This is a genomic window from Amaricoccus sp. (assembly GCF_017993425.1).
GTDB lineage: Bacteria > Pseudomonadota > Alphaproteobacteria > Rhodobacterales > Rhodobacteraceae > Amaricoccus.
This window is the reverse complement of record NZ_JAGOMQ010000005.1, coordinates 1-57,671: the sequence shown is the minus strand read 5'-3', so window position 1 is coordinate 57,671 and position 57,671 is coordinate 1. Positions and strand designations below refer to the sequence as shown.

The 57,671-nt window shown below is 72.5% G+C and carries 44 protein-coding genes (1 of these 44 running past the window's edge); 24 read left to right on the top strand and 20 right to left on the bottom strand.

Translation table 11 applies throughout. The features are described from left to right. The 9 genes in view from nuoL to KBB57_RS03745 are tightly spaced (at most 51 nt apart) and all read left to right on the top strand, a layout consistent with a single transcriptional unit that may run on beyond the window. A protein-coding gene (gene nuoL / locus KBB57_RS03785) for an NADH-quinone oxidoreductase subunit L (protein WP_290747033.1) crosses the window boundary here: on the top strand, positions 1-1,307 show its 3' portion. The gene continues 898 nt to the left of window position 1, outside the view; 1,307 of the gene's 2,205 nt are visible here — the last part of the coding sequence; its start codon lies off the left edge, out of view; it ends in the stop codon at positions 1,305-1,307. A 1-nt stretch (position 1,308) separates the two neighbouring features. After that, on the top strand, positions 1,309-2,853 hold the full coding sequence (locus tag KBB57_RS03780) for an NADH-quinone oxidoreductase subunit M (RefSeq protein ID WP_290747029.1): 1,545 nt from the start codon (positions 1,309-1,311) through the stop codon (positions 2,851-2,853). Positions 2,854-2,866: 13 nt separating this feature from the next. Continuing rightward, a complete protein-coding gene (gene nuoN / locus KBB57_RS03775) occupies positions 2,867-4,303 on the top strand; it encodes an NADH-quinone oxidoreductase subunit NuoN (RefSeq protein ID WP_290747025.1) in 1,437 nt (478 codons plus the stop codon). Between the two features lies 1 nt (position 4,304). Next, complete coding sequence (locus KBB57_RS03770; protein ID WP_290747023.1) at positions 4,305-5,081, top strand: biotin--[acetyl-CoA-carboxylase] ligase; 777 nt, start codon at positions 4,305-4,307, stop codon at positions 5,079-5,081. Next, entirely contained in the window at positions 5,065-5,832 is a 768-nt protein-coding gene (locus KBB57_RS03765) for a type III pantothenate kinase (protein ID WP_290747020.1), read from the top strand. The genes KBB57_RS03770 and KBB57_RS03765 overlap by 17 nt, the downstream gene beginning before the upstream one ends. Positions 5,833-5,842: 10 nt before the next feature. Beyond that, positions 5,843-7,513 (top strand): ribonuclease J, encoded by a 1,671-nt coding sequence (locus KBB57_RS03760; RefSeq protein WP_290747017.1) that lies wholly within the window; start codon positions 5,843-5,845, stop codon positions 7,511-7,513. 2 nt (positions 7,514-7,515) lie between these two features. Further along, positions 7,516-8,544, top strand: coding sequence for a Gfo/Idh/MocA family oxidoreductase (locus tag KBB57_RS03755; protein ID WP_290747014.1), 1,029 nt, complete (start codon positions 7,516-7,518; stop codon positions 8,542-8,544). 51 nt (positions 8,545-8,595) lie between these two features. Continuing rightward, on the top strand, positions 8,596-8,847 hold the full coding sequence (locus KBB57_RS03750) for a type II toxin-antitoxin system Phd/YefM family antitoxin (RefSeq protein WP_290747011.1): 252 nt from the start codon (positions 8,596-8,598) through the stop codon (positions 8,845-8,847). Beyond that, positions 8,837-9,250, top strand: coding sequence for a putative toxin-antitoxin system toxin component, PIN family (locus KBB57_RS03745; RefSeq protein WP_290747008.1), 414 nt, complete (start codon positions 8,837-8,839; stop codon positions 9,248-9,250). The genes KBB57_RS03750 and KBB57_RS03745 overlap by 11 nt, the downstream gene beginning before the upstream one ends. Positions 9,251-9,427: 177 nt before the next feature. Here the strand turns inward: KBB57_RS03745 and KBB57_RS03740 are convergent, their stop codons facing one another. Next, a complete protein-coding gene (locus tag KBB57_RS03740) occupies positions 9,428-11,977 on the bottom strand; it encodes a penicillin acylase family protein (protein ID WP_290747006.1) in 2,550 nt (849 codons plus the stop codon). A gap of 99 nt (positions 11,978-12,076) precedes the next feature. On the opposite strand from KBB57_RS03740, the gene KBB57_RS03735 reads away from it, so the two are divergent. Then, the gene (locus tag KBB57_RS03735; protein WP_290747003.1) at positions 12,077-12,940 is read left to right on the top strand and encodes an NAD(P)-dependent oxidoreductase; all 864 of its coding nucleotides are present in this window, start codon (positions 12,077-12,079) and stop codon (positions 12,938-12,940) included. After that, on the top strand, positions 12,937-13,659 hold the full coding sequence (rpe, locus tag KBB57_RS03730; protein WP_290747000.1) for a ribulose-phosphate 3-epimerase: 723 nt from the start codon (positions 12,937-12,939) through the stop codon (positions 13,657-13,659). The genes KBB57_RS03735 and rpe overlap by 4 nt, the downstream gene beginning before the upstream one ends. Before the next feature lie 695 nt (positions 13,660-14,354). Here the strand turns inward: rpe and KBB57_RS03725 are convergent. Continuing rightward, entirely contained in the window at positions 14,355-14,918 is a 564-nt protein-coding gene (locus tag KBB57_RS03725) for a YSC84-related protein (protein WP_290746997.1), read from the bottom strand. Between the two features lie 255 nt (positions 14,919-15,173). Here KBB57_RS03725 and KBB57_RS03720 point away from each other — a divergent pair, with 255 nt between their 5' ends. After that, positions 15,174-18,218, top strand: a complete 3,045-nt coding sequence (locus KBB57_RS03720; protein ID WP_290746995.1) for a vWA domain-containing protein — start codon at positions 15,174-15,176, stop codon at positions 18,216-18,218. A gap of 532 nt (positions 18,219-18,750) precedes the next feature. On the opposite strand, the gene KBB57_RS03715 is transcribed toward KBB57_RS03720, so the two are convergent. Then, positions 18,751-18,972: a hypothetical protein gene (locus KBB57_RS03715; protein WP_290746992.1), complete on the bottom strand. Its 222-nt coding sequence runs from the start codon at positions 18,970-18,972 to the stop codon at positions 18,751-18,753. A gap of 86 nt (positions 18,973-19,058) precedes the next feature. Here KBB57_RS03715 and KBB57_RS03710 point away from each other — a divergent pair, with 86 nt between their 5' ends. The 3 genes from KBB57_RS03710 (at position 19,059) to KBB57_RS03700 (ending at position 20,664) form a co-directional block, all read left to right on the top strand. Then, positions 19,059-19,355: a hypothetical protein gene (locus KBB57_RS03710; RefSeq protein ID WP_290746989.1), complete on the top strand. Its 297-nt coding sequence runs from the start codon at positions 19,059-19,061 to the stop codon at positions 19,353-19,355. Positions 19,356-19,360: 5 nt separating this feature from the next. Then, positions 19,361-19,969, top strand: coding sequence for a glutathione S-transferase (locus KBB57_RS03705; RefSeq protein ID WP_290747197.1), 609 nt, complete (start codon positions 19,361-19,363; stop codon positions 19,967-19,969). A gap of 77 nt (positions 19,970-20,046) precedes the next feature. After that, entirely contained in the window at positions 20,047-20,664 is a 618-nt protein-coding gene (locus tag KBB57_RS03700) for a queuosine precursor transporter (protein WP_290746986.1), read from the top strand. 273 nt (positions 20,665-20,937) lie between these two features. Here KBB57_RS03700 and leuC read toward each other — a convergent pair whose 3' ends face one another. Both leuC and KBB57_RS03690 read right to left on the bottom strand, forming a co-directional pair. Further along, positions 20,938-22,353, bottom strand: coding sequence for a 3-isopropylmalate dehydratase large subunit (gene leuC / locus KBB57_RS03695; RefSeq protein ID WP_290746983.1), 1,416 nt, complete (start codon positions 22,351-22,353; stop codon positions 20,938-20,940). Between the two features lie 213 nt (positions 22,354-22,566). Continuing rightward, a complete protein-coding gene (locus KBB57_RS03690; RefSeq protein ID WP_290746980.1) occupies positions 22,567-23,574 on the bottom strand; it encodes an asparaginase in 1,008 nt (335 codons plus the stop codon). A 228-nt stretch (positions 23,575-23,802) separates the two neighbouring features. Here KBB57_RS03690 and KBB57_RS03685 point away from each other — a divergent pair, with 228 nt between their 5' ends. From KBB57_RS03685 to KBB57_RS03675, 3 genes are all read left to right on the top strand, one after another. Continuing rightward, positions 23,803-24,336: an invasion associated locus B family protein gene (locus KBB57_RS03685; RefSeq protein ID WP_290746977.1), complete on the top strand. Its 534-nt coding sequence runs from the start codon at positions 23,803-23,805 to the stop codon at positions 24,334-24,336. 102 nt (positions 24,337-24,438) lie between these two features. Next, the gene (gene rlmN, locus KBB57_RS03680) at positions 24,439-25,602 is read left to right on the top strand and encodes a 23S rRNA (adenine(2503)-C(2))-methyltransferase RlmN (protein ID WP_290746974.1); all 1,164 of its coding nucleotides are present in this window, start codon (positions 24,439-24,441) and stop codon (positions 25,600-25,602) included. A gap of 162 nt (positions 25,603-25,764) precedes the next feature. Continuing rightward, a complete protein-coding gene (locus KBB57_RS03675) occupies positions 25,765-26,268 on the top strand; it encodes a L,D-transpeptidase family protein (RefSeq protein ID WP_290746972.1) in 504 nt (167 codons plus the stop codon). 310 nt (positions 26,269-26,578) lie between these two features. Here KBB57_RS03675 and KBB57_RS03670 read toward each other — a convergent pair whose 3' ends face one another. Next, positions 26,579-27,058, bottom strand: a complete 480-nt coding sequence (locus tag KBB57_RS03670) for a CAP domain-containing protein (RefSeq protein WP_290746969.1) — start codon at positions 27,056-27,058, stop codon at positions 26,579-26,581. A 174-nt stretch (positions 27,059-27,232) separates the two neighbouring features. On the opposite strand from KBB57_RS03670, the gene KBB57_RS03665 reads away from it, so the two are divergent. Further along, a complete protein-coding gene (locus tag KBB57_RS03665; protein ID WP_290746966.1) occupies positions 27,233-27,868 on the top strand; it encodes a L,D-transpeptidase in 636 nt (211 codons plus the stop codon). Between the two features lie 147 nt (positions 27,869-28,015). Then, positions 28,016-28,216, top strand: coding sequence for a hypothetical protein (locus KBB57_RS03660; RefSeq protein ID WP_290746963.1), 201 nt, complete (start codon positions 28,016-28,018; stop codon positions 28,214-28,216). Positions 28,217-28,464: 248 nt separating this feature from the next. On the opposite strand, the gene KBB57_RS03655 is transcribed toward KBB57_RS03660, so the two are convergent. From KBB57_RS03655 to KBB57_RS03645, 3 genes are all read right to left on the bottom strand, one after another. Beyond that, positions 28,465-29,151, bottom strand: coding sequence for a YjbF family lipoprotein (locus KBB57_RS03655; RefSeq protein WP_290746960.1), 687 nt, complete (start codon positions 29,149-29,151; stop codon positions 28,465-28,467). Further along, the gene (locus KBB57_RS03650; protein ID WP_290746957.1) at positions 29,148-31,358 is read right to left on the bottom strand and encodes a YjbH domain-containing protein; all 2,211 of its coding nucleotides are present in this window, start codon (positions 31,356-31,358) and stop codon (positions 29,148-29,150) included. Before KBB57_RS03650 ends, KBB57_RS03655 begins: the two co-directional genes overlap by 4 nt. A 131-nt stretch (positions 31,359-31,489) precedes the next feature. Beyond that, positions 31,490-32,338 (bottom strand): SDR family oxidoreductase, encoded by an 849-nt coding sequence (locus tag KBB57_RS03645; protein WP_290746954.1) that lies wholly within the window; start codon positions 32,336-32,338, stop codon positions 31,490-31,492. 53 nt (positions 32,339-32,391) lie between these two features. Between KBB57_RS03645 and KBB57_RS03640 the strand changes: the two genes are divergently transcribed. Beyond that, positions 32,392-33,108, top strand: coding sequence for a hypothetical protein (locus KBB57_RS03640; RefSeq protein WP_290746951.1), 717 nt, complete (start codon positions 32,392-32,394; stop codon positions 33,106-33,108). A 55-nt stretch (positions 33,109-33,163) separates the two neighbouring features. Here the strand turns inward: KBB57_RS03640 and queG are convergent, their stop codons facing one another. From queG to KBB57_RS03600, 8 genes are all read right to left on the bottom strand, one after another. Further along, positions 33,164-34,240 carry a tRNA epoxyqueuosine(34) reductase QueG gene (gene queG / locus KBB57_RS03635; protein ID WP_290746948.1) on the bottom strand — a complete coding sequence of 359 codons (1,077 nt, stop codon included), beginning with the start codon at positions 34,238-34,240 and terminating at the stop codon, positions 33,164-33,166. Between the two features lie 298 nt (positions 34,241-34,538). Beyond that, positions 34,539-35,204, bottom strand: coding sequence for a glutathione S-transferase family protein (locus tag KBB57_RS03630; RefSeq protein WP_290746945.1), 666 nt, complete (start codon positions 35,202-35,204; stop codon positions 34,539-34,541). Positions 35,205-35,580: 376 nt separating this feature from the next. Next, positions 35,581-36,609 (bottom strand): substrate-binding domain-containing protein, encoded by a 1,029-nt coding sequence (locus tag KBB57_RS03625; RefSeq protein ID WP_290746941.1) that lies wholly within the window; start codon positions 36,607-36,609, stop codon positions 35,581-35,583. A gap of 574 nt (positions 36,610-37,183) precedes the next feature. Next, a complete protein-coding gene (gene mtgA / locus KBB57_RS03620) occupies positions 37,184-37,885 on the bottom strand; it encodes a monofunctional biosynthetic peptidoglycan transglycosylase (protein WP_290746937.1) in 702 nt (233 codons plus the stop codon). Between the two features lie 222 nt (positions 37,886-38,107). Then, positions 38,108-38,563: a GNAT family N-acetyltransferase gene (locus tag KBB57_RS03615; RefSeq protein ID WP_290746935.1), complete on the bottom strand. Its 456-nt coding sequence runs from the start codon at positions 38,561-38,563 to the stop codon at positions 38,108-38,110. Between the two features lie 17 nt (positions 38,564-38,580). Further along, on the bottom strand, positions 38,581-39,027 hold the full coding sequence (gene lysM / locus KBB57_RS03610; RefSeq protein ID WP_290746932.1) for a peptidoglycan-binding protein LysM: 447 nt from the start codon (positions 39,025-39,027) through the stop codon (positions 38,581-38,583). Between the two features lie 84 nt (positions 39,028-39,111). Further along, on the bottom strand, positions 39,112-40,101 hold the full coding sequence (gene cobS, locus KBB57_RS03605; protein WP_290746929.1) for a cobaltochelatase subunit CobS: 990 nt from the start codon (positions 40,099-40,101) through the stop codon (positions 39,112-39,114). 205 nt (positions 40,102-40,306) lie between these two features. After that, positions 40,307-40,468, bottom strand: a complete 162-nt coding sequence (locus KBB57_RS03600; RefSeq protein WP_290746926.1) for a hypothetical protein — start codon at positions 40,466-40,468, stop codon at positions 40,307-40,309. 138 nt (positions 40,469-40,606) lie between these two features. On the opposite strand from KBB57_RS03600, the gene KBB57_RS03595 reads away from it, so the two are divergent. Next, positions 40,607-42,163 carry a serine hydrolase gene (locus KBB57_RS03595; protein WP_290746924.1) on the top strand — a complete coding sequence of 519 codons (1,557 nt, stop codon included), beginning with the start codon at positions 40,607-40,609 and terminating at the stop codon, positions 42,161-42,163. 219 nt (positions 42,164-42,382) lie between these two features. On the opposite strand, the gene der is transcribed toward KBB57_RS03595, so the two are convergent. Genes der through KBB57_RS03580 form a run of 3 tightly spaced genes read right to left on the bottom strand, consistent with a single transcriptional unit; the run spans position 42,383 to position 45,864 of the window. Beyond that, positions 42,383-43,834 carry a ribosome biogenesis GTPase Der gene (gene der / locus KBB57_RS03590; protein WP_290746921.1) on the bottom strand — a complete coding sequence of 484 codons (1,452 nt, stop codon included), beginning with the start codon at positions 43,832-43,834 and terminating at the stop codon, positions 42,383-42,385. A gap of 25 nt (positions 43,835-43,859) precedes the next feature. Beyond that, entirely contained in the window at positions 43,860-45,161 is a 1,302-nt protein-coding gene (locus KBB57_RS03585) for a PQQ-like beta-propeller repeat protein (RefSeq protein WP_290746918.1), read from the bottom strand. A gap of 19 nt (positions 45,162-45,180) precedes the next feature. Then, entirely contained in the window at positions 45,181-45,864 is a 684-nt protein-coding gene (locus KBB57_RS03580) for a hypothetical protein (protein ID WP_290746915.1), read from the bottom strand. Positions 45,865-46,013: 149 nt separating this feature from the next. Between KBB57_RS03580 and KBB57_RS03575 the strand changes: the two genes are divergently transcribed. Next, complete coding sequence (locus tag KBB57_RS03575; protein ID WP_290746912.1) at positions 46,014-46,547, top strand: TIGR00645 family protein; 534 nt, start codon at positions 46,014-46,016, stop codon at positions 46,545-46,547. A gap of 116 nt (positions 46,548-46,663) precedes the next feature. After that, a complete protein-coding gene (locus tag KBB57_RS03570) occupies positions 46,664-56,962 on the top strand; it encodes an autotransporter-associated beta strand repeat-containing protein (RefSeq protein ID WP_290746909.1) in 10,299 nt (3,432 codons plus the stop codon). Positions 56,963-57,671: the final 709 nt, after the last annotated feature.

Here is a 57,671-nt window from a genome sequence, read left to right as displayed (position 1 = left end):
CGTTCTTCGCCGCGACCGTCGGCCTCGTGCAGAACGACATCAAGCGGGTGATCGCCTACTCGACCTGCTCGCAGCTCGGCTACATGTTCGTCGCGGCCGGCGTCGGCGTCTACTCGGCGGCGATGTTCCACCTCTTCACCCACGCCTTCTTCAAGGCCCTCCTCTTCCTCTGCGCCGGCTCGGTCATCCACGCGATGCACCACGAGCAGGACATGCGGAACTACGGCGGGCTCAAGGACAAGATCCCCGTCACCTTCTGGATGATGATGATCGGCACGCTCGCCATCACCGGCGTCGGCATCCCGCTGACCTCGATCGGCTTCGCGGGCTTCCTCTCCAAGGACGCGATCGTCGAGAGCGCCTGGGCCGGCGGCACCGGCCCGGCGGGCTACGCCTTCGTGCTGCTGCTCCTCTCCGCCGCGATGACCTCGTTCTATTCGTGGCGGCTGATCTTCCTGACCTTCTACGGGACGCCGCGGGGCGACCACCACGCGCACGACCACGCGCACGAGAGCCCGCGGGTGATGCTGATCCCGCTCGGCGTGCTCGCGGTCGGCGCGGTGCTGGCCGGCATGATCTGGTACAAGCCGTTCTTCGGAAACCACGACAGCTTCCTGAGCTTCTTCGGGATGCCGGCGCACCACGTCGAGGCCGCCGAGGGCGAGCCGGGCGCCGGCCACGGCGAGGCGCCGGCCGAGGGCACGGCCGCCTCGACCGCGCCGGCCGAGGACCACGCGGCCGCCGAGGGCCACGCCGCCGAAGCCGCCCCGGCCGAGGGCCACGTGGTCGCGGCCGAGACCGCCGAGGCGCAGGGCGCGGCGGCGGAGGAGCATGCGGGCGAGCTCGCGCATGGCTGGGAGCAGGGCGCGCTCTTCGCGGCGGCCGACAACCACGTCATGGACGACGCGCACCACTCGCCGGCCTGGGTCAAGGCCTCGCCGTTCATCGCCATGCTGCTCGGGCTGGGGCTCGCGTACCAGTTCTACATCCGCAACCCGTCCCTGCCGGGGCGGCTCGCGAAGCAGCAATGGGCGCTCTACAACTTCCTCTACAACAAGTGGTACTTCGACGAGATCTACGACTTCCTGCTCGTCCGGCCGACGTTCTGGCTCGGCCGCTTCCTGTGGAGGAGGGGCGACGGGGGCACGATCGACGGCCTGATCAACGGCGTCGCCATGGGCTTCGTGCCCTGGGTCACGCGGCTCGCGGGGCGGGCGCAGTCGGGCTACGTCTTCCACTACGCCTTCGCCATGGTGCTGGGGCTCGTCGCGATCACGCTCTGGATGATGGTGCGGGGAGCGCACTGACATGGACAACCTGCTCTCGCTCGTCACCTTCCTGCCGCTGATCGGCGCCGTCGTCCTGCTCGTGTTCCTGCGCGGCGAGGACGAGCAGGCGCAGAAGAACGCCAAGATGCTGGCGCTCTTCACCACGACGGCGACCTTCGTGCTGTCGCTCTTCATCATGACCGGGTTCGACCCCGCGAACACCGGCTTCCAGTTCGTCGAGGAGAGCCCCTGGCTCGGCGGGCTCACCTACAAGCTCGGCGTCGACGGGCTGTCGGTGCTCTTCGTGATGCTGACGACCTTCCTGATGCCCATCGTCATCGGCGCCTCCTGGCACGTCGAGACGCGGGTCAAGGAATACATGGTCGCCTTCCTGGTGCTCGAGACCTTCATGATCGGGGTCTTCGTCGCGCTCGATCTCGTGCTCTTCTACATCTTCTTCGAGGCCGGCCTGATCCCGATGTTCCTGATCATCGGCATCTGGGGCGGCAAGGACCGCATCTACGCGAGCTTCAAGTTCTTCCTCTACACCTTCCTCGGCTCGGTGCTGATGCTCGTCGCGATGATCGCGATGTGGATGCAGGCGGGCACCACCGACATCCCGACGCTGATGACCCACCAGTTCAGCTCGGACCCGATCTCCGTCCTCGGGATCACCGTGGTCGGCGGGGTGCAGACGCTGCTCTTCCTCGCCTTCTTCGCCTCCTTCGCGGTGAAGATGCCGATGTGGCCGGTGCATACCTGGCTGCCGGACGCCCACGTGCAGGCGCCGACGGCGGGCTCGGTGGTGCTGGCGGCGATCCTCCTGAAGATGGGCGGCTACGGCTTCCTGCGCTTCAGCCTGCCGATGTTCCCGGTCGGGTCGGAGGTGATGCAGGGCTTCGTGTTCTTCCTCTCCGCGACGGCGATCATCTACACGAGCCTCGTCGCGCTGGTGCAGGAGGACATGAAGAAGCTGATCGCCTATTCCTCCGTCGCCCACATGGGCTTCGTGACGATGGGCATCTTCGCCTTCAACCAGCAGGGGATCGACGGCGCGCTCTTCCAGATGATCTCCCACGGCTTCATCTCCGGCGCGCTCTTCCTCATCGTCGGCGTGATCTACGACCGGATGCACACCCGCGAGATCTCCGCCTATGGCGGGCTCGTGGTGCGGATGCCGGCCTATGCGCTGATCTTCATGCTGTTCACCATGGGCAATGTCGGCCTGCCCGGCACCTCGGGCTTCGTCGGCGAGTTCCTGACGCTCGCCGGGGTCTACCAGGTCTCGACCTGGGTGGCGTTCTTCGCCGCCACGGGGGTGATCCTGTCGGCGGCCTATGCGCTCTATCTTTACCGGCGCGTGGTGTTCGGCGACCTGATCAAGGGCAGCCTCAAGACCATCCAGGACATGAGCCGCCGCGAGAAGCTGCTGTTCGCGCCGCTGGTCGCCGGCACGATCTTCCTCGGCGTCTATCCGGCGGCGGTGCTCGACGTCATCGGCCCCTCCGTCTCGGCGCTGATCCACGCGCAGGAGACCGCCGCCGCCGCGGCCGCCGACGCGGCCGTGCAGCTCGCCGCCAACTGAGGAAAGAGACGCGATGCTCTCCCAGAACCTCGCCGTCGTCGCGCCGGAGCTCCTGCTCGCGGTTCTCGCGATGGCCTTCCTCATGCTCGGCTCGTTCAGCTCCCGGGCGATGGACGGGCCGATCCTCTGGGCGACCGCCATCGTCCTCGCGCTGGTCGGGCTCTGGATCGGCTTCCAGCCGGAGGGCGCCCGCGAGGCCTTCGGCGGCTCCTTCGTCTCGGACGGGTTCGCCCGCTTCGCCAAGGTGCTGATCCTGTTCGGCGCGAGCGCGACGCTGGCGCTGAGCCACGACTACCTGAAGCGCAACGACCTGCTGAAATACGAGTATCCGGTCCTCGGCATCCTCGCGACCATCGGCATGATGACCATGGTCTCGGCGCGCGACCTGATCGTGCTCTATCTCGGGCTGGAGCTGCAATCGCTGGCGCTCTACGTCGTCGCGGCCTTCCGGCGCGACAGCTTGCGCTCGACCGAGGCGGGGCTGAAGTACTTCGTCCTCGGCGCCCTCTCCTCGGGCCTCCTGCTCTACGGCGCCTCGCTCACCTACGGCTATTCCGGCACGACCGCCTTCGCCGGGATCGGGGCCTCGCTCCAGGACGGGCACGTGCCGCTCGGGCTGCTGTTCGGGCTGGTGTTCCTGTCGGCCGGCATGGCCTTCAAGGTCTCCGCCGCGCCGTTCCACATGTGGACGCCCGACGTCTACGAGGGCTCGCCCACCCCGGTGACGCTGTTCTTCGCCACCGCGCCCAAGGTGGCGGCGGCGGTGATGTTCGCCCGGGTGCTCTACGACGCCTTCGGCGGCGCGACCACCGACTGGCAGCAGATCCTCGTCTTCCTCTCCATCGCCTCGATGTTCCTCGGCGCCGTCGCCGCGATCGGGCAGCGCAACATCAAGCGGCTGATGGCCTATTCCTCGATCAACCACATGGGCTTCGTGCTGATGGGGATGGCCGCGGGCACCGAGCAGGGTGCGCAGGCGCTGCTGATCTACCTCGCGATCTACGTGACGATGAACGTGGGCGCGTTCGCCTTCATCCTCAACATGGAGAAGGACGGCAAGCCGGTCACCGACCTCGCCTCGCTCGGGCTCTACTCCCGCGTCGCCCCGGCGCGGGCGGCGGCTTTCGCGGTGCTGATGTTCTCGATGGCCGGCGTGCCGCCGCTGGTCGGGTTCTTCGGGAAGTTCTACGTGCTCGCCGCCGCGGTCGACGCCGGCCTCGTCTGGCTCGCCGTCGCCGGCGTGGTGGCGAGCGTGATCGCCGCCTACTACTATCTCCGCATCGTCTTCCTGATGTATTTCGGCGAGGCGGTCGACGGGCTCGACGGGCGGATGCCGGGGCTGCACTGGGCCTTCCTCGGCGCCTCGGCGCTCGCCATGCTGCTCGGCATCGTCAATCTCTTCGGGGTCGAGACCATCGCCGGCGCCGCCGCCGCGACGCTCTTCCAGTAGCGTGGCCTGGCCCGACGGGTATGGACGGGCGGTCCACGACCGGCTCGACAGCACCAACGCCGAGGCCCTGCGCCTCGCCGCCGCCGGCGAGCGCGGCCCGACCTGGATCCTCGCCCGCGCCCAGAGCGCGGCCCGCGGCCGCCGCGGCCGCGCCTGGTCGATGCCGGAGGGGAACCTCGCCGCGAGCCTGCTGACCACCCCCGGCGCCGGGCCCGCCGAGGCGGCGCTGCGCTCCTTCGTCGCCGCGCTGGCGCTCCACGACGCCTGCGCCGCCGCCACCGGCCGTCCGGCCCGCTTCACGCTGAAATGGCCGAACGACGTGCTGCTCGACGGCCGCAAGCTCGCCGGCATCCTGCTCGAGACCGGCGGCCGCCCCGAAGGTCCGCTCGCCCTCGTCATCGGCTTCGGCGTCAACCTCGCCGCCATGCCGGAGGCGACCACGCTGGAGCCCGGCGCCGTGCCGCCCGCCGCGCTCGCCGAGCTCGGCGCTCCGCCCGACCCGGAGGCCTTCCTCGACCTCCTCGCCGCGGCCTTCGCCCGCTGGGAGGCCCGCTTCCGCGCCGAGGGCTTCGCGCCGGTGCGCGCCGCCTGGCTCGCCCGCGCCGCCCGGCTCGGCGAGCCGATCGTCGCCCGCCTGCCCACCCGCAGCGTCGCGGGCCGGTTCGAGACCGTGGACCTGAGCGGCGCCCTCGTCCTCGCGACCGCCACGGGGCAGGAGGTCCTGCCCGCGGCCGAGGTGCATTTCCCCGGAGAGCCCGCCCATGCTGCTCGCGATTGACGTCGGCAACACCAACACGGTGTTCGCCCTCCACGACGGGCGCTCGACCGTCGCCGAGTGGCGCTGCCGCACCGAGCGCCAGCGCACGGCGGACGAGTATTTCGTCTGGCTCTCGCAGCTGATGGAGAACGCCGGCCACAAGCTCGAGGTCAGCTCCGTCGTCATCTCCTCCGTGGTGCCGCAGGTGGTGCTCAACCTCCGCATCCTCTCCGACCGCTACTTCCACACGCGGCCCAAGGTCGTCGGCAAGCCGGAGGTGAAGCTCGGCGTCCCCGTCCGCGTCGACCCGACCGCCCATGTCGGCGCCGACCGCCTCGTCAACACCGTCGGCGCCTTCGACCGCTACGGCGGCGACCTGATCGTCGTCGACTTCGGCACCGCCACCACCCTCGACGTCGTCGACCACGACGGCGCCTATGTCGGCGGGGTGATCGCCCCCGGCGTCAACCTCTCGCTCAAGGCGCTCCACGACGCGGCCGCGGCGCTCCCCTTCATCGACGTCACCAAGCCGGACAAGGTCGTCGGCACCAACACCGTCGCCTGCATGCAGTCCGGGGTGTTCTGGGGCTATATCGGCCTGATCGAGGGCCTCTGCGCCCGCATCCGCGAGGAGCGCGGCGTGCCGATGAAGGTGATAGGCACCGGCGGCCTCTCCACCCTCTTCGCCCAGGCGACCGACGTCCTGCAGATCATCGACCCCGACCTCACCATCCACGGCCTCGTGCTGATCGACGCCCTCAACAAGGAGTAGGGGAGCCGCCATGGCGAAACCCGACCGGCTGATCTACCTGCCCCTCGGCGGGGCGGGCGAGATCGGCATGAACATGTACGTCTACGGCTACGGCCCCGAGGGGGCCGAGCGGCTGATCCTCGTCGACGTCGGCGTGACATTCCCGACCATGGAGAACGCCCCCGGCGTCGAGCTGATCATGGCCGACCCCGCCTGGGTGCAGGCGCGCGCCGACCGGCTCGAGGCGATCTTCATCACCCATGCCCACGAGGACCATATCGGCGCCCTCGGCATCCTGTTCCACCGCCTGCGCGTGCCCGTCTACGCCCGCCGCTTCACCGCGGCGATCGCCCAGAACAAGATGGAGCGCGCCGGCCAGGACACCGCCATGGTCCACCAGACGCAAGCCTGGCCGCACATGGTCCATGCCGGCCCGTTCCAGGTCGGCTTCGTGCCGATCGCGCATTCCATCCCGGAATGCTCGTCGCTGCTGATCGAGACGCCGCTCGGCCGCATCCTGCACACGGCGGACTTCAAGGTCGACCGCACCCCGGTGGTCGGCGAGCCCTTCGCCGACGACGCCTTCCGCGCCATCGGCGACGCGGGCGTGCTGGCGATGACCTGCGATTCCACCAACGTGTTCCAGCCCAATCCCGGCCGGTCCGAGGCGACGCTGGCCGAGCCGATCCGGGCGCTGATGGCCGAGGCGGAGGGGATGGTGGTCGCCACCACCTTCGCCTCCAACGTCGCCCGCCTCAAGACGCTGGCCGAGGCCGGCCGCGACGCCGGCCGCAAGATCATCGTGCTCGGCCGCGCCATGAACACGATGCTCAAGACCGCCCGCACCTCGGAGGTGCTCGACAGCTTCCCCGAGACCATCGACCCCCTCGACGCCGACACCGTCCCCCGCGACAAGCTGCTCGTCCTCGCCACCGGCAGCCAGGGCGAGCGCCGCGCCGCCACGGCGCAGCTCGCCCAGGGGCGCTTCATGGGGCTGGAGCTGCGGCCGGGCGACACGTACCTGTTCTCGTCCAAGACCATCCCCGGCAACGAGGTGGGCGTCGCGCGCATCCTCAACGCGCTCTCCGAGCGCGGGGTGCGGGCGATCGAGGACGACGGCCGCTACCACGTCTCCGGCCACCCCAACCGCCCCGACCTGACGCTGATGCACGACCTCGTCCGGCCCGGCGTGGTCGTCCCGATGCACGGCGAGCACCGGCACCTCTCCACCCACGCGGAGCTTGCCCGCGAGCTCGGCCGGCCTGCGATCGTCGCGCCGAACGGGGCGATGGTCGAGCTCGCCCCCGGCGCGCCGCGGATCGTCGAGCGGATCGAGACCGGCCGGGTCTATCTCGACGGCACGCAGCTGATCGGCGCGATGGACGGCATCATCCGCGACCGGCTGCGCATGGCGATCCGCGGGCATGTCACCGTGTCGATCCTGATCGACGAGGCGGGCAAGCCGCTCGGCGGGACCTGGGTCGAGACCGTGGGCCTGCCCGAGGCGCCCCGCCTGCGCGACGGCCTCGCCGGCACGATCGAGGCCGACATCGACCGCAACCTCGCCCGGATGAAGCCGCGCGACCTCGGCGACGACGACGCGGTGGAGCAGCTCGCCACCCGGACCGTGGCGCGGATCTGCAACGACACGATCGGCAAGAAGCCGTTCTGCACGGTGATGATCAGCCGGCTGGAGGCGTGAGCGTGGCGCGGACCCGCATCGCCATCGTCGGGCTGGGCATGGCGGTGACGCCCCACGCGAAGGGGCTCCTGGACCTTGCCGGCGAGGTCGAGGTGGCGGCGGCCTTCAGCCCGAGCGCGGCGCGGCGGGAGGCGTTCGCCGCGCGGTTTCCGTTCCCGACCTGCGACAGCCTCGACGCGATCCTCGGCGACCCGGGCATCGAGGCGGTGGCGGTGTTCACCCCGCCGAACACCCATGCCGAGATTGGCCTCGCCTGCGCGGCGGCCGGCAAGCACGTGCTGATGGAGAAGCCGCTCGAGGTCAGCACGGCGCGGGCCGAGGCGCTGGTGCGCTCCTGCCGCGAGGCGGGGGTGCGGCTCGGGGTGGTGCTCCAGCACCGGTTCCGGCCGGCGGGGATGCGGCTCGCCGAGCTGCTCGCCTCCGGGGCGCTCGGGCGGGTGGTCGGCTGCTCGACGACGATCCGGCTGTGGCGGCCGCAGTCCTACTACGACGAGCCCGGCCGGGGCACGCTGGCGCGGGACGGCGGCGGGGTGCTGATGACGCAGGGCATCCACACGCTCGACCTGATGCTGAGCCTCGCCGGGCCGATCGAGGCGGTGACCGGCTTCGTCGCGACGACGCCGCTGCACCGGATGGAGGCGGAGGACATGGTCGCCGCCGCGGCGCGGTTCGCGAGCGGGGCGATCGGCACGATCGAGGCGACGACGGCGGCCTATCCCGGCTTCGCCGAGGAGATCGCGCTCGCCTGCGAGCGGGGCACGGCGCTCTTGCGCGGGGCGGAGCTCTCGGTGCAGTTCAGCGACGGCCGCCGCGAGGCGATCGAGCCGGACGGCAGCGCCGGCGGCACGGGCGCCGATCCGATGGCGTTTCCCCACGACTACCACCGGGCGGTCATGGCGGACTTCGTCGCCGCGCTCCGCGAGGGCCGCGACCCGAAGGTGACGGGCGAGGAGGCCCTGCGCGTCCACCGCCTTATCGACGCCCTGATCGCGACGGGGCGGGAGGGACGGCCGGTGACGCTGGCCGGGTGAGGGGCCGAGCCGACAGGTTGACGATCCGGCCATCATAGCCATAATAGCTACATGAGAGAGATTGCCGCCAAAGACGCGAAGAACCGCTTCGGCCAGCTGCTCGACTCGGCGCAGAGCGCGCCGGTGCGCGTGACAAAGAAGGGCAGGCCGGTCGGCGTGATGATGTCGATGCAGCAATACGAGCGCCTGCGGGGCGCTGCATGGGAGCGCCTGAGCGCGACCATGGACGCCATGGGGGCACAGGCGACCGACAATGGCCTGACGGACGCGGAGCTGGACGCGCTCTTGGCCGATGAGGGCTGATCGCGTCGTTCTCGACACCAACGTCCTGATCAGCGCCCTCCTGCAACCGAAGGGACCGCCGCGCGCGGCGGTGGACGCCGTTCGTGCCGCTGGCGGGGTTCTTCTATTCTCGGAACCGACCTTCGACGAGCTGCGCACGCGCCTCGAGCGCCCGAAGTTCGACAAGTATGTCAGCCGGGAGGGCAGGGCGCTTTTCCTGGTGCAGCTCGACGCAGTGTCCGAATGGATCGCGATCACCGGCGCCAGGATGGGATGCCGAGATCCCGATGACGATAAGCTTCTGGAAACTGCGATGATGGGCGAGGCGAATTGCCTCGTCACCGGCGATCGGGACCTGCGCGTGATGTCACCCTTTCAGGACATTCCTGTCTTGAACCCTGCTGATTTTCTCGCGGCCCTTTGACCCGTCGGCGCCGTGGAACAGCGGTTGGAACCGCCATGAGGCGCACGGGCCTGGGTCGTCTCGTGTGGGAGCGGCAAGAGTCCCGTAGCGTGGAGCATCCTCAGCTCACACTACCCGATCACGTGAAATCAATGGTTTAGCGAATATTCACGCGTGAACACCCCTCGTCCGCGCGGCTCATCCGCCGGCGGGGAGGAGGGTGGTCACCCCCACGGCGCCGGCGCGGGCGAGGGCGGGGTCGAGCGACATCGGGACGTACTCGCTCCGCCGCCACAGCGCCGCGAGGTCGTCGTAGTGCCGCGACAGCAGGTGCCCGCTCTCGCCCGTGGCGATGACGAAGACGCTCGCGTCGGGGTCGGAGAAATCGTAGACGGCGCGCAGCCCGGCGGCGTGCAGGTTCAGGTAGGGCTCCGGCCCGAAGCCGGGCGCGAGGCCGCGCAGCAGCGTGTGGTCGCCCCCCGGCGTCGACTGGCGGATGTTGACGAGGTAGCGCAGCACCGGCAGCCCGCCGAGGGTCTGGTGCCGGTGGACCGCCTGATGGGCGTCGCCCCAGCGCCAGCTCTCCATCCGCGTCCCGAACCGCGCCTCGATCTCGATCAGCGCCTCGTCGAGCGCCATCCGCGCCGTGTCGACGCAGGTCTCCACCGCGGTGGTCTGCACCACGTCGCACCAGACCGAGGCCCCCTCGACGTTGCGGAACACCCGCTCGAGGAACACCGGGTCGGGCGCCGGCAGGCTCTCGGCGAGCGGCCCGAGCTCGTCGACGATCAGCCGCCGCTGCAAGGCCCGGATCCAGGCGGCGTAGATCAGCGGCTCGGGCGTGTGCTCGGACATCTCGCCCGTCCAGTTCGCCAGCCGCTCCAGCGCCGCCTGCCGCCGCCGCTCGACCGTCCCGGCCGCCGCCGGCTCGCCGCTGTACCAGAGGTCGCGGGCGATCAGCGGCAGCAGCGTGCGGGCGGCCTCGGAGACGGTGTCGGTCTGGATCTCGATGAAGCTGTCGAGCGTGTGATAGGCCCGCGCGTTCAGCAGCCGCTCGGCCCGGATGATGCGGTGGCTGTCGCCCCAGTCGAAGCTCAGGTTGTCGGGGAAGGCCGCGTCGGTCAGCCGGTTGTTGGTGTTGACGACGACGCCGCCCGGCGGGTCGAGCACCCAGGGGTTGCTCTCGTAGGGGCGGAATCCCTTCCAGTCGTTGGCGGCGAGCCAGCCCGCGGCGGGGATCGCCCCCTGGCTGGCGCTCGCCGGGTCGCGCGCCGGGGCGCGGCCGCCCATCTGCAACGCGATCTCGCTGCGGTCGGCCAGCGTCAGCATCAGCGAGGGGGCGACGAAGTCGCGCACCGCGGCTCGGGCGGCGCGCACCGAGGTGGCCCGCATCAGCGCGAGGCCCGCGCTCATCGAGCGGTCGTCCTCCGTCAGCGCGGTCCAGCCGAGGCTCGCGACGTGTCCCGGCGGCGTCACCGCGGCGACCCCGAAGGCGTCGGGCGGCAGCACCGGCCCGTGCCGGGTCCAGCGCAGCGTCTCGGCGACCGGGCCTGCGTCCTTGACCCCGATCTGCACCTGCCGCTCGACGAAGGGGGCCCAGCCCTCCGGGGTCAGGTAGCGGGCGGGGTCGTCGGGGTCGATGCGCTCGATGAACACGTCCTGGTCGTCGAGGTAGCTCGAGGTCAGGCCCCAGCCGAGGTCGGGGTTGCGGCCGATCAGCACCAGCGGCATCCCCGGGATGGTGCCGCCGATCACCGGCCCGGAGGCGAGGTCGATCCGCGCCAGCATCCAGATCGACGGCGCGGTCAGCGCCAGATGCGGGTCGGTGGCGAGAAGCGGCGCGCCCCCCGCCGTGCGCCGGGGCGCCGCGGCGAAGGCGTTCGAGGCCCCCGCCGCGCCGACGGGCGCGGTCGGGTCGAGCGGATGGCGCAGGGCGGCGCGGCGCACGGGCGCGCCGGGGGCGGGCGTTGCGCCGGACCCTGCCGTGCCGGCGGGCGTGGTCGGGTCGAGGGAGTGGCGCAGGGCGGCGTGGCGCACGGGCGCGCCGGGGGCGAGCGCGGCGCCGAAGTCGGGCAGGCCGAGGAGCGGCGCGTTCGGGCTGTCGGGCATCACGTCGCGCACCCGCTCCGGCGGCACGGTGACGAGAAGCTGCGCCCGCAGCGTCTCGCGCGCCGCCTTGTCGGTCAGCTGCAAGGCCATCAGCTTCAGGATCGCGAGGCTGTCGGCCGGCGTCCACGGGGCGATCTGGGCGTCGAAGAGGAAGAACTCCGGCGCGCCGCGCCCGAGCGCCTCGGACTGCACCACGCCGAGCCAGGCGTTGACGCCCTCGGCATAGGCCTCGAGGGCGGCCCTGGCCTGCGGATCCTGCACGGCGACGGCGGCTTGCGCGAGCGGGTAGAGGTCGAGCGCCCGCATCAGGCGGTCGATCTCCAGCGTCTCGACCCCGAAGAGCTCGGAGAGCCGGCCCTGCGCGGTGCGGCGCATCAGCGTCATCTGCCAGAGCCGGTCCTGGGCGTGGACGAGGCCGAGGGCGAAGAAGGCGTCGTGGTCGTCGGTCGCGAGGATGTGCGGGACGGCGTTGCGGTCGCGCACGATCTCGGTCTTCTGGCGCAGTCCGGCGAGGGTCAGCGTCCGGTCGTAGTCCGGCAGCGAGCGGCTCGCGAGGTAGTAGCCGAGGCCGAGCGCGAGGCCTGCGAGCACGGCCATCGCGACGACGGCGCGCATCAGCCACCGGAACAGAAACGCCATTCGCGCGCGCCGCCTCCCGGCCGTCCGTCCGCTTGACCGGTTCCGGATAGCAGGCCATCAGGGGGCTGACAACGCAGGAAGGCACGCACGGAGGGTCGCATGGCGCGCGTCGCATTCATCGGGCTCGGGGTCATGGGCTTTCCCATGGCGGGCCATCTGGCGGCCAAGGGGCACGAGGTGACGGTCTTCAACCGCTCGCCGGCGCGGGCCGCCGCCTGGGTGGAGCAGCACGGCGGCCGCTCGGCGCCGACGCCGGCGGAGGCGGCCGAGGGGGCGGAGCTGGTGTTCTGCTGCGTCGGCAACGACGACGACCTGCGGAGCGTCACGGTGGGGGACGACGGGGCGTTCGCGGGGCTGGAGAAGGGGGCGGTGTTCATCGACCACACCACGGCCTCGGCGCAGGTGGCGCGGGAGCTCGCCGTCGCGGCGGAGGCTGCGGGGGCCTCGTTCGTCGACGCGCCGGTGTCGGGCGGGCAGGCCGGGGCGGAGAACGGCGCGCTGACGGTGATGTGCGGCGGCGCGGCGGAGGCCTATGGCCGCGCGGAGCCGGCGATCATGGCCTATGCGCGGGCCTGCCGGCTGATGGGCGGCGTCGGCGCGGGGCAGCTCACCAAGATGGTCAACCAGATCTGCATCGCCGGGCTGGTGCAGGGCCTGAGCGAGGGGCTCGCCTTCGCGCGGAAGGCGGGGCTCGACGGCGAGGCGGTGCTCGACGTGATCTCGAAGGGCGCGGCGGGGTCGTGGCAGATGGAGAACCGCGGCAGGACCATGCTGGCGGGCAAGTTCGACTTCGGCTTCGCGGTCGACTGGATGCGCAAGGACCTCGGGATCTGCCTCGCCGAGGCGGACGCCAACGGGGCGAGCCTGCCGGCGACGGCGCTGATCGACCAGTTCTACAAGGACGTGCAGGGCCTCGGCGGCGGCCGGTGGGACACGTCGAGCCTGATCCGGCGGCTGGCATGAGCGCGCCGGAGGCGCGTGCTGCGACCGGGCCGGAGGCGCGTGCCGCGATCGGGCCGGAGGCGCTGGCGGCGGGGGTGAAGATCGCCCCTTCGATCCTGTCGGCCGACTTCGCCCGGCTCGGCGAGGAGGTGCGGGCGGTGGAGGACGCCGGGGCCGACTGGGTGCATGTCGACGTGATGGACGGGCATTTCGTGCCGAACCTGACCATCGGGCCGCTGGTGGTGAAGGCGATCCGGCCGTTCGTCCGGACGCTGATGGACGTGCATCTGATGATCGCGCCGGCGGATCCCTATCTCGCGGCCTTCGCCGAGGCGGGGGCGGACCTGATCACCGTCCATGCCGAGGCCTCGCCGCATCTCGACCGCTCGCTGGCGGCGATCCGCGACCTCGGCTGCCTGGCGGGCGTGTCGATCACGCCGTCGACGCCGCCGGAGGCGGTGGAGTACGTGCTCGACCGGGTGGATCTGGTGCTGGTGATGACGGTCAATCCCGGGTTCGGGGGGCAGTCGTTCCTGCGCTCGCAGCTGCCGAAGCTGCGGAAGCTGCGGGGCTGGATCGGGGACCGGCCGATCCGGCTGCAGGTGGACGGGGGCGTCGCGCCGGCGACCGCGCCGGTCTGCGTCGCGGCGGGGGCGGACGTGCTGGTCGCCGGGTCGGCGGTCTTCGCCGGGGGGCCGGCGGCCTATGCCGCCAACATCGCGGCGCTGCGGCCGGCGTGAGCCGGGGGTGTTCACGCGTGAAAATTAGCTAAGCCATTGATTTCGCGTGAGGGTTAATGTGAGCCTAACGATATCGGACGGATTTGACCCGCGGCAAATCCGCCCATGATCGCCCCTGCGGGCTACGGCATTCACACATCCCGGCTGAAGCCACGGATCGGGAGGAATGGGCCGCGACGGTGACGCCAGACGGATTTGACCCGTGGCAAATCCGTCCGCGATCGCCCCTCGGGGGGCGAGCGCGATTCCGCGCTCGCCGGGGCGCTCACGGACGGATTGCGCGCGACGGGGAAATCTTCACCCCTCACGGCCTCCGCGCCAACGCGCTCCAGCCGTCGGCGCGGCGAAAGCCATGCTTTCGCTTGTCGCGCCGTGGCCTCGCGGGCGGAGCCCGCTTCGGTCGGCCGGCTATCGGCTTCATATCGTTCGGTCCATGGCGGCTGGAGGAGAAGTGTGAATTCGCTAGCCCTGCGGGGGCGGGCGCGTCGCCGCGCTCGCCGGGGCGCTCACGGATGGCGCGCTCCCGGAGAAATCTTCACCCCTGACGGCCTGCGCGCCGCCGCGCTCCGGCCGTCGGCGCGGCGAAAGCGGTGCTGCCGCTTGTCGCGCCGCGGGCGCGCGGGCAGGGCCCGCTCGCTCGAGGGGCGCCCGGGTCGGGCCAGGGGGCGTCGTGCGCCGTTGGCGGGTGGACCGGATCAGCGATAGATGCGGCTGTACTTCGCGCCGGCGAGGCTGGCGTCGGCGAGGAGGCCGCGCTGGGCGTAGACGACCTCGACGATCGGGCGGTTGAAGCTCGCGGTGTTGAGGCTGCCGGCGGCGCCGTCGGTGTTGACCACCACCGCGGCGTCGACGCCGAGGGTCCAGCCGTCGGCGAGGCGGAACTCCTGCAACGCCTCCGGCGTCAGGAAGTAGAGGGCCTGGTTGTAGGTCTGCGCCCCGAGGGTGAAGCCGACAGAGACGGCGCTGAGCGAGTAGTAGTCGACCGTCACGCCGTTGATCCGCAGCGCGCCCTCGCCATAGGCGCCGCCGGCGAAGAAGCCGAGCTCGGTGATGTTCGGGATGACGAGCAGCCCCTGCGCCCGGGCGGCGAGCTGCTCCGAGCCCGCGACCGTGGAGAAGAGCTCCGCGGTGGCGGCGTCGACCGCCGCGTCGATGCGCGCCCCGGCGCTGCCCTGGAGGCTCGCGGGGCGCGTCGTGCAGGCGGCGAGGCCGCCGGCCGCGGCGGCGGACAGCACGCCGCGTCGGGTCAGGGAGGGCATGGACGGACTCCTTCTCTGCTCGCCGCCTCGGCCGGCGCGGACGATCCGCCGGCGTGAGCCGGTCTCGGCGCCGGCTTCTCAGGGGCGAAACCTAGCATATCCGGCGGGCAGCCGCCAAGCGCCGCCCAAGATGGCGGAAACACGCCATAATTGAGCGGCACACGTTTCCGTGGTAACCTTGCCGCCGACGGCCGGATGCGCGGCATTTTCCGCGGGGGGTCCGGCCGCAAGCGCAAATCGCAAGAGGGGGTCGCCATGCCGCAACGGACCATGCCGCCACGGAACCGCCACGTCCTCGCGCGGCTCGGGGTAGCCGCCGCGGCGCTCGCGGCGCTCCTCTCCGCCACGCCGGCCTCGGCGCAGTTCGACCCGGAGAACGAGCCCGACATCAGCTGGATGAACCAGCCGATCGCCAGTATCGACGGGTTCTTCCCGACGCCCTGGGCCTGCACGGGCGTGGCGCCCGTGCCGCAGAACGTGCTGCATTTCCACCTGAACTGGCATTGCACCAACCCCGACAACACCGGGCCGAACTGGGGCGCGCGCTTCCTCGGCTTCCATCGCCAGTTCCTGCGCGGCTACGAGCGGTTCTCGGCCGCCATGGGCTATCCGAACATCCAGACCTTCAATCCCGGCCCGGGGGCGATCATCGGGCCGACGCATAACGGCCGGCCGGCCAACACGCCCTGCAACGGGGTGAACCCGGGGGGCGGCACGGCGAACTGCCAGACGCTGCCGAACGCCTTCCGCGAGCCGGCGGCCGGCGGCACGCTCGACACCTTCGCCTCGGAGGCGGCGATCGGCGACGCGGTGGTGGGCTATCACAACAACCAGCACACCCGGATCGGCTACGCCAGCACCGCGGCGGGGGGCTTCGGCGAGTGCGTGTCGGGCGACGGCACGACCGGCCTGCCGGACATCCGCTGCAACGCCTTCGCGCCGCGCGATCCGATCTTCTACCGCTATCACAACCTCTACAACGACGTGCAGGACAACTGGCGGCGGTTGCAGCCGGCGGACGTGATGATCGTCTTCGACCGCTCCGGCAGCATGACCCTGCCGACGGCCGGCGGCGGCACGCGGCTCGTCGCGGCCAAGAACGCGGCGAACCTGTTCGCCGACCTGCTCGAGAACGGCGGCGGCAGCCGGGTCGGGCTGGTGTCGTTCTCCTCGGCGGCGGCGAGCCCGGTCGAGCTCGGGCTGACGGGGCCGGGCGCGGCGCCGGCGGCGATGGCGGCGGCGCTGACGCCGATCGTCGCCTCCGGCACGACCAGCATCGGGGCCGGCCTGCAGGCGGCGATGACCACGCTCGCCGCCAGCGCGCGGCCGGCGATCCTGCTGCTCACCGACGGGATCGAGAACACCGCGCCGACCATCGCCGCCGTGCAGGGCTCGCTCGACGACGCCCATGTCTGCGCGGTCGGCCTCGGCACGGCCGGCAGCCTCGACGGGCCGAAGCTCCGCGACCTCGCCGAGCTGCAGGGCGGCATCTATGTCAGCGGCCCGGGCGACCTGGAGCTGCGCAAGTTCTTCGTCGACTGCTTCGCCGACATCTTCGACACGTTCGTCGGCATGGATCCGATCGTGGCGATGGAGCCGGCCGACGCGGCCTCGGCCCCGGTCAGCCAGTCCGTGCTCGGCGACCGCGAGCTGGTCTTCGTCGGCTCGTGGAGCCAGGCGGTCCCGCCGGGGGAGCTGCGGCTTCAGGTCACCGCGCCCTCGGGCAAGGTGGTGGATCTGAGCGACCCGACGGTCGAGAGCGCGATGAACCCGCTCTGGCACGTGGTGCGCTTCCCGCTGCCGCTCGCGGGCGAGGGCGACGGGGTGTGGAAGGCGCAGGCGGTGCGGGGGCCGCGCTCCTTCGCCAACGGCTTCACCGGCGACAGCTTCGTCGACGAGGACGCCGGGATCGAGCTGATCCGCCGGCAGATCCGCACGCTCTGCCCGGCCGGCTGCGCCAACGTCCTCTACTACGAGGACGAGATGCCGATGACGACGGCGATGAGCTTCCAGGACCACAACTCGATCTATGCGCAGGCGCTGTTCTACGAGGTGCCGGTCGGGACGGTGACCAACGTGAGCCGCATCCGCGACGCGCACGAGTTCACGGCGCTCCTGAAGCGGGGCGGGTTCGACCTGATCGTCTACGCCTCTAAGGTGGCGCAGGAGGTCCAGCCCTATGACGAGCCGCTGGCGCGGATCCTGTGCGACCCCGCCGGGCCGCCGGCGATCGTCAGCGACAGCCGCGCCACCGAGACGGCGGCGAAGATCTGGGGCTGCGTCGGCGCGAAGCCGACGGGGGAGTACGACTGGGACCTGATCGCCGCCGACGGGGTTCTGCTGGAGCAGGACCAGAAGCTCGCGCCCTACATGAAGCACGGGCATTTCAGCTTCGGGCTGGCGCCGGCGGAGCCGCGGGCGAGCGAGGCGGCGAAGAACTCGGCCGGGTCGTCGGCGATCGTGCAGGCGGCGACGGCGACGCCGCCGCGGCAGGAGCTCTTCATCAACATCCTGACCGAGGCGCCGGCGCGGGTGCTGCCGCATCCGTGGCGGAGCACCTACTACACCGGCGAGGAGCTGCATCCGACGTTCCAGATCCCGGAGACATCGTGGCCGCCGCAGGGGTTCGATTCGATCAAGGCGAAGGTGCTGGTGACCCGGCCGCTGAACGGGCTCGGCGCCTTGGCGGTGAAGGGGGCCGGGCAGGCGGAGCGCAAGGTGATCGAGGGCGACGTGGTGGGGCCGCGGGAGGCGGCGCTGCTGGCGGTCGATCCGAAGCAGACGGGCGAGGTGATCGGGGCGGAGACGCTGGAGTTCGAGCTCTTCGACGACGGCACGCATGGCGACGGGGTGGCGGGCGACCATTACTGGGAGGCGGCGCTGCCGGCGGACGTGGCGAAGGTCGACGGGGAGTACGAGTTCCACGCGATCTTCGAGCTGTGCCGCGGCGGGGTCTGCGTGACGCGCGAGGCGCGGCACAAGGCGCCGGTCGACGTGAAGGCCGACCCGCGCGGCAGCGACGTGACGGTGGAGCGGCCGAGCCGGACGCGGGCGGAGGTCTACTTCACGCCGCGCGACGCGAACGGCGGGCCGGTCGGGCCGGGGCTGGCGGACCGGTTCCTGATCACCACGAGCGGCGGGGCGCGGCTGATCGGCATCGCGGACGCGCGCGACCCGGGGACCTACCGGATCGACGTGGAGGTCTCGCCGCTCAGCCTGAAGCTGCGCGAGACGGCGGTGGTCCGGATCGCCCAGTTCGGCCGCCCGAAGGAGGCGCTGGTCATCCCGATCCGGCGCTGAGGCGCGGCCCGGGCGGGCGCCGTCCGGGTGCGGCGCCCGCCCGGGGGGGACCTGCGGCATTTCCACATCCCGGGTGAAGCCACGGACCGGGAGGAATGGGTCGCGACGGTGACGCCAGACGGATTTGACCCGTGGCAAATCCGTCCGCGATCGCCCCTCGGGGGGCGAGCGCGATTCCGCGCTCGCCGGGGCGCTCACGGCCGGATTGCGCGCGACGGGGAAATCTTCACCCCTCACGGCTTCCGCGCGCAACCGCGCTCCAGCCGTCGGCGCGGCGAAAGCCATGCTTTCGCTTGTCGCGCCGGGCCTCGCGGGCAGGCCCGCTTCGGTCGGCCGGCTATCGGCGTCATATCGTTCGGTCTATGGCGGGACAGCCGGTCGCTCGGGGCGCGCGGGCGCACCTGTTGCCGCGGGCGCGCCAGCACGCCCTGCCCGCCGCGCCTTCGCCGTGACGGCGGGCGCGCCGAGGCTCCCCGCAGGCGGGGGCGGGACGGACCTTCGGGGAGAGGCGAGGCGCCGCGGCTTCGCCGGCTCAGCCGGCGCGCCAGTCGTCGAGGAGGTCGTCGCGGGACCAGGCGGCGTGGGCGGCGAGGCGGCGGGCGGCGAGGCGGAAGGCGAGGGCGGCGGCCAGCGCGAGGGCGAGGATCAGGAGCCAGCCCCCGGTTCCGAAGGCGGCGAGGATCAGCGCCCCGATGCCGGCGGAGATCGCCGTCGCGGCGAGGACGAGAACGAGGAGCACGGCTTCGGCGGTCATCGCATTTGCTCCGGGCGTGTTCCCTTCCTATCTTGCCATCATCGAGCGTCGGTTCAAGGGCCGGCGCGCTCACGGAGGCTCCGCCGATGCCTGCACCGATCCCCCTCGCTCCGCTCGCCTGGACGGCGATCCGGATCGGGGCCGTCGCCGCGGTGGCGTTCTACACGGCCCGGGGCAAGTCGCAGCCGAAGCACGCCCATCGCGAGGCGGTGCTCGACGAGCTGCCCGAGGGGCTGATCGCCGAGCCGCACCGCGCCGAGGCGGAGCGGGCGGTCCACGGGGCCGGCCGCTTCCGCCGCACCTTCCGGCTGCGGCCGGGGGGCCCGGGCGTCGAGGTCGACGCGGCGGCTTTGGGCCGCTTCCGCATGCGGCGGGTGGAGTGATGGCGCTGCGGCTGCATCAGGGCCCGACCTCGCCCTTCGCCCGCATGGTGATGGTGACGCTGCACGAGACCGGGCTTCTCGACCGGGCCGAGATCGTGACGGCGCAGGGCACGCCGCTCGATCCGGGCACGATCCCGGTGGCGCAGAACCCGCTCGGCAAGATCCCGACGCTGGAGCGCCCCGACGGCCCGGCGCTCTACGACAGCCGGGTGATTTGCCGCTATCTCGACGACCTCGCCGGTGGGCGGCTCTACCCGCCGCCGCCGCGGCTCTGGGAGACGCTGACGCTGGAGGCGACCGGCCACGGCGTCGCCGAGGCGGCGCTCGCCATGGTCTACGAGGGCCGGGTCCGGCCGCAGGAGGCGCGCAGCGACCTCTGGGTCGAGGGCCAGTGGTCGAAGATCGCCCGGGCGCTCGACGCCATCGAGGCGCGCTGGATGTCGCATCTCGCCGGGCCGCTCGACCTCGGCCAGATCGCCGTCGGCTGCGCGCTCGGCTATCTCGACCTGCGGCTCGACGACCGGGCCTGGCGGCGCGGCCGGCCGGCGCTCGACGCCTGGGCCGCGCGCTTCCTCGCGCGGCCGTCGATGCTGGCGACGCGCCCGGTGGCCTGAGCCCTGGCGGGTTGCGACTTGATCGCGCGGGGCCTGCGCCCTATCAGGCCGCGTCCCGCCAGCGTCGCGAGCGTCCGATGAAGCATGCCGCCCTCCTGCCCCCGATCCTCGCCATGGCGGCGATCGTCGTCGCCTCGAACATCCTCGTGCAGTTCCTGTTCGGCCAGTGGCTGACCTGGGGGGCCTTCACCTATCCGCTCGCCTTCCTCGTCACCGACGTGACCAACCGGCTGCACGGGCCGGCGGCGGCGCGGCGCGTCGTCTATGCGGGCTTCGTCGTCGGCCTCGCTTGCAGCTTCATAGGCACGCAGATCGACGGGCCGTTCGGCCCGCTGGTGACGATCCGCGTCGCCGTCGCCTCGGCGACCGCCTTCCTCGCCGCGCAGCTCTTCGACGTGACGGTGTTCAACCGGCTGCGCCGCGGCAACTGGTGGCGGGCGCCCTTCGTGGCGAGCCTGCTCGGCAGCCTGCTCGACACCGCGCTCTTCTTCACCATCGCCTTCTCCGGCGCGCTCGTCGTGCTCGCCCCCGGCGTCGACGTCGGCTGGGCGAACGAGCCGATCGCCCTCCTCGGGCGGGGTCCGGTCCTGCCGCTCTGGATCAGCCTCGCCGCCGCGGATTTCGGCGTGAAGCTCGCCATGGCCTCGGTGACGCTCGTCCCCTACCGCCTCGTCACCGCCCGCCGCCGCGCCTGAGCCTCTGCGCCTGCCCGTCCCGGGCGGAACGAATCCCCGCCTTCGCCCTTGACGGGCGAGGGGACGGAGGATCGCCATGGACGGCTCCCGGGCGGCGGAGACGAAGGACGGGGGCAGGGACGCCACGGCCATCCGCCAGAATTTCGCGGCGCCGTTCGACTCACTTCGAGGTTCCGCCGTCCCCGCCCCGGCCGCTCCGCGTCGAGCCGGGAGACCTGCGCATGTCTCCCGGCGAGCGTCGTCGCGGAACCGGCCTTGCCGCTGGCCCCGGCCTCACATCAGCTCGCGCACGTCCGTCAGCCGGCCGGTGATCGCCGCCGCCGCGGCCATGGCGGGGGAGAGCAGGTGCGTGCGGCCGCCGCGCCCCTGCCGCCCCTCGAAGTTGCGGTTCGAGGTCGAGGCGCAGCGCTCGCCCGGGGCGAGCTGGTCGGGGTTCATGCCGAGGCACATCGAGCAGCCGGCCATGCGCCAGTCGAAGCCGGCCTCGATCAGCTTCTGCGCGATGCCCTCCTCCTCGGCCTGGGCGCGCACGAGGCCGGAGCCCGGGACGATCATCGCCCGGATGCCGTCCTTGACGCGGCGGCCCTCCATCACCTTCGCCACCTCGCGCAGGTCCTCGATCCGGCCATTGGTGCAGGAGCCGATGAAGACGGTGTCGATGGCGATGTCCTGGAGCCGGGTGCCCGGGGTGAGGCCCATGTACTCGAGCGAGCGGCGGGCGGCGTCGATCTTGCCGCCCTCGAAGTCCTCCGGCGCCGGCACCACGCCGGTGATCGGCAGCACGTCCTCGGGCGAGGTGCCCCAGGTGACGACCGGCGCGATCGCGGCGGCGTCGAGGATCACCACCTTGTCGTAGTGCGCCCCCTCGTCGCTGAAGAGCCGCCGCCACGAGGCCTCGGCCATCTCCCAGGCTCCGCCCTTCGGCGCCTTGGGCCGGCCCTTGACGTAGGCGAAGGTCGTCTCGTCCGGGGCGATCAGCCCGGCGCGGGCGCCGCCCTCGATCGCCATGTTGCAGACGGTCATGCGGCCCTCCATCGAGAGCCCCCGGATCGCCTCGCCCATGTACTCGATGACATGGCCGGTGCCGCCCGCCGTGCCGGTCTCGCCGATGATCGAGAGGGTGACGTCCTTGGCGGTCACGCCGGGGCCGAGGGCGCCCCGGACCTCGACCTTCATGTTCCGCGCTTTCCGCTGGATCAGCGTCTGGGTGGCGAGCACGTGCTCGACCTCCGAGGTGCCGATGCCGTGGGCGAGCGCGCCGAAGGCGCCGTGGGTCGCGGTGTGGCTGTCGCCGCAGACGATGGTCATGCCGGGCTGGGTCCAGCCCTGCTCCGGGCCGATGATGTGGACGATGCCCTGGCGGACATCCTCGACGCCGTAATACTCGATGCCGAAGTCGGTCGCGTTCTTCTTCAGGGTCTCGACCTGGACGCGGCTCTCCTCGTCGTCGATGCCGCGGGCGCGGTCGAGCGAGGTGGGGACGTTGTGGTCGGGGACGGCCACGGTCTTCTCCGGCGCGCGGGGCTTGCGGCCGGCCATGCGCAGGCCCTCGAAGGCCTGGGGGCTGGTCACCTCGTGGACGAGGTGGCGGTCGATGTAGAGCAGGCAGGTGCCGTCGGGCGCCTCGTTGACGAGATGGGCGTCCCAGATCTTGTCGTAGAGGGTCTTGGGGGCGTGGGGGGCGGACATGGAGCTCTCCCGGGGGATGGCGGCGACTGGAGCGAAGGGCGGCGCGGCGGGACGGTCAGCCGAGCGCGCATAGCCCCGCCGCCCGGCCGAAGAACCGCCAGGGCAGGCGGGCGTGGTCGTCCATGTCGAAGACGGGGATCATGGCGGGCTAGATACGCCCGAATCGGGGCTGCGGCAAGCAGCCGGGACGGCGGGATTCCGGTGGGACAGCCGTCAGATCGGGCGGCCGTCCTCCCAGAGCGCCGGGGCGGGTCGGGCATGGCCGGCGACGCGGCCGCGGCGGCTCTCGACTGGCGGGGAGAGGCGGCGCCGCGCGGCGGGGTCGGCGGGGTCGAGCGCGCCGAGGCGGACGAGAATGGCGGCGATGGCGGATTCCGAGGCGCGGGTTGCGCCGTCCTCGACCTTGAGCGCCACGCCGAGGCCGCGCTCGGGCAGGATCGCGGTGAAGACGCCCTCGGCCCCGGTCTTGACCGCGACCCGGCCGCCGGTGGCGCGCATCAGCTCGGTGCAGGCGCGGCCCTCGCCGGCGACGAGGTCGGGATGGGCGCGCATCGCGTCGACGAGCGCCCGCGCCGCGCCGGCCCGGGTCGCGCCGAGGCCGGCGGGGTCGCCCATCCGCGCCATCGCGACGGCGAGCCCGGCGATGGCGCAGGCGAAGTTCGGGGCGGAGCAGCCGTCGATCCCCCAGCCGGGGCTGGGCGCGCCGGTCATCGCCTCGAAGGCGTCGCGGACGGCGCGCTGCACCGGGTGGTCGAGCTCGACGTATTCCGCGCCCCCGCCGAGGCGGCGGCCCAGCGTCAGGAAGCCCGCGTGCTTGCCGGAGCAGTTGTTGTGGAGCTGGTCGGTCGCGAGGCCCGCCTCGCGCAGCCGCCGGCGCTCGTCCGCGTCGCTCGGGACCTGCGGGCCGCAGCGCAGGTCGGCCTCAGTGAGGCCCATCTCGCCGAGCCAGGCGGCGACGCGGGTGACGTGGATCGCCGCGCCCTCGTGCGAGGCGCAGGCGAGCGCCAGTCGCTCGGTGGAGAGGCCCGCCCCGGCGCCGCTCTCGAGGAGGGGCAGGGCCTGGAGCATCTTGCAGGACGAGCGGGGGTAGACGATCGCGCCGGGATCGCCCCAGGCGGCGACGATCTCGCCGCTTGCGGTGGCGACGACCGCGTGGCCGCGGTGGCGCGATTCCGGCAGGTCGCCGCGCCAGAGCTCGAAGAGGGGAGCCGCATCCGCCATGAGCCTCGCCTCCTCCGCCGCGCGGGCCGCGCCCGCAACTTCGCCGCTCCTCGGGGTTCATGTCAAATACCTGCGCGCTTCCCTGCATTCGGGACTGGAAACCGGAGGCCGGGACGCGCTAGATTGTGGTCGGCCTCAAGACAACAACAAGCCCGAGGCCTGGCGGGGTCGGCAATGCCCTGTCGCCAGCGGGCGAGTCTGGTAGTGAACGAGCAGGAGTTCAGACCCATGCCCCCCGTGACGTGGAAAGCCTTCGCCTTCACTTTCGCCGCGCTCATCGCTTCCCCGGCGCTCGCGCAGGCGGCCGCCGAACGCGTCGCCGCCCATAACGACTGGACGGTGTTCCAGACGGGCGCGCCGAAGGAATGCTACATCGTCTCCCAGCCGACCGGCAGCTCCGCCAAGCGCGACGGGCAGAACGTCGAGGTGAACCGCGGCGACATCCGCCTCTTCGTGCGCTTCAACCCCGGCGAGGGCGTGAAGAACGAGGTGAGCTTCACCGGCGGCTATCCCTTCCGCGCCGGCACGCCGGTGCAGGTGAAGATCGGCTCCGAGACCTTCAACCTGACCCCGGGCCCGGGCGACGCCAGCGGCTGGGCCTGGCCCTCGGCCGAGGACGACAGCGGCCTCGTCGGCGCGATGCGCCGCGGCTCGACGGCGGTGGTCACCGGGGTCTCCTCGCGCGGCACGACGACGGTCGACACGTTCTCGCTCGCGGGCTTCACCGCCGCGATCAACGAGGCGGACGGCCGCTGCAAGTAGGCCACGGCTGCTGAGCCCGGCGCGCGCGGACTGGCGCCGCGGGCCTTGCGGGATTATGTGGAAGGCGCGCCGCGACCGGCGCAGCCGCCCGGATTCGCACGCATGCAGGCCGCCCCGATCGTCCCCGAAGCCCTCGCCTTGCCGCGCCGCGCGCCGGCGGTCGAGGGTCCGCGGTCGCTGATCGGTCTCGCCCGCCCGGCGCTGGCCGCGGCGCTCGTCGAGGCGGGCGTCGCCCCGGAGCAGGCGGCGATGCGCGCCGGGCAGGTCTGGGCCTGGATCTACCAGCGCGGCGTCCGCGACTTCGAGGCGATGTCGAACCTCGGCCGCGACCTGCGCGCCCGCCTCGCCGAGCGGTTCACCCTCGCCCGCCCGGAGGTCGTCGCCCGGCAGGTCTCGGCGGACGGCACCCGCAAGTACCTCATCCGCGTCGCCGGCGGCGGCGAGATCGAGACCGTCTACATCCCCGAGACCGATCGCGGCACGCTCTGCGTGTCGAGCCAGATCGGCTGCACGCTGACCTGCACCTTCTGCCATACCGGCACCCAGCGGCTGGTGCGCAACCTGACCGCCGAGGAGATCGTCGCGCAGATCCTCGTCGCCCGCGACGATCTCGGCGACTGGGGCCGCACGCCGGTCGAGAAGCGCCTCGTCTCCAACGTCGTGCTGATGGGCATGGGCGAGCCGCTCTACAACTTCGATTCGGTGCGCGACGCGATGCGGATCGCCATGGACGGCGCCGGGCTGGCGCTGTCGCGCCGGCGCATCACGCTCTCCACCTCGGGCGTCGTGCCGGAGATCGCCCGCGTCGGCGAGGAGATCGGCTGCCTGCTGGCCATCTCGTTCCACGCCACCACCGACGCGGTGCGCGACACGCTGGTGCCGATCAACAGGAAGTGGAACATCGCCGCGCTGCTCGACGCCTGCCGCGCCTATCCGCGGCTGTCGAACGCCGAGCGGATCACCTTCGAGTACGTCATGCTGAAGGGCGTCAACGATTCGGACGCCGACGCGCGGCGGCTGGTGAAGCTGATCGCCGGCATCCCGGCGAAGATCAACCTGATCCCGTTCAACCCCTGGCCGGGCGCGCCCTACGAGCGGTCGGACCCCGACCGCATCGAGGCTTTCGGCCGAATCGTCAACCGCGCCGGCTACGCCTCGCCGGTGCGCACCCCCCGCGGCGAGGACATCATGGCCGCCTGCGGCCAGCTCAAGAGCGCCTCGGAGCGCGTCCGTCGCGCCACAGCCGGGGCGGGATCCGCCGCCTGAGCGTGGGGGGCGGCGAGATTCCGCTTGCCGCAAGCGCTTGCGTCTGAACTATCCGTAAAGATATCAGGCTTTAACGATGAGGTCCGCAGGGACCCGGCAGAAGACGTGGGCAGGCAGATGAACGAGCTTGGAACAGGGACGAAGGCCCGACTGAGTCGCCGCATGGCGCTGGGCATGGCAGTCGGGGCCATGGGCCTCGCGACGCCGGCGATCGCGCGGGCCTTCGCGCTGCCGGTCGCGCCGCGCACCGACCACATCGTGGTCTCGAAGTCGCTGCGGGTGCTGGAGCTGCGCGAGAAGGGCGAGGTGGTGAAGCGGTTCCGCATTGCGCTCGGCTTCACGCCCGAGGGCAAGAAGACCGCCTCCGGCGACGGCCGCACCCCCGAGGGCCTCTACTGGATCGACCGGCGCAACCCGCGCAGCGAGTATTTCCTCAGCATCGGCATCAGCTATCCGAACGCCGATGACGTCGCCCGCGCCCGGGCGCTCGGGCGCAGCCCCGGCGGCGACATCTTCATCCACGGCCAGCCGATGCGCCCGCGCGAGATTCGCGCCGCCAAGGGCAAGAAGGACTGGACCGCCGGCTGCATCGCCGTCGCCAACGAGGAGATCGAGGAGATCTGGGCGATGACGCCGCTCGGGACGCCGATCACCATCCTCGCCTGAAGCCTGGCCGGCCGGCGTTGCGGCGCGCCTTGCCTTCGGCCCGCCCGTGACGTCGCTTCGGCCGATTTCCCGCGCACGCCCCGCGTGCGCCGGGTCTATGTCCCCGGACCGGGCGAACGTCCAGTGGACGTTCGCCCGGTCCGTCGGACTTCGCCGAAGCGAAGTCCGAGCGGGATCCAGATGCCCCGGAACCAGCAATCGCGGCGCGCCTGCCCCGGGCGGGCAGGCGCGGCGCGATTTGTCACTCGCCAAATCGCGCGGGGAAATTTGCAGGGGCGCCGCGATGCCGGCGACGCGAACGGGTCCGGTATCAGGAGCCGACGAGCATCACCCACCAGAGCTTGCCGCCCGGGTCCTGGTGCCAGCCGAGGCCGAAGCCGCGTCCCGCCGGGTTCATGATCACCCGCCGGGTGTCGGGCACGTCCAGCCAGTACTTCAGCACGGTCAGGTCGCTGTCGGCGCCCTCGTAGAGGTTCTCGCCGAGCACCTCGCCCTGGTAGCCGGCGCGGAAGCCGCGCTCGCGCCAGCTGGTCAGGTCCGAGCCGAAATGCCAGGCGCGCTTCTGCACCGACATGTCGCGGGCATGGGTCTCGGCGGCGGCGTTGAGCTCGGCCGAGATCTGCAGCGGCGCGAGGCCCTCCTGCGCGCGCGCCGCGTTGATGGCGTCGAGCTGGCGGATGCGGATCGGGGCCGCGTCGGCCGCGGTGAGCCTGGGGACTCCGCCCGTCTGCTGAGTCGGCGCGCAGGCGGCGGCGAGGGCGAGGGCGACGAGAGCGATCCGTGCGAGCATGGAGATCCGGGAAAAAACCTGTTACGAGCGCGAGGACTAGCCGGTTTCCGACGCCCGTTCAAACGCAATCGGGGGGAGAGCCGGCGGCGATTCGCTGACCGAAGCGTGAGTTGCGGCGCGGGGCGGCTTTCACTAGTCTTCGCCCCCGATCCGGACATTTCTGAGGAGTGCGGCATGTCGAAGCCTTTCAGCATGGACCGTCGCGGCTTCGTGCTTCTCGCGGGCGGCGCGGCCGCCGGCGCCGCCTTCGGCGGACCGGCGCTCGCCCAGGAGGGCGTGTTCACCGACACGATCGTCGTCGATCCGCTGCACCAGTACGTGCCGGACAGCGCCGACAAGCCCAAGCTGCAGCGCCGCGTGTCGGGCTCGGTCAGCCGCAACTGGCAGGATTATTTCTCTTCCATCAACAACAGCGCGATTCTCGCCGACACCAACGACCGGGTCCTGCATCTGTGGGCGCCGGACGGCTTCTATCGCATCTACCCGACCTCGGTGCCGATGACCGGCGACATGACCCGCCGCGGCCGCACCACGGTGGTGCTGAAGCGGCACGACCCCGAATGGCGGCCGACCGAGGGGATGATCTCGCGCAACCCCGATTTGCCGCGCTACGTCGGCCCCGGGCCGGACAATCCGCTCGGCGTGCGGGCGCTCAACCTCGGCTTCCCGGGGGCCTACCGCATCCACGGCACCAACGACATCCGCAAGATCGGGCGGCAGAGCTCGAACGGCTGCATCGGCCTCTTCAACGAGCACATCCTCGAGGTGTACGACCGCGTGGACGTGGGGACGCCGGTGTTGCTCATTTGACAACATTCAGGATTTACTCCACCCCCCCGATTTCATAGATTGATCGCGCGGTGGGATGACGGCTAATCTCCGGACATTAGCTTGTCCGCTCGCAGGTCCGGGTGAGCTAGCAGTTTCGCAGACCCGCACTCTTTAGGAGGAATAAGAATGAAGCTTATCGTCAGCACTGCGGCGGCTCTCCTGCTGGCCGGCCAGGCGTTCGCTGGCGCCCTCGTCTTCGAGGCGCCCGCCGAGGAGGAGATCGTCGTGGCCGAGCCGGAGCCGGTCGGCGGCTTCAACGCTGTCTGGCTGATCCCGGTGATCGGCCTCGCCGCGGTCGCCTACGCGATCTCGAACGACGACTCCTGATTTCGGGACGGCCCGCCCCCGGGCGGGCCATGCCGGCGCGCGGTGACGGGCGCCGGCAAGCCCCAAGGGTGCGATCTGAAAGGCGGCGCCGGGCGCCGCCTTTTCTCGTTCCGCCGACCCCGCTCGGATCGCGCGATTCGCGGGGCGGGCGATTCGCTTCCCGGGAGAAGGGCGCAGGGATCCGGCGGTGATTCCGCGGCACGCCTCAGGTCAGGCTTGTGCTTCCCGGCCCGCAGGCCCGGGCGCCGTCAGCTCCGGCGGCCGGTGAACGGCACCAGGATCTCGAGGTCGATGATCCCCTGCTGCGGCCCGACCCATTGCAGGCTGCGCCAGACCTGGCCGGAGCCCACGTCGGCGAAGTGCAGGTTCTCGAAGCTGCCGTAGTCGCCGGTGCAGGTCTCGGTCACCAGCACGCCGCGGTGGCGCTGCTCGACGATGACCATCTCCTGCACGGCGCCCATCTCGAAGCGGCAGTCGTAGACCTCGACCCGCCCCTGCGGGGTGAAGTTCGGGAAGATGTAGGTCCGCTTCACCGAGGCCGGCCAGCGCCCCGGCGGGATCGGGCTCACCAGCGGATCGGGCCGGCTCGACGCCGCCGAGAGCAGGTCCCAGCCGACCCCGCGCACTCCGGTGATGAAGGCGCCGTTCAGCGTGAAGTTCTGCCGCAGCACCGAGGAATAGGTGACATAGCCGCCGTTCTCGCTCGCCGCGAACAGCAGCGTCCGGCTCGGGTGGTCCAGGAGGCCGACCCGGATCGCCGCCACGTCGGCGCGGGTGAGCGCGGCGCGGGTGACCGGGGTCTTCGGCTTCGCCTGCTCCGGCGCGCGCTCGCCGGGCAGGATCTCGTCCACCGCGGCGTCGACGATCGGATTGAACTGCCCGTTCGAGCAGGCGGCGACCAGCGCCAGCAAAGCCGGGGCGAGCAGCCGCCTCATTGCCAGAACCCTCCCCAGGCGCGGCCGAGGCGGTTGCGGTCGAAGTCGCGCACGATCGGGTAGAGCGCGTTCGAGATCTGCAGCTGCGCGCCGCCGTCGCGCGACACGGAGGTGAGCGAGATCGAGTTGTTCGAGCGGGTCTCGAACGGCACCGTCCAGCGGAACGGCACCTCGACGAACACGCCCTTGTCGAAGCTGCCCTCGCCGAAGTCCGACTCGGTGACGTCGGTCAGCGTGAAGTAGCCGCCGACCGCCCAGCCGTTCGGGAAGCGCCGCTGCACGGTCAGCGTGCCGCCCCAGTCGCCCGCGAGGTAGCGCCCGGCGTCGACCTGCGCCTCCAGCCCGTAATAGCCGGTGTCCCAGTAGAGCGAGGCGTGCCCGGTCACCACGTTGTAGTCATAGTAGTCGAAGCCGAACGGATCGTCGAAGTCGCGCTGCGCCACCCAGTTGATGTCGGCGCCGACGCCCCAGCTCTGGTCGACCGGCTTCCACAGGATCTCGCCGCCGACGCCGCCGAACATGCGCTCGAGCAGGCCTGCCGAGGCGCGGGCATAGGTGTTCTCGTTGAGCTTGAAGAGGTAGTCGAGGCTCAGCTGCGGCAGCTTCGGCACGTAATCCGAATAGTAGCGCGGCGAGTCGCTGCGCACCGGGTGCAGCTTCGACTCGGACGGGCCGGGGTCGTCCGGGATGTTCAGCGCCGGCTGGCTGATGTTCGCGGTGATCGACAGGCCCGGCCGCAGGATGAACTGCGTCTCGAAGTCGATGTTGAGCCCGAGGCGGATCGGATCGCCCGGCGTCAGCAGCGTCAGGAACGGCGCCGGGACGATGCTCCAGATGAAGTCGGGATAGGCCGGGCGATACCACGCGCCGGCCGGCAGCGAGGGCGTCGCGCCGGCGATCCCGGCGCTCTCCCAGCTCTCCTCGCCGGCGTTCGGCCGGTCGACCTGGCGCTCGAAGTCGCGCCGGTCGATGGTGATCGTCGTGGTCCGGAGCCCGTTCTCCATCGGCGTAATGCGGAAGGTCTGCACCGAGGCGGGCATCCCCGCCTGGAGCACCCGCGCCGTGCGGCCGACGGCCTTGGGGTTCTGCTGGAAGCGCAGGTTGTCGATGGCGACCTCGATCGCCCGCCCGTCGGGATCGGCGTAGAAGCCCTCGAGCTGCATCCCCTCGTTCTTCAGGATCTCGGCCAGCGCGGTGGCGAGCTTGTCGATCGAGGCGGGATTGCGCGCCCAGCCCGTGCCCTCCGGCGCGTCGGCCGGCGTCGGGTTGACGGGGAGCGGCCCGGTCCCGAGGTCTGGCGGCACCAGCGGCCGCTTCGGGTTGGCGCTCAGCGCCAGGTTCACGCCCACCGTCGTGCCATACATGTAGTAGGCGCCGAAGGTGATGCCCTCGCGGATGGTGTATTCCGCCCCGACGTTGATCTGGTTTTCGGGGTGGAAGGTGTTCGCCGGGCTCTTCTGCTCGCGCTTGTAGTCGTCGGAGGAGTACTCGATCTTGAAGGTCAGCCCGTCGATCGGCGTCCGCCACTCCGCGCCGCCGAAGAGCGCCACGTTCTGCCCGGCGAAGAACGTGTCCCAGCTGAGCTTGCCGCCCTCGCCGAAGTCGTTGTCGCGGTCGCACATCGACGAGGCCATCTCGCAGAACGGGTTGGTGATCCCGTTCACCCGGCTGAGCCGCCCCCAGCCGAGGCCGAGCGTCAGCACGAACTCGCCCGCCTTCGCCGTCGGCACCGTCTTGGAGGCGACGAGGTACTCGCTCGAATAGACGCCGGTGCCGAGGAAGTCGCGGAAGCCGAGCGCGACGTCGGGCGTCCACCAGCGCCAGTCGCCCTCGCGCCACAGCGTGAACTGCACGTCGAAGCTGCGGTCGAAGAGGTCGTAGTTGGGGTTGTAGACGCCGTTCCCCTCGTTCGTCTGACCCCAGTTGTCGATCGTCGAATAGCGCACCGCGCCGGCGATCCGCGGCAGGATCTGGAAGGTGAAGTTCCGCCGCTGCGTCTCGCCGAAATAGCTGTAGCTGAGCGTGACCTGCGCGTCCGGCTGGTCCTGCGCGCTCGGCATGTCGATGAGGCCGGTCATGCCGTAGAGGTTGACGCTCGGCCGGTCGACCACCGGCCCGCGCTCCTGCCCGCCCGCGGCGCCTGCCACGGCCATCGCCGCCGCGAGCATCAGCGTCGGAACCCCTGCGCCGCCGCGCGGCCCTGCCATGCGCCCCTGCCTACGTTCCCGGAGCGCTTCGGCTCCTCCGATTTGGCCAATGTCTAGGCGCCTGCGCCGGGGATGACCAGCGCAGAAAGGCGAAACGGCGGATTTCCCGTCGGCTGTTGCGTCGGCGCCCGTCACCCGCCGGCCGCGAGGATCGCCCGGAGGCCCGCGCGATAGTCCGGATGGCGCAGCGCGACCCCGAGCTCCGTGCGCAGCCGGCGGTTGCAGACCCGCTTCGATTCGCCCCAGAAGCTCCGCGCCATCGGCCCGAGCCCGGCGTCCTCGAACGCCACCTCGGGCGGCGGCTCGATCCCGAGCAGCCCGGCCGCGAAGGCGATGACGTCCTGCGGCGGGGCCGGCTCGTCGTCGGCGAGGTTCCAGGCCGCGCCCGGCCGCGGCCGCGCCATCGAGGCCTTGAGCCCCTGCGCCACGTCCTCGACATGGATGCGGCTGAACACCTGCCCGGGCTTGACCACCCGCTGCGCCCGCCCGGTCCGCAGCCGGTCGAGCGCGCTCCGCCCCGGCCCGTAGATGCCGGCGAGCCGGAAGGTCTCGACCGGCAGCCCGGTCGCCGCCCAGCCCTGCTCCGCCGCCACGCGCCGGCGGCCGCGCGTCCCGACCGGCGCGAGCGGGCTCGCCTCGTCGACCCAGCCGCCCTGCCGGTCGCCGTAGACCCCGGTCGTCGACAGATACCCCACCCATTCCGGCCGCCGCGTCCGCAGGGCCGGTCCGAGTCGCGCCAGCGCCGGGTCGCCGTCGTCCCCGGGCGGCGTCGAGACCAGCACATGGCTCGCCGCGGCGACCGCCGCCTCCAGCGCCGCCGCGTCGGCCCAGTCGACCGGCTCCACGCCCCCGGCCCGCAGCGCCGCGGCGCGCTCGGCCGTGCGCACGGTCCCGATCCGGCGCCAGCCCGGCCCGAGGCTTGCGGCCAAGGCCGCCGCCGAGTAGCCATGGCCGAGCGTCAGCAGCACGGGTCGGGTCACGCGGGGGGTCTCCTCTGCCGCCTCCGCCGGCCGTCTAGGGGATCGCGCCCGCGATGCACAGAGCCTTCCTCGCCGCCCTCCTCCTCGCGTCTCCCGCGGCGGCGGCCGAGATCCGCGACGCCGCCGGCTGCGAGGCCGCGATCGCCGAGAGCCCCGAGGCGGCCCGCGAGCAGGCCTCGCTGTGGAAGCGCCTCGGCGGCGGCGCCGACGCCGAGCTCTGCGAGGCCGCGGCGCTGGAGGCGATGGGCGCCGACGGCTCGGCGGCGCTGATCCTGACGAACCTCGCCGAGAACAAGCGCCGCCTGCTCGCCCCGGAGCGGCGGGTGTCGATCTACGAGCACGCGGCGCGGCTCTGGCTCGCCGACGGGCGGCCGGACCTCGCGCTCGCCATCCTCGACAACCTCGACCGCGTCGCGCCGCCGCGCACCGAGTCGCGGCTGGTGCTGCGCGCCCGCGCCCAGGCGGCGGAGGGCGACCACGCCGCCGCCGCCGCGACCCTCGCCGCCGCCGAGCCCGGCGACGCCGGGGCGAAGGCGCTGCGCGCCGCGGCGCTGCGGCTCGGCGGCGACCCGGCGGCCGCCCGCGCCGAGGCCGACGCGGCGCTGGCCCTCGCCCCCGACCTGCCCGAGGCGCTCTTCGAGGCGGCCGCCGCCGCCGCGGCGACGGGGGACCCGGACACGGCCGAGGCGCTCTGGCTCCGCCTGATCGCGGTCCACCCCGACCACCCGCTCGCCACCGCCGCCCGCCGCAACCTCGCCGCGGATGGCTGAAAGAGGCGTCAACCTTCATGAAGGAAGGGTTGACGCCTCCAAAATTCTAGTTCTTTTACAGAGGCTTGCTCTGAATATCACGCGTGTGACCACGCGCCTTGCATAGCCGCGCCGCCGCCCACTCCGCCGCGTCCCGCACCACCGGGTCCGCGTCCCCCCGCAACCGCTCCGCCGCGGGCAACAACTCCGGATCTCCCGAATTGCCGATCGCATAGAGCACGTTCCGCACGAAGCGGTTCCGCCCGATCCGCTTGATCGGCGACCCGGAGAACACCGCCCGGAACCCCGCGTCGTCGAGCGCCGCGAGATCGGCGAGCCGCGGCGCGGCCAGCTCCGCCCGCGCCGCGTAGCCGATCTCCGACGCGACTTGAGCGAACTTGTTCCACGGACAGACCGCGAGACAATCGTCGCAGCCATAGATGCGGTTGCCGAGCTTCCCGCGCAGCGCCTCGTCCACCGGCCCGTCATGCTCGATCGTCAGGTACGAGATGCAGCGCCGCGCATCGAGCCGGAACGGCGCGGGAAACGCGCCCGTGGGGCAGACGTCGAGACAGGCCCGGCACGACCCGCACCGCTCCCGCTCCGGCGGATCCGCCGGCAGCGCCAGCGTGGTGAAGATCGCCCCGAGGAAGAACCAGTTGCCGAGCTCGCGCGACAGCAGGTTGGTGTGCTTGCCCTGCCAGCCGATCCCCGCCGCCTGCGCCAGCGGCTTCTCCATCACCGGCGCGGTGTCGACGAAGACCTTGATCTCCGCCCCGGTCTCCGCGACCAGCCACCGCCCCAGCCGCTTCAGCCGCCGCTTCGCCACGTCGTGGTAGTCGGCGCCGCGGGCATAGACGCTGATCGCCCCCCGGTCCCGCCGCTCCAGCGCCGCCAGCGGGTCCTCCGCCGGCGTGTAGACCTCCGCCAGCATCACCACCGACCGCGCCGCCGGCCACAAAGCCGCCGGGTCGCCCCGCCAGCCCGCCCGCTCGGCGAGCCAGCCCATGCGCCCGTGCAGCCCGGCCTCGAGAAACGCCGTCAGCCGCCCCGCCGCCTCCGGGATCGCCCCCGGCGCGCAGACCCCCGCCGCCGCGAACCCCTCCGCCCGCGCCCGCTCCTTGATCCGCCGGGCGAGATCGCCGCCGTCCACCGCCCTCTCCCCCAGGCGCCCCCGGCAGGGCCCGTTCCCCGGAGCCACCGTCGCGCAGATGCCTGAAAGGGGCGCCCGGGTCCGAGTCGTCAAGGATTTACCGGCGCGGGCGCCGGCGCCGCCGGCGTCCTTGACGACTCGGACCCGGGCGCCCCAGGCATCGTCGGCGCGATGGCGGCTCCGGGGAACGGGCCCGGGGGGCTTCGTTCCCTGGTGAACCCGAGCCCCCTTCACGCGCGAACCGCGCGTCGGGCCGAGGGGGCTCGGCGCCCCCGAGGACCGGGCCCGGCGCGGGGGATCAGAAGTCGAGGTCGGCGTAATGCGCCGGCGGGGTGAAGCCCGGCACCAGGTCCGCGAGAATCGACCGGAACGCGGGCCGCGACTTGATCTTCGCGTACCAGTCCTGCACGCCGGCGTTCCGCGACCAGTCGACGTCGCCGACATAGTCGAGGCAGGACAGATGCGCCGCCGCGGCGAAGTCGGCGATGGTCATCTGGTTGCCGGCCAGCCAGCGGCGATGGTCCATCAGCCAGCCGATGTAGTCGAGGTGGTAGCGGATGTTCTTCAGCCCCGCCTTGATCCGCTCGCTCTCCGGATAGCCGGACTTGGCGAGCTTCTTGTTCACCCGCTCGTAGAGCAGGTTCGCCGTCACCTCGCGCTGGAACTTGTCGTCGAACCACGCCGCCAGCCGCCGCGCCTCGGCCCGCGCCGCCGGGTCCTTCGGCAGCAGCGGCGGGTCGGGCTGGGTCTCCTCGAGAAACTCGAAGATCGCCCCCGAATCGGCGAGCGTCAGGTCGTCCATCTGCAGCACCGGCACCTGGCCCGCCGGGTTCAGCCGCAGGAAGTCCATCCGCCGCTCCCAGGGCTTCTCCTCGCGCAGCTCGACCTCGATCCCCTTCTCGGCGAGGACGAGGCGGATCTTGCGGCAGAACGGCGACAGGGTCTGGTGGTAGAGACGGCGCATTCTTGCGGCCTTTTCGTCTTTTGCTCGACGCCCCGTTATCCCCCCATCGGTCCCGGGGATCAACCCGAAGGCCGGCGCGGCCGAGGGTCGGCGGCCCTCGGCCGGCGCGCATCGGCCGCCCGGGAAAGCCGATGCCGAGGTCGGCGCAGATCGTCTCCGCGGCGTTGCATCCCGGCGCGGCGGCGGCGACGCCGCCGGGACGCGAGCCGGCGCCGCAGGGATGGATCCCCGGGACCGGGCCGCGGCGACGCCCGAGCGCCGGCAGCGGCCGGAACGCCCCGACCTGCCACGGCGTCGGCGCCCCCGTGCGTCCCCGTCCCCCGCACGCCGGACGCCGCCGGCAATTCCGGGCGCGCCGCCGGTCCGCGCCTCCGCGTCAGCGCCCCGGCGGCACGGGGCCGGTGGACTGGCCCAGGGTCAGCTCCACCTCCCAGAGCTCCTGCCGGGGCGCGCCGGCCGGGTCGTCGATCAGCGCGAGCAGCATCTCCGCGGCGCGGCGCCCGGCGGCGCGGATTGACGAGGTGGTGGCGGTGAAGAGCGGCGGGTCGCCGCTGTTGGCGAGATAGGCGAGCTCGTCGTCATGGGTGACGATCGAGACGTCGCGCCCCGGCTCCAGCCGCAGCTCGCGCGCCGCGCGCAGCACGCCGAAGGCGATGGCGGTCGCCGAGACGAGGAAGGCGGTCGGCGGCTCCGGCCCGCCCAGCAGCTCGCGCGCGGCGGCGTGGCCATAGAGCTCCGTCATCTCGCTGGCGCGGATCAGCCGCGGGTCCGGCGTCACGCCGCGCGACGCCAGCGCCTCCTCGTAGCCGCGCCGCCGGCGCCGCGCGAAGTTCTGCGTCCCCGGGCCGTTCAGCAGCGCGATCCGCCGATGCCCGAGGTCGAGCAACAGCTCCGTCGCGGCGTGGAAGGCGCGGCGGTTGTTGATGTCGAGCCAAGGATAGGCGTCCTCCGGCCGGTCGTCGCGGCCGTGCAGCAGGAAGGGCAGGCCGAGCCGCTGCAACAGGTCGATCCGCGGCTCGTGCGGGAGCGGCCCGTGGACGATCACCCCGTCGACCTTGTGGTGCCGCGCCAGCGCCTCGTAGACCTCGGCCTCGCGATCCTCGGGGACGATCGGCACCAGCATGTCGTAGCCGCGCGCGGCGTAGGTCTCGCCCGCCCCGTGGACGAACTCGGCGAAGATCGGGTTGATGACGTGGCGCTGCGCCAGCGGCACCACATGGCCGATCGCCATCGCCCGCCCGGTGGCGAGCCGCCGCGCCATCTGGTTCGGCGCATAGCCGTGCCGGCGCGCCGCGGCCAGCACGCGGGCGCGGGTCTCCTCTTTGACCTCCGGATAGCCGTTCAGGGCGCGGCTCACCGTCGTCGCGGACAGGTTGAGCAGCCTCGACAGCTCCTTGAGTTTCATCACATGCGGTCTGGCCAAAGCGATTTGACGATAGCCACAACCACCGCGGGCGCGCAACGCCGTCAACACGCCGTCGAGGCGGATCAGGCTCCGCCGCCTTTCCGCTGCCGAGCAGCCTGCCGGCTGGCCGCACGGGACGACGCCTGCCCGGCTGCCGGATCCACGGGCCGCCGACCGACCGAAGCGGGCCCTGCCCGCGAGGTCACGGCGCGACGAGCGAAAGCCCGGCTTTCGCCGCGCCGACGGCTGGAGCGCGTTGGCGCAGAGGCCGTCAGGGCGCAGATTTCTGCGGGAGCGCGCCATCCGTCCGCGATCGCCCCTGCGGGGCGAGCGCGGAATCGCGCTCGCCCCGCAGGGGCGATCGCGGACGGATTTGCCACGGGTCGAATCCGCCTCGCTTCGCCGTCGCGATTCGCTTCCCGCCCGGCTTCGTCTCCACGGTCGCGCTGCGTCAGCGCCTTCCGGCAACCTTTCGTTAACCCGGAAATCAATGACTTGGCGAATATTCACGCGTGAACACGCCACGACGCTCGCCCGCCTGCCGGATCCGGGATCGCGAGCGGCGACGCCCGCGCTACAGGAAGCAGGCCGCCCGCCCGTCCTGGCGGATCGTCTCCGCCCCGGCCTGGATGGCGCGGCCGCGGCGCGAGATGAAGCTGGTCCCGGACACCGGCGAGCGCCGCTTCGGATCGGGCAGCACCGCCATCAGCCGGGCCGCCCGCTGCGGCCCGAGCTCCGCCGCCCCGATCCCCCAGTAATGCCGCGCCGCCGCCTCGACCCCGAACACCCCCTCGCCGAACTCGGCGACGTTGAGGTAGACCTCCATGATCCGCCGCTTCGGCCACAGCGCCTCGATCAGCAAGGTGAACCCGGCCTCCAGCCCCTTGCGCAGCCAGGTCCGGTCCGGCCACAGGAACACGTTCTTCGCCACCTGCTGGCTGATCGACGACCCGCCGCGCAGCCGGTCGGGGTCCGCCATCGCCGCGCGGATGCCGTCGATGTCGAAGCCCCAGTGCCGGCAGAAATTCGCGTCCTCCGCCGCCGCGGCGCTCAGCGGCACGACGTCGGCCATGCCGGAGAGCGGCGTCCAGTCCCGCTCGATCGCGCCCAGCCGCAGCCATTCCCCGATCATCAGCCAGGTCACCGGGGGCGGCACGAAGCGATAGACCAGCGTCATCCCCACCGCCGTCGCCACGAAGACGAGCGCGGCGAGCCGCAACGCCCGCCAGAACCTCCCGACCAGGCGACGTATCCCCCGCGCGACCATGCCGGCCATCTGACCGATCCCGCCCGCCCGCGCAAGCCGCCGCCCGCCTCAGGCCGCGGCGGCGGCATCGGCAGCCGCCGCGGGCGCGGCGTCGGCGCCGGCCCGGGCAGTTCTGTCGCCGGCCCGGACGCCGGAGCACGCCGCGATCCCGCCGATGCTCCGTCGAGATGTCGCCGGGCCAGGCCGCAACCAGCTGCGCCGGGCCGGTGGCGGGACGCCCCCCCGAGGCGCCTACTTCCCCGGCCGCTCCAGCACCGCGAGCCGCCGCGGCCGCGTCCCGTGCGCCAGCGCGACGAGGCTGCCGGCCTGACCGAGCAGCCAGTTCCGCCGCACCGACCAGGGCGCCGACCGGGCCGGGACCGGCCGGAAGCCCCAAGCCGCGAAGAACGGCGCCCGCGCCGCCGCGGTCACCACGAACGCCCGCCGCCCGCCCGTCGCCGCCACCGCCGCGTCGACCAGCCGCCGCCCCAGCCCGCCCCCGCGCAGCCCGGCCCGCACCACCAGCGAGCCGATCTCCACCGCGCCCGGCCCTGCGGGGCGCAGCTGCACGATCCCGACGACGCCGTCGGCCGCCTCCGCGATCAGGAAGTTCCGCCAGTCGATCCCGGTCGGATTGACCCGCTCCCCGGCCATCAGGCCGCGGATCGCCGGCATGTCCCCCGCGACCGCCGGCCGGACCGCCGCCACGACGCCTCCGGGAGCCGCTACTTCGCCGGAATGCGCAGCACCTGCCCGGGATAGATCTTGTCCGGGTCCGACAGCATCGGCCGGTTCGCCTCGAAGATCTCCTTGTAGCGCGCCCCGCTCCCGAGCGTCCGCTCCGAGATCTTCCACAGCGTGTCGCCCTTCGCCACCGTGTGGAACACCGGCTCCGGCGCCGGCTCCGGCGTCTCGAGGGCGTCCTGCACCTTGGCGACGCCGGCGACGTTGCCCACGGCGAGGATGACCTTCTCGCGCTCCTCGGCGCTCGCCGCCTTGCCGGAGACGGTGACCGTGTCGCCCTCGACCGTGACGTCGAGCCCCTCGGCCTTCAGCCCGAGGTCGTCGACCTCCTTCTTCAGGGCCTCCGGCGAAGGCGGCGTCTCCGCGGCCTCGGCCTCGCCGATCCCCAGCGCCTTGCCGGCGCTCTTGACGAAATCCCAGAGTCCCATGGCCTTTCCCTCCAGCCGAACGGGCGACGCGCCCCGAGCCGCGACCTAGGCCGCGGCGATCGCAAGGCAACCGGGGGCGGCGGGTCAGCCGAGGCTGACGCTCACCGCGCTCTCCGGCAGCTCCTTGTCGAAGCAGCGCTGGTAGAACTCCGCCACCGTCTGCCGCTCCAGCTCGTCGCACTTGTTGAGGAAGGTCAGCCGGAAGCCGAAGCCCACGTCGCCGAAGATCCGCGCGTTCTCCGCCCAGGCGAGCACGGTGCGCGGGCTCATCACCGTCGAGAGGTCGCCGTTCATGAACGCCGCCCGCGTCAGGTCGGCGACGGTGACCATGCGGCTCACCGTCTTGCGGCCCTCGGGCGTGTCGTAGGACGGGTACTTCGCCAGCACGATCTCCGCCTCGGAATCGTGGGCGAGGTAGTTCAGCGTCACCACCATCGACCAGCGGTCCATCTGGCCCTGGTTGATCTGCTGGGTGCCGTGGTAGAGGCCGGTCGTGTCGCCGAGGCCCACGGTGTTCGCGGTCGAGAACAGCCGGAAATAGGGGTGCGGGCGGATCACCTTGTTCTGGTCGAGGAGCGTCAGCTTGCCGTCGACCTCGAGCACCCGCTGGATGACGAACATCACGTCCGGCCGGCCGGCGTCGTACTCGTCGAAGCAGATGGCGACGGGGTTGCGCAGCGCCCAGGGCAGGATGCCCTCCTGGAACTCGGTCACCTGCACGCCGTCCTTGATGCGGATGGCGTCCTTGCCGATCAGGTCGATGCGGCTGATGTGGCTGTCGAGGTTCACCCGCACGCAGGGCCAGTTCAGCCGGGCGGCGACCTGCTCGATATGGGTGGACTTGCCGGTGCCGTGGTAGCCCTGGATCATCACCCGGCGGTTGTGGGCGAAGCCGGCGAGGATGGCGAGCGTGGTGTCGCGGTCGAAGCGGTAGGTCGTGTCGATGTCCGGCACCCGGTCGGTGGGCTCGGCGAAGCCCTTGACCTTGAGGTCCACGTCGATGCCGAAGGTCTCGCGGACGTCGCGCTCGAGCGTCGGCTCCGCCGCCAGGTCCAGTCCGCCGTCCGCCGCCATGGTTCCGCTCCCGTCCGCGGGCCTGAACGGGCCCGGCGCGCCCGGTTATGTGTCGCAAATCCCCCTCCGATGCAAGCGAGGCGCCCGACTATCCTGCCGCCGGAACGCCGCGAAAGCGCCCGGAGCGGCCGTGCGTCTCCACGGACATCGCGCGCCCGGCGTCCGGGCTCATAGCCTCCCTGAGGACCGGCGGCCCCGCGGCCGCTCAGAGGCCGAGCGCGCCCCGCAGCGGCGGCAGGGCGGCCGCGGCGGCGAGGCCGACGGCCACGCCCGCCGCGAAGCGGCCGGGCGCGCCGCCGAGCGAGGGGCCGGCGACGCCGAGCAGGCCGCAGATGGCCGCGTAGTAGACGAGGGTGACGGGATCCATGGGCGACGCCTCCGCGCAGGGCCGCGAGCCGCCGATCATCGCCCGGACCGGGCGGCCGGGCAAGCGCGGCCACGCGGGCGTTGCCAGCGGGGCTCCGGCCATGGAACATCGCGGCCGCTGACCACGAGGGAGAGCGTGATGGAGATCGGAACTTGGCGGCCCGGCCGCCGGCGCGCCGCCGTGGCGGCGCTCGTGGCGGCGGCGCTCGCGTCCGTCGGGCAGGCCCGCGCCGACGCGGCGATGGACGCGGCGATCGAGGCGCTCGTGCCGGATCTCGAGACCTATATCGAGAAGGGGATGCACGACTTCGACGCGCCCGCGGTGGTGATGGGCATCGTCAGCGGCGACCGGCTGGCGTGGAGCAGCGGGTTCGGGGTCGCCAGCAAGGGCGGGGCGGCGGTGGACGACGACACGATCTTCCAGATCGGCTCGACCACCAAGGCCTTCCTCGCCACCACGATCGCCATCGCCGTCGACGAGGGCCGCCTCGCCTGGGACGACCGCGTGGTCGACCGCCATCCGGGTTTCCAGATGAAGGACCCCTGGGTCAGCCAGGAGTTCCGGGTCTTCGACCTCCTCGCCCAGCGCTCGGGCCTGCCGCCGGCGGCCAACGACGCGCTCGGCTTCCTCGGCGTGCCGCCCGAGGGGATGATCGACGCGATGCGCAACGTCGAGCCGGCGTCGAGCTTCCGCTCGACCTTCGCCTACACCAACGTCACCCACATGCTCGCGGGCGAGGTGGTGGCGGAGGCGATGGGGGCGCCGGACTGGGGCGCGGTGGTCACCGAGGAGATCCTCCGGCCGCTCGGGATGACGCGCTCCTCGCTCACCGCCGCGGCGATCGAGGCGGCGGAGAACGCGACCGTCGGGCACCGCTACGACCCCGACGGCTCGGTCGAGGTGCCGTTCACCCAGATCTTCCCCTACGACTTCGCCGGGGCCGGCGCGATCAACTCGACCCTGAACGACCTCGTGCCCTGGGTGCGGCTGCAGCTCTCCGGGGGGATGCACGACCAGACCCGCATCGTCTCGGCGGAGAACCTCGCGGTGACGCGGATCCCGCGCATCGGCATGGCCCCGACGCTCTCCTACGCCATGGGCTGGGTGCAGCAGGTCACGCCGCACGGGCTCATCACCTGGCACAACGGCGGGACCACCGGCTACGGCGCGTTCATCGGGCTGCTGCCGGACCGCAACACGGGCGTGGTCGTGCTGACCAACCTGCAGAACGTCGGGCTGCCGGACGCCATCGGGGAATGGACGCTCGACCGGCTGCTCGGCAATCCCGAGGTCGACCACGTCGCCCACAAGCTCGAGCAGGCGAAGGCCGCCGCGGCCGACGTCGCCGCGGTCTTCGCCCGCCCGGCGGACCCCGCCGCGCCCCCGGCGCTCGACGGGCTGGCCGGCGTCTATACGAACGTCTCGTTCGGCGCGACGGAGGTGGCGGTCGACGGCGACGGGCTGATGGCGACGATCGCCGGCACCGGCGCGCGGCTGAGGCTCGCGCCGTGGAGCGGCGACGCCTTAACCGTCAGCCTGGTCCCCGAGGGCCGCTTCGCCGCCATCGCGGCCAACCTCGGCCCGACGCCGGTCGGCTTCGCCCAGTTCCGCGTCGGCGGCGACGGCAGGATCGCCGGCTTCGACTTCGTGCTGCAGGAGGACGGCCAGACCCTGCGCTTCGACCGCAACGAGTAGGAGAAGTCCCCGTGTTCACGCGTGGGCACGAGCTAACCCATTGATATTACGTGGAGGACTGCACGATCCTGCACGAATATGCCGGATCTTGCACGATTCCCTCCGACCTCCCGACGGTCGCCGATCCCCCGCCCGGCCCGGAAGCCGGGCGTCGCCGAAGCCCGGCTTCAGGCGCCGGACCCCGATTCATGGGCCACGCGCCCCGGCCCGGTCGCCGGCCTACTCGGTCACCCGCCGGGGCTTGTGCTTGTCGAGGCTGGTGATGTTGGGCTTGCGCCGCCCCGCATAGGGGTTGTCGCCGGCCCGCACGAGGAGGCGGATCGGCGTCCCCGGCATGTCGAAGTCGCGCCGAAGCCCGTTGACGAGGAAGCGGCGGTAGTCGTCCGGCAGCGCCTCCGGCACCGAGGCGAAGAGCACGAAGGTCGGCGGCCGCGTCTTCACCTGGGTCATGTAGCGCAGCCGGATGCGCCGCCCCGACGGCGCGGGCGGCGGGTGGTCGGCGACGACGAGCGACAGCCAGCGGTTGAGCCGGGCGGTGGAGATGCGGGTGTTCCACACCGCATGGGCCTTGACGATCGCCTCGCGCAGGCGGTCGAGGCCGCGCCCCGTCAGCGCCGAGACGGTGACGAGCGGCGCGCCGCGGAGCTGCGGCAGGAGGCGGCCGAAGGCCTCCTTCAGCTCGGCGAGCTTCTCCTGGCGGTCCTCCTCGAGGTCCCACTTGTTGACGGCGAGGACGACGGCGCGGCCCTCGCGCTCGGCGAGGTCGGCGATGCGCAGGTCCTGGCTCTCGAAGGGGGCCTGCACGTCGAGGAGCACGACGACGACCTCGGCGAACTTCACGGCGCGGAGCGCGTCGGAGACGGAGAGCTTCTCCAGCTTCTCCTGCACCTTGGCCTTCCGCCGCATCCCGGCGGTGTCGAAGATGCGGAAGGGCGTGCCGGCCCAGTCGGTGGCCACCGCGATGGAATCGCGGGTGATGCCCGCCTCCGGCCCGGTCAGCAGCCGGTCCTCGCCGAGGATGGCGTTGACGAGGGTGGACTTGCCGGCGTTCGGCCGGCCGACCACGGCGATCTGGATCGGGCGGCCGGGGGGCAGGATCGCCGCTTCGCCGGATTCGTCCACGTCGTCGTCGACGTCGTCGACGTCGACCTCGACGATGGCTTGGGCGTCCTCGAACGCCTCGGCGACCGGCTCCAGCGCCCGCATCAGGTCGTCCATGCCCTGGCCGTGCTCGGCCGAGATCGCCACCGGCTCCCCGAGGCCGAGCCCGAAGGCGTCGTAGTAGCCGGCGTCGCCCGCCTTGCCCTCGGCCTTGTTGGCGACGAGGATCACCCGCGCCGCCCGCCGGCGCAGCAGCTCGGCCAGCACCCGGTCGGTGGCGGTGATCCCGGCGCGGGCGTCGACGAGGAAGAGGCAGACGTCGGCCCGGTCGACGGCGCGCTCGGTCAGCGCCCGCATCCGCCCGGGCAGGCTCTCGTCGGTCGCCTCCTCGAGCCCGGCGGTGTCGATCACCTGGAAGCGCAGCGGCCCGAGCCGGCCGGCGCCCTCGCGCAGGTCGCGCGTCACCCCCGGCTGGTCGTCCACCAGCGCGAGGCGGCGGCCGACCAGCCGGTTGAACAGGGTCGACTTGCCGACGTTCGGGCGGCCGACGATGGCGAGGGTGAAGGACATGGGCCGGCCTTAGCCGAGGGCCGGTCTATTGGAAAGCCAGAAGGCGGCCGTCGCGGGTCACGACATACATCACCCCGCGCGCGATCGCCGGCCCGGCCGCCGCGCCGCCCGGCAGCTCGACCGTGGCGAGGAGCGTCCCGTCATTGGGCGAGAAGGCGCGCAGGAGCCCGTCGGAGCCCGCGGCCCAGAGCCGCCCGCCGGCGAGGACCGGCCCGTAATGGACGATCGCCTCCTTGCGCTTCTCGTTGTAGTAGAGCGGCAGCTGCGTGGTCCAGATCGTCGCGCCGGTCGCCGCGTCGATGCGCACCAGCGCCCCCTCGTCGGAGAGCAGGAACACCGAGCCGCCGACCGGCCAGGCGGGGCCATAGGAGCCCTCGGCGATCGTCCAGTTGCGCTCGCCGGTGACGCGGTCGAGCGAGATCGACCGGCCGCTCTGGTTCGAGGCGAAGACGGTGTCGCCGTCGATGACCGGATCGCCGGTGATGTCGCTGATGCGGTTGCGCACCAGCTCGCGCCGGCCGCCGGTGACGGCGGTGCCCCAGACCTGCAGGCCGCTCCGGGCCAGCACCCCGAGCACCTCGCCCGAGGCGAAGGGGATGACGACGAGCGGGCCGTCGACCGCCGGGGTGGCGCCGCCGAGGACGCCGGGGCCGCCCGCGCCCTGCACCCGCCAGAGGATCGAGCCGTCGGCGGCGGAGAGCGCATAGGCGCTGTCGTTGCGGGCGACGACGAAGACCCGGCCGTCCTCGACGGCGGGCGCGGCGCGGACCGGGGCGTCGAGGGTGACCCGCCAGCGCTCGCCGCCGGTCCGCGGGTCGAGCGCGAGGACCTGCCCGAAGCCGGTGGTGACGTAGAGGACGCCGTTGTCGACGGCCATGCCGCCGCCCGTCCCGGAATCGGCGCGCTGGCCCTCGGCGGCGACGCTGCGCCGCCAGACGAGCTCGCCCGAGGTGCTGAAGGCCGAGAGCTGCGCCGCCGCGTCCATGGCGAAGACGAGGCCGCCCGCGACGATCGGCGCGGTGATGATTCGGCGGCGGCGGGCGTCGCCCTCGCCGAGGTCGGCGCTCCAGATCAGCCGGGGATCGGCGGAGAAGGCGAGGTGGACGAAGCGGCCGCGGGCCGCGCCGTTGCGGTGGCTCCAGTCGGCGTTGACGACCGGGGGCGGCAGCGGGAGCGGCCGGGCCGCCTCGGTGAGGACGGGCGTCGTGTCGGGGCGCACGGCGATGCGCTCGCCGGGCAGCGGCGTCTCGCGGCCCTGGCAGGCGGCGAGCGCGCCGGCGGCGGCGAGGAGGACGAGCGCGCGGCGCGCGGCGATCCGGAGTTTCATCGCGCCCGCGATCCCGGCCTCAGCCCCCGGACGCGGCGGGGGCAGGGGCCCCGGCCACGGCGGCAGGGCTGCCCCCGAGCGCGATGGTGAGCTGGCGCGCGCGGTCGCGCAGGCCCTGCGGGCTGTCCGGCGCGTCGGCGATCGACTGGAGATCCTTGAGCGCCGCCGCGGTGTCGCCCTGCTCGATGCGCAGGAGCGCGCGCTGCTCCAGCGCGAGGGGGCGGAAGGGCTCGCCCGGGCCGGCGAGGGTGTCGAGCGTGGCGAGGCGCTCGCTGGCCTCGAGGCGGGGCCCGAGGACCATCACCCGCTGCAGCGAGGCGAGCGAGCGGTAGAGCGGCGGCGTGGCGCCGTCGGCGGCGAGCGCGGCGAGGGCGGCGGCCGCGCCGTCGGCGTCGCCGGCCTGGAGCGTCGCGCCCGCGGCGGCCAGCCGGCCGACCGGGGTGGCCGGGCCGGCGTCGAGCGCGTCGAGCGCGGCCGCCCGCGCCGCCGGGTCGGGGGTGGCGATGGCGGCCCGGAGCGCGTCGCCGCGGGCCTGCGAGCCGGCGCGGAGCCGCAGCTCGCTGATCTCGTGCCAGGCCGCGGCGCCGACGATCGCGAGGACGAGCGCGAGCAGGGCCCAGCGATAGCGCCGGAAGGTGCGGTAGAGCGTGTCGCGACGGACCTCCTCGGTCACCTCGCTGATGAAGGAATCGGTGTCGCTCACGCGCCGTCTCCGAGTGCCGGAGCGCCCGTATACCGCCCGACCCCCATGGCGCCAAGGGCATGGCGGCGGCGGCCGGCGAAGATTGCGGATGACGGCGGGGCTCCGCCTTCTGCTAGGATCGCCGCCGCCACGCCGCGAAGGAGACGCAGTTGGACCGCAGGAGCCTCGAACGCACCCTCGAGCGCGGCATCTTCGCCTCGCGCTGGCTCATGGCGCCGCTCTATGCGGGGCTGGCGCTGTCGCTCCTGCTGCTCGTCGTGGTGTTCCTGCGCGAGATCGTCCGTTTCGCCGGGCAGGCGCTGACCCTCGACGACGAGGACGCGGTGGTGGCGATCCTGTCGCTGATCGACATCACGCTGACGGCGAACCTCGTGCTGATCGTGCTCTTCGCCGGCTACGAGAGCTTCGTCTCGCGGCTCGAGGTCGGCGAGGAGGACGACCGGCCGGCGTGGATGGGCACCATCGACTACGCCGGGCTGAAGATAAAGCTGATCGGCGCGATGGTGGCGATCTCCGGCATCCACCTGCTCAAGTGGTTCCTGTGGATCGGCAACGCCGATTCCGCCGACGAATTCCAGAACAAGCAGGTGGCCTGGCTCGTCGGCATCCATCTGACCTTCGTGGTGGGCGGCGTGCTCCTGTCGGTGATGGACTGGCTCTACGCCCGGTCGAAGCCGCACTGAGCCCCCGGGCGCCTCTAATCTGTGCATTTCGGCTTGCGCGCGTGTCGCGGATTCTTACGGTGGCGGTCCGGGCGCCGGCCGCAAGATGCCGGGCTACCTGCCTTCGGGAGGAATGCATGAGGAACTGGGGCCTTCGGACGCTCACGTCGTCGAGCGCGCTGCCGCTCATTCTGGCGCTCGGGAGCTTCGGGACGGCGACGCCCGTCCTCGCGGCCTGCACGACCTCCGGCGCGACGACGACCTGCACCTCCGCCAACCCCAACCCCTGGACCAGCACGGTCGGCACCGGGCGGCCCGACAACAACCGCACCGTGGAGATGCTGAACGGCTCGCAGATCCGCGTCACCAACCGCAACGCGATCAGCCTCGGCGACAACGCCAACATCACGCTGCGCACCGGCTCGATCGCCCGCGCCGACTCGAACTCCGGCTCGGGCAACTACGGCACCGGGCCGCAGACGATCGAGTTCAACAGCAACGGCACGCTGTTGATCGAGGAGGGCGCCCAGGTCATCGTCCGGGGCACCAGCGGGCAGGCCGAGGCGATCAACGTCCACGGCGTCGGCAACCGCATCGAGAACCACGGCACGATCTCCGGCCAGCCGAGCGCGGCCCTGTGGTTCGAGGACCTCGTCACCGTCGGCCCCAAGAACGTCGTCGACAACTACGGCGTCATCGAGCAGATCAACGGCGGCACGGTGATCGGCTCGAGCGGCGGGGCGGGCATCGACTTCTACAACCACACGGACGCCCGGGTGCAGGGGAGCCTCGCCTTCTCGAGCGGCAACGACAGCCTCTATTTCTTCGCGAACTCCGTCGTCACCGGCAACATCAACGGCGGCGGCGGGACCAACACGCTGACGCTCGAGGGCGCCGCCGGGACCAGCGACACGCTCGCCGGCGCGCTGACCAACTTCCAGACGCTCACCAAGGACGGGGTCGGGCGCTGGACGATCACCGGGCCGCTCACCGGCTTCCAGTCGACCACCGTGAACCTCGGCACGCTGGCCCTGACCGGCGACAACACCAACTACAGCGCCGGCGTCCTCATCAATCCGCTCGGGGTGCTGGAGGCGCGGGCGCAGAGCCTTCCCGAGCAGACGAACCCGGTCAACAACGTCAACAACATCCGCAACAACGGCATGCTGCGCTTCGCCCAGCCCGACGACGGCGTCTATCTCGGCCAGATCGTCGGTTCGGGCGCCGTCGAGAAGATCGGCGCGGGCGTCACCACGCTCGCCCCCTCGACCCCGGCCGGCAACACCTACGCCGGCGGCACCCGCATCCGCGAGGGCACGATCGCCGTCTCGGCGAACAGCGCCCTCGGCGCCGCGGCCGGCGGGCTCACCTTCGACGGCGGCACGCTGCGCACCACCGCCACCTTCACCATGGCGCGGCCGACCGAGATCCAGGACGACGGCGGCACCTTCGAGACGACGGGCGCCACGACGCTGACCGAGGCCGGCGTCGTCACCGGCATCGGCCGCCTGACCAAGACCGGGACGGGCACGCTCGCGCTGACCGGAAACAACACCTGGACCGGCGGAACCCAGATCGACGCCGGCGCGGTGCAGGTCTCGTCGGACGCGAACCTCGGCGCGGCGACCGGCCCGCTCGGCATGAACGGCGGCACGCTGCGCAGCACCGCCACCTTCGCCACCGCGCGCCAGACCACGCTCGGCGCGAGCGGCGGCACGTTCCAGACGCAGACCGGCACGCTCACCCACAACGGCGACATCGGCGGCGCCGGCGCGCTCACCAAGACCGGGGCCGGCACGCTCGTCCTTAACCAGTTCAACAGCTACGCCGGCGGCACCAACATCAACGCCGGCGTCGTGCAGATCTCGACGAGCGCCAACCTCGGCGCGGCCGGGGCGCCGCTCAGCTTCGACGGCGGCACGCTGCGCAACACCTCCAACGTGACGATGGCGCGCGCCGCCACGCTCAACGCCGGCGGCGGCACGTTCGAGACCGCCGCGGGGACCACGCTCGGCAACTCGGGGAACTTCACCGGCGCGGGCGCCCTGACCAAGACGGCCGACGGCACGATGATCCTGACCGGGGCCGCCACCCATACCGGCGGCACCACCATCGCCGCCGGCGTCCTGCAGCTCGGCGCCGGCGGAACCGGCGGCTCGCTGACCGGCGATATCGTCGACAACGGCACGCTGGTCTTCAACCGCTCCGACACGCTCGACGTGCCCGGCGTTATCAGCGGCTCGGGCCAAGTCATCCAGGCCGGGACCGGCGACACCCGCCTCCTCGGCGACAACAGCTATGCCGGGACGACGACCGTCCAGAGCGGCGGCCTCTACGTCAACGGCGTGCAGACGGGGCAGGGCGACACCTTCGCGCTCGCCGGCGCGACCCTGGGCGGGTCGGGCGCCATCGGCGGGGCGGTGACGATCGAGGACGGCGCGACGCTCTCGCCGGGCGACGTCGGAACCGTTCCCGGCACGCTGACCATCGCCGGCAGCCTCGCGCTGCGGCCGAACGCGATCCTCAACTACAGCTTCGGCCAGGCCAACGTGCCGGGCGGCGCGCTCAACGACCTGACCAATGTCGGCGGCGCGCTCTCGCTCGACGGCACGCTCAACGTCGTCACCACGCCCGGCGGCTCGTTCGACCCGGGCGTCTACCGGGTGTTCAACTACGCCGGCGCGATGGAGGACCGCGGGCTCGAGATCGGCACGATCCCCTCGCCCGACTTCTACGTGCAGACCTCGGTGGCGAACCAGGTCAACCTCGTCAACACCACCGGGCTCACCCTGAACTTCTGGGACGGCGACGCCGGGCCCAAGGACAACGGCGTCATCAACGGCGGCGACGGGACCTGGCAGAACTCGGACGGCAACGACAACTGGACGGACCTGACCGGCCTCGTCAACGCGCCGTTCTCCGACGGCTCCTTCGCGGTCTTCACCGGCGCGCCGGGCACGGTCACCGTCGACGACAGCCTCGGCGCGGTCACCGTCTCGGGGATGCAGTACGCCGTCGACGGCTATGTCGTCATCGGCGACGACATCACCCTCGTCGGCGCGCCCGACTCGGTGATCCGGGTCGGCGACGGCACCGGGGCCGGCGCGGCGATGACCACGACGATCACCGCCGACCTGACCGGGGCCTCCGGCCTCACCAAGACCGACCTCGGCACGCTCGTCCTCGACGGCGCGAAGAGCTATGTCGGCGACACCGCGATCAACGGCGGCGTGGTCGAGATCGCCGGGGACGCGAGCCTCGGCACGGGCGATCTCGCCTTCGACGACGGCACGCTGCGCACCACCGCGAGCTTCGAGCTGCCGCGCGCCACGACGCTGAACGCCGGCGGCGGCACGGTCGAGACCGAGACCGGCACGCTCGCCTATACCGGCGTGATCGGCGGCGCCGGCGGGCTCACCAAGACCGGGACCGGCACGCTGACGCTCTCGGGCGCCAACGCCTACGCCGGCGGCACGCAGATCGACGAGGGCGTCGTCGAGATCGCCACGAACGCCAACCTCGGCGCCGCGGCCGGCGCGCTCGGCATCGACGGCGCGACGCTGCGCACGACCGCCGACGTGGCGATGAGCCGCGCCACCACGCTCGGCGCCGGCGGCGGCGTCTTCGAGACGACGGACGGCACGACGCTGGCCCAGGGGGGCGACATCTCCGGCGACGGCAGCCTCGCCAAGACCGAGGGCGGGACCATGGTCCTGATCGGCGACGCGACGCATACCGGCGGCACGGCCATCTCCGAAGGGACGCTCCGGATCGGGGCGGGCGCGACGACGGGCTCGCTCGCCGGCAACGTCGCGAACAACGGCGCGCTGGTCTTCGACCGCTCGAACACGCTCGATATGCCCGGCATCATCAGCGGCACGGGCTCGGTGACCCAGGCGGGGACCGGCGACACGCGGCTCCTCGGCGAGAACGCCTACGAGGGCGTGACGACGGTCGCGAGCGGCGGCCTCTACGTCATCGGCGACCAGTCCGCGGCGACCGGCGAGACCACGGCCGAGGACGGCGCGACGCTCGGCGGCACGGGGCTGATCGGCGGCGACGTCGTCATCGCCGACGGCGCGACGCTCGCGCCCGGCGACGTCGGCGCGACGCCGGGCACGCTCGGCATCGCCGGCAGCCTGACGCTCGGCAGCGGCTCGATCCTCTCCTACAGCTTCGGCCAGGCCAACGTGGTCGGCGGCCCGCTCAACGACCTGACCGAGGTGGGCGGCGACCTGACGCTCGACGGCACGCTGAACGTGGTGACCTCGCCCGGCGGATCGTTCGACCCCGGCATCTACCGCGTCTTCAACTATGCGGGCGATCTCGAGGACAACGGCCTGACCATCGGCACGATCCCCTCGCCCGACTTCTACGTGCAGACCTCGGTGGCGAACCAGGTCAACCTGATCAACACGCAAGGCCTGACGCTGACCTTCTGGGACGGCGACGCCGGCCCGAAGAACGACGGCGTGGTGAACGGCGGCGACGGCGTCTGGCAGAGCCCGGCCGGCAACGACGACTGGACGAACGACGCCGGCACGATCAACGCGCCCTGGACCGCGGACGGCTTCGCCATCTTCATGGGCGCGGCGGGCGACGTGACGGTGGACGACAGCCTCGGCGCGGTGACCGCCTCGGGGATGCAGTTCATCACCGACGGCTACCTGATCGCGGGCGATCCGATCACGCTGACCGGCGCGCCGGCGAGCGTCATCCGCGTCGGCGACGGCACGCCGGCGGGCGCCGCCACGACGGCGACGATCTCGGCCGAGCTGACCGGGGATTCCGGCCTGACCAAGACCGACCTCGGCACGCTCGTGCTCGAGGGGGCGAACAGCTACGCCGGCGTGACCTCGATCGACGGCGGCGTGCTGGAGATCGCCGAAAACGCGAGCCTCGGGACCGGCGACCTCGCCTTCGACGCCGGCACGCTGCGCACCACCGCGAGCTTCACCCTGCCGCGGACGACGACGCTCGCCGCTGGCGGCGGGACCATCGAGACGACGACCGGCACGCTCGACCTCACCGGCGCCATCGGCGGCGCCGGCGGTCTGACCAAGACCGGCGCGGGGACGCTGGTCCTCGGGGCGGCGAACAGCTTCGCCGGCGGCGTGCAGGTCGACGCGGGCGTGGTCGAGGTGGCGGCCGACGCCGGCCTCGGCGCCGCCTCCGGGCCGCTCGGCCTCGACGACGGCACGCTCCGCGCCACCGCGGGCTTCGCCATGGACCGCGCGACGACCCTCGGCGCGGGCGGCGGCACGGTCGAGACCGCCGGCGCCGCGGTGACGGTCGTGCAATCCGGCGCCATCGCCGGCGACGGCGCCCTGACCAAGACCGGCGCGGGCACGCTCACCCTCGCCGGCGACGCCGCCCACGCCGGCGGGACCACCATCGCCGCCGGCACGCTCCAGGTCGGCGACGGCGGCGCGACCGGCACGCTCGCGGGCGACGTGGCGAACGCGGGCGTCCTCGCCTTCGACCGCGCCGACGCCCTCGCGATGGCCGGCGCGATCTCCGGCTCCGGTCTCGTCCGCCAGCAGGGCGACGGGACCACCACCCTCTCCGGCGCCAACACCTACGCCGGCGGCACCGAGATCCTCGGCGGCACGCTCCAGGTCGCCGGCGACGGCGCCCTCGGCGCCGCCGCCGGGCCGCTCCTCATCGACGGCGCCGCGCTCCGCAACACCGCCGCGATGACCACCGCCCGCGCCACCACGCTGGCCGCCGGCGGCGGCACGCTCGACACCGCGGCCGCGCTCAGCCACGCCGGCGCGATCTCCGGCCCCGGCGGCCTTACCAAGACCGGCGCCGCGACGCTGACCCTGACGGGCGCCAACAGCTACGCCGGCCCGACCCTCCTCGACGCGGGCGCGCTCTACGTGAACGGCGACCAGTCCGCCGCGACCGGCGCCACCACCGCGGCCACCGGGACCCGCCTCGGCGGCACGGGCACGATCGGCGGCGACGTCGCCATCGCGGCCGGCGCGACGCTCGCCCCCGGCGCCGAGGGCGACGCCCCCGGCGCGCTCTCCATCGGCGGCGACCTCGGCCTCGTCGGCGGCTCGATCCTCGACTACAGCTTCGGCCAGGCCAATGTCGTCGGCGGCCCGTTCAACGACCTGATCAACGTCGCGGGCGACCTCACCCTCGACGGCACGCTCAACGTCGTCACCACGACCGGCGGCAGCTTCGACCCCGGCATCTACCGCGTCATCAACTACGCCGGCGCGATGACCGACAACGGCCTGACCATCGGCACGATCCCGTCGCCCGACTTCTACGTGCAGACCTCGGTGGCCAACCAGGTCAACCTGATCAACACCGCCGGCCTCACGCTCACCTTCTGGGACGGCGACGCCGGCCCGAAGAACGACGGCGTCATCAACGGCGGCGACGGCTCCTGGCAGGCGAGCGCCGGCAACGACGACTGGACCGACGAGAACGGCGCGATCAACGCCCCCTGGGCCGACGGCGACTTCGCCATCTTCATGGGCGCGCGCGGCGACGTCACCGTCGACACCTCCCTCGGCGCCGTCGCGGCGACGGGGATGCAGTTCATCACCGACGGCTATGTCCTCGACGGCGACGCCATCACCCTCGTCGGCGCCCCCGACAGCATCATCCGCGTCGGCGACGGCACGCTGGCCGGCGCCGGCGCCACGGCGACCATCGCCGCCGAGCTGACCGGCGACAGCCGCCTCCTCAAGACCGACCTCGGGACCCTCGTCCTCTCCGGCGTCAACACCTACACCGGCGGCACCTCGGTCGAGGGCGGCGTCCTTTCCGTCGCGGCCGACACCGCGCTCGGCGCCGCCGGCACGGACGTCCGCCTCGAGAACGGCACGCTGCGCGCCACCGCCAGCTTCGCCACCGACCGCCCGATGGAGCTGAGCGCGAACGGCGGCACCATCGAGACCGCGACCGGCGTCACCCTCGCCGCCTCCGGGGACATCGACGGCCCGAGCTCGCTCACCAAGACCGGCGCCGGCACGCTGACCCTGACCGGCGACGCCACCCACGCCGGCGGCACGACCATCTCCGCCGGCATCCTTCAGGTCGGCGACGGCGGAACCGACGGCACGCTTGCCGGCGACATCGTCGACGACGCCGTACTCGCCCTCGACCGCGCCGACGACCTCGCAATGGCCGGGGCGATCTCCGGGACCGGCCTCGTCCGCCAGCAGGGCGCCGGGACCACCACCCTCTCCGGCGCCAACAGCTACGCCGGCGGGACCGAGATTCTCGCCGGCACGCTCCAGGTCGCCGGCGACGGCAACCTCGGCGCCGCGACCGGCACGCTGCTTATCGACGGCGCGACGCTGCGCAACACCGGCGCGATGCTCACGGCGCGCGCCACCACGCTCGGCGCCGGCGGCGGGACCTTCGACACCGCCGCCGCGCTCACCCATTCCGGCACGATCGCCGGGGCAGGGGGGCTGACCAAGACCGGCGCCGCCGCGCTGACGCTGACCGGCGCCAACGCCTATGCCGGCCCGACGGCGCTGACCGCCGGCGGGCTCTACATCAACGGCGACCAGTCGGCGGCCACGGGCGCGACCACCGCGGCCTCCGGCACGCGGCTCGGCGGCACGGGCACGATCGGCGGCGACGTCGCCATCGCCTCCGGCGCCACGCTGGCCCCGGGCGACGCCAGCGCGGCCCCGGGAACGCTCTCCATCGGCGGCGACCTCGGCCTCGTCGGCGGCTCGATCCTCGACTACAGCTTCGGCCAGGCCAACGTGGTCGGCGGCCCGCTCAACGACCTGACCGAGGTTGCGGGCGACCTGACCCTCGACGGCACGCTGAACGTGACCACCGCGCCCGGCGGCTCGTTCGATCCCGGCATCTACCGGGTGATCAGCTACGGCGGCGCGCTGACCAACAACGGGCTCGCCATCGGCACGATCCCGTCGCCCGACTTCTATGTGCAGACCTCGGTCGCCAACCAGGTCAACCTCGTCAACCGCGACGGCCTGCTGCTGACCTACTGGGACGGCGACGCCGGCCCGAAGGACAATGGCGTCATCAACGGCGGCGACGGCTCGTGGCAGGCGAGCGCCGGCAACGACAACTGGACCGAGGAGACCGGCCGCATCAACGCCCCCTGGGCGAGCGGCGGCTTCGCCATCTTCATGGGCGCGCGCGGCGACGTGACCGTCGACGACAGCCTCGGCGCCGTCGAGGCCTCGGGGATGCAGTTCCTGACCGACGGCTACGTCGTCGCCGGCGACGACATCACCCTCGTCGGCGACCCGGAGAGCGTCATCCGCGTCGGCGACGGCACCGCGGCGGGGGCGGACGTGACCGCGACGATCTCCGCCGTCCTCGCCGGGGATACCCGGCTCACCAAGACCGACCTCGGCACGCTCGTGCTCGAGGGCGACAACACCTATGCCGGCGGCACGGCGGTCGAGGGCGGCGTCCTCTCCGTCGCCGCGGACACCGCGCTCGGCGCCGCCTCCGGCGGTCTCGGCCTCGACGGCGGCACGCTGCAGGCGACCGCGAGCTTCGCCACCGACCGCGCCACCACCCTCGGCGCGAAGGGCGGCACGATCGACACCGGCGCCGACGTGACGCTCGCCCAGGCCGGCGACATCGCCGGCGCCGGCGCGCTGACCAAGGCCGGGACCGGCACGCTGACGCTGACCGGCGCCGCGACCCACACGGGCGGCACCACCATCGACGCCGGCGTCCTGCAGGTCGGCGACGGCGGCACGACCGGCACGCTCGCCGGCGACGTCCTCAACGACGGGACGCTGGTCTTCGACCGCTCGAACGCGCTCGCCATCGCCGGCGACGTCTCCGGCGCCGGCGCGGTGCGCCAGCAGGGCGCGGGCGTGACCACGCTCTCCGGGACCAACGCCTACACGGGGACGACCTCCGTCACCGCCGGCACGCTGCAGGCCGGAAGGGCGAACGCCTTCAGCGCCGCCTCGGCCCACGCGGTCGGCGCCGCCGGCACGCTCTACCTCGCCGATTTCGACCAGCAGGTGGCGCGGCTCTCCAACGCCGGGCGGGTCTCGCTCGGCCAGGTCGCCGGCACCCGCCTCGTCGTCGCCGGCGACTACGTGGGCGACGGCGGCGTCCTGCACTTCACCACCGACCTCGGCGGCGACGACTCGGCCACCGACGTGATGGTGGTCGAGGGCGACACCTCCGGGACCGGAACCGTCGAGGTGGCGAACGGCAAGGGCACGGGCGCGCAGACCGTCAACGGCATCAAGCTGATCGACGTCGCGGGCGCCTCCGACGCCGACTTCACCCTCGCGGGCGAGCTCGTCGTCAACGGCCGCCCGGCGGTGATCGGCGGCGTCTACGCCTACTCGCTCTACCAGGGCGGCGTGGCGACCCCGACCGACGGCGACTGGTATCTCCGCTCCGCGCCGGTCGGCCCGAACCCCGGCCCGCCCACGGTGAACCCGGCGGTGCCGACCTACGAGGCCTATCCCTACGCGCTCCTCGCGCTCAACGGGCTCCCGACGATGCAGGAGCGCCTCGGCAACCGCTACTGGAAGGACGCCGGCGCGCCCGCGGGCCTCGCCACGCAGGCCGCGCCGACCGACGTCCAGCTCGCCGGGGGCGCCGTGGTCGAGCAGCGCCGCGCCTGGGCGCGGATCGAGGGGACCCATGCGAACCTCGAGCCCGACGTCGAGGTCGGCCGCCGGCCGACCTTCGACATGGACATCTGGCGGCTCCAGGTCGGCATCGACCGCGAGGTGCGCGAGATCGAGAACGGCGTGCTGATCGGCGGGCTCACGTTCACCGCCGGCTCGGTCGACACCGACGTCTCCTCGCCCGACGGCGACGGCGGCATCGACACCACCGGCTACGGCGTCGGCGGCAGCCTGACCTGGCTGCGCGACGACGACCTCTACGTCGACGGCCAGCTCCAGCTGATGTGGTACGACAGCGACCTGCGCGCGCACGACCTCGGCAAGCTCGTCGACGGCAACGACGGCTTCGGCTACGCGCTGGGCGTCGAGGTCGGCAAGCGCATCCCGGTGAAGGCGGACTGGACGCTGACCCCGCAGGCGCAGGTCTACTACTCGTCCGTGTCGTTCGACAGCTTCCGCGACCCCTACGGGGTGCGGGTGACCGACGACAGCGGCGCGACCATGCCGCTCCGTCTCGGCCTCGCGGCGGATCAGGAGCGGGCCTGGCTCAGCTCGAAGGGCGACGCGCGGCGGACCCACTTCTACGGGATCGCCAACGTCTACTACGACCTGATCGGCGACACCGAGGTGGTGGTCGACGGCACGGGCCTCTCGACCGAGGCCGACCGCGCCTGGGGCTCGCTCGGCGTCGGCGGGACCTACACCTGGGACGACGGCAAGTACGGCGTCTACGGCGAGGGCCTCGTCAGCACCAGCCTCGAGAGCTTCGGCGACAGCTACGCCAACAGCTTCACCGCCGGCTTCCGCATCGCCTGGTGACGCTTCCCCGGCGCCCCGTCCGGGACGCCCGCTCCCCCTCCCCCCGGGCCGCGCCGGCGCCAGCCGCCGCGGCCCGTTCCGTCGCCGAGGCCGGGAAATGGCGAGCGGTCTCCGCCCCCCGAGCGGCAAGGTCAGGGACGGCGGAGCTGCGAGGTGAGTCGAACGGCGCCGCGAAATGCGGCGCCGAGCGCATGACCTACCGAAGCGGGCTCGCCCGCGAGGCCACGGCGCGACAAGCGAAAGCACGGCTTTCGCCGCGCCGACGGCTGGAGCGCGGTTGCGCGCGGAAGCCGTGAGGGGTGAAGATTTCCCCGTCGCGCGCAATCCGTCCGTGAGCGCCCCGGCGAGCGCGGCAACGCGCTCGCCCCCCGCGGGGCGAGCGCGGACGGATTTGCCGCGGGTCAAATCCGTCGGGCGTCAGCGTCGCGATCTGCTTCCGGCCGGGCTTTTTCTCCACTGTCCTGCAGGATAAGAAACCCGAAAGTTGCAATGAAAAATATCAAGCAATATCAATGCATTTATGAATTTCCACGTGTGAACGCCCGCGCCAACCCCCGCCCCCGCCGCGGCCCGGCGCCGGTGATACGGCCTCCGGCTGATTGACTCGCCGGGAGGGGATTCCTGCGGGGAATCGCGTGAGTTATCATATCCGCAACCAAGAACGGGGGCAGGCATGGCACGGGTTTCGGGGCATCTCGGGGTCGAGGAG

Excerpts from the sequence above, each read along its gene's own strand:
- lysM (WP_290746932.1), bottom strand. The coding sequence starts at position 39,027 with ATGGGACTCTGGGATTTCGTCAAGAGCGCCGGCAAGGCGCTGGGGATC.
- KBB57_RS03600 (WP_290746926.1), bottom strand. The coding sequence starts at position 40,468 with ATGGATCCCGTCACCCTCGTCTACTACGCGGCCATCTGCGGCCTGCTC.
- KBB57_RS03710 (WP_290746989.1), top strand. The coding sequence starts at position 19,059 with ATGCCTGCACCGATCCCCCTCGCTCCGCTCGCCTGGACGGCGATCCGG.
- KBB57_RS03585 (WP_290746918.1), bottom strand. The coding sequence starts at position 45,161 with ATGAAACTCCGGATCGCCGCGCGCCGCGCGCTCGTCCTCCTCGCCGCC.
- rpe (WP_290747000.1), top strand. The coding sequence starts at position 12,937 with ATGAGCGCGCCGGAGGCGCGTGCTGCGACCGGGCCGGAGGCGCGTGCC.
- KBB57_RS03630 (WP_290746945.1), bottom strand. The coding sequence starts at position 35,204 with ATGCGCCGTCTCTACCACCAGACCCTGTCGCCGTTCTGCCGCAAGATC.
- KBB57_RS03765 (WP_290747020.1), top strand. The coding sequence starts at position 5,065 with ATGCTGCTCGCGATTGACGTCGGCAACACCAACACGGTGTTCGCCCTC.
- KBB57_RS03745 (WP_290747008.1), top strand. The coding sequence starts at position 8,837 with ATGAGGGCTGATCGCGTCGTTCTCGACACCAACGTCCTGATCAGCGCC.
- KBB57_RS03760 (WP_290747017.1), top strand. The coding sequence starts at position 5,843 with ATGGCGAAACCCGACCGGCTGATCTACCTGCCCCTCGGCGGGGCGGGC.
- KBB57_RS03740 (WP_290747006.1), bottom strand. The coding sequence starts at position 11,977 with ATGGCGTTTCTGTTCCGGTGGCTGATGCGCGCCGTCGTCGCGATGGCC.
- cobS (WP_290746929.1), bottom strand. The coding sequence starts at position 40,101 with ATGGCGGCGGACGGCGGACTGGACCTGGCGGCGGAGCCGACGCTCGAG.
- leuC (WP_290746983.1), bottom strand. The coding sequence starts at position 22,353 with ATGTCCGCCCCCCACGCCCCCAAGACCCTCTACGACAAGATCTGGGAC.
- KBB57_RS03715 (WP_290746992.1), bottom strand. The coding sequence starts at position 18,972 with ATGACCGCCGAAGCCGTGCTCCTCGTTCTCGTCCTCGCCGCGACGGCG.
- KBB57_RS03670 (WP_290746969.1), bottom strand. The coding sequence starts at position 27,058 with ATGCTCGCACGGATCGCTCTCGTCGCCCTCGCCCTCGCCGCCGCCTGC.
- rlmN (WP_290746974.1), top strand. The coding sequence starts at position 24,439 with ATGCAGGCCGCCCCGATCGTCCCCGAAGCCCTCGCCTTGCCGCGCCGC.
- KBB57_RS03640 (WP_290746951.1), top strand. The coding sequence starts at position 32,392 with ATGCACAGAGCCTTCCTCGCCGCCCTCCTCCTCGCGTCTCCCGCGGCG.
- KBB57_RS03655 (WP_290746960.1), bottom strand. The coding sequence starts at position 29,151 with ATGAGGCGGCTGCTCGCCCCGGCTTTGCTGGCGCTGGTCGCCGCCTGC.
- KBB57_RS03690 (WP_290746980.1), bottom strand. The coding sequence starts at position 23,574 with ATGGCGGATGCGGCTCCCCTCTTCGAGCTCTGGCGCGGCGACCTGCCG.
- KBB57_RS03780 (WP_290747029.1), top strand. The coding sequence starts at position 1,309 with ATGGACAACCTGCTCTCGCTCGTCACCTTCCTGCCGCTGATCGGCGCC.
- nuoN (WP_290747025.1), top strand. The coding sequence starts at position 2,867 with ATGCTCTCCCAGAACCTCGCCGTCGTCGCGCCGGAGCTCCTGCTCGCG.
- KBB57_RS03660 (WP_290746963.1), top strand. The coding sequence starts at position 28,016 with ATGAAGCTTATCGTCAGCACTGCGGCGGCTCTCCTGCTGGCCGGCCAG.
- KBB57_RS03570 (WP_290746909.1), top strand. The coding sequence starts at position 46,664 with ATGAGGAACTGGGGCCTTCGGACGCTCACGTCGTCGAGCGCGCTGCCG.
- KBB57_RS03665 (WP_290746966.1), top strand. The coding sequence starts at position 27,233 with ATGTCGAAGCCTTTCAGCATGGACCGTCGCGGCTTCGTGCTTCTCGCG.
- KBB57_RS03700 (WP_290746986.1), top strand. The coding sequence starts at position 20,047 with ATGAAGCATGCCGCCCTCCTGCCCCCGATCCTCGCCATGGCGGCGATC.
- mtgA (WP_290746937.1), bottom strand. The coding sequence starts at position 37,885 with ATGGCCGGCATGGTCGCGCGGGGGATACGTCGCCTGGTCGGGAGGTTC.
- KBB57_RS03625 (WP_290746941.1), bottom strand. The coding sequence starts at position 36,609 with ATGAAACTCAAGGAGCTGTCGAGGCTGCTCAACCTGTCCGCGACGACG.
- KBB57_RS03595 (WP_290746924.1), top strand. The coding sequence starts at position 40,607 with ATGGAGATCGGAACTTGGCGGCCCGGCCGCCGGCGCGCCGCCGTGGCG.
- der (WP_290746921.1), bottom strand. The coding sequence starts at position 43,834 with ATGTCCTTCACCCTCGCCATCGTCGGCCGCCCGAACGTCGGCAAGTCG.
- KBB57_RS03675 (WP_290746972.1), top strand. The coding sequence starts at position 25,765 with ATGGCGCTGGGCATGGCAGTCGGGGCCATGGGCCTCGCGACGCCGGCG.
- KBB57_RS03725 (WP_290746997.1), bottom strand. The coding sequence starts at position 14,918 with ATGCCCTCCCTGACCCGACGCGGCGTGCTGTCCGCCGCCGCGGCCGGC.
- KBB57_RS03735 (WP_290747003.1), top strand. The coding sequence starts at position 12,077 with ATGGCGCGCGTCGCATTCATCGGGCTCGGGGTCATGGGCTTTCCCATG.
- KBB57_RS03685 (WP_290746977.1), top strand. The coding sequence starts at position 23,803 with ATGCCCCCCGTGACGTGGAAAGCCTTCGCCTTCACTTTCGCCGCGCTC.
- KBB57_RS03650 (WP_290746957.1), bottom strand. The coding sequence starts at position 31,358 with ATGGCAGGGCCGCGCGGCGGCGCAGGGGTTCCGACGCTGATGCTCGCG.
- KBB57_RS03750 (WP_290747011.1), top strand. The coding sequence starts at position 8,596 with ATGAGAGAGATTGCCGCCAAAGACGCGAAGAACCGCTTCGGCCAGCTG.
- KBB57_RS03720 (WP_290746995.1), top strand. The coding sequence starts at position 15,174 with ATGCCGCAACGGACCATGCCGCCACGGAACCGCCACGTCCTCGCGCGG.